Raw genomic sequence first — 57,671 nt, 5'->3', positions numbered from 1 at the left:
GTTGAATCAGTAGATGTAGCTGTAAACTTAGGTATCGATCCTCGTAAATCAGACCAAACAGTTCGTGGTGCAACTGTATTACCTAACGGTACAGGTAAAACTGTACGTGTAGCGGTTTTCACAACTAACACTGAAGCAGCTTTAGCAGCTGGTGCAGATGTTGTTGGTATGGAAGATCTAGCAGCTTCAGTTAAAGCTGGTAACTTAGATTTTGATGTAGTAATTGCATCTCCAGAAGCTATGCGTGTTGTAGGTGCTTTAGGTACTGTTTTAGGTCCTAAAGGTTTAATGCCTAACCCTAAAGTAGGTACAGTAACTCCTAACGTTGCTGAAGCAGTTAAAAATGCTAAATCTGGTCAAGTACGTTTCCGTAACGATAAAGCAGGTATCGTACATGCTTCAATCGGTAAACTAGATTTCGAAGCTGCTGCTATCAAAGGTAACTTAGTAGCTTTATTAAATGCTTTACGTAAAGCTAAACCAGCTAACGCTAAAGGTGTTTACTTACAAAAAGTAAGCTTAAGCACAACTCAAGGTGCTGGTCTAGTAATTGATGTAACTGGTTTAGAGTAATATTTAAACAGTTAACAATTCATTCTCTTCTGACCTACATATTCGTGAGAATATGGTAAGTCTAAGACCGTAGGTGATGTAAATCTTAATTTCCTACGTAGATGGGGCAGATAATTAATATACAACTATTTCTTACTGCTTCCTGTTTGGTAATAAAGGTTTTTCCTTTATTTATTTCAATATCTCATACTGAGAACATGGAGCTATAAAATGGCGTTAAAATTAGAAGGCAAACAAGTAATTGTTGCTGAAGTGAACGAAGCTGCCAAAAGCGCTCTATCTGCCGTTGTTGCTAACGCTCGTGGTGTTACAGTAACAAAAATGACTGAGTTACGTAAAAAAGCTCGTGAAGCTGGTGTTAGCGTTCGTACAGTTCGTAACACTTTATTACGTCGTGCAGTTAAAGATACAGCTTTAGAAGTATTAACAGATACTTTCACAGGTCCTTCACTAGTAGCTTTCTCTAATGAACACCCAGGTGCTGCTGCTCGTTTATTCCGTGATTTCGCTAAAGAAAATCAATTATTCGAGATTAAAGGTGCTGCTTATAATGGTGAGTTCATTCCAGCTGCTAACATTGAAGTTCTTGCTTCATTACCAACTTTAGAAGAAGCATTAGCTCGCTTAGCTGGTACAATGAAAGAAGCTGCTGCAGGTAAACTTGCTCGTACACTTAAAGCTTATGCTGACAAATTAGAAGCAGAAGCTGCTTAATAAATTTTTATTAACAACAATTATTTGGAAAAAATACTATGTCATTAACTAAAGAACAAATTTTAGATGCAATTGCTGAAATGTCAGTAATGGAAGTTGTAGAATTAGTATCTGCAATGGAAGAAAAATTCGGTGTATCTGCTGCTGTAGCTGCTGTAGCTGTAGCTGGTGGTGCTGCTGAAGCTGCTGAAGAGAAAACTGAATTTGATGTTGAATTAAAATCAGTTGGTGCTAACAAAGTAGCTGTAATTAAAGCAGTTCGTACAGCAACAGGTTTAGGCTTAAAAGAAGCTAAAGATTTAGTAGAATCTGCACCAGTTAAAGTTAAAGAAGGTGTAGCTAAAGCTGAAGCTGAAGATCTGAAAAAAGCATTAGAAGAAGCAGGTGCTGAAGCTGAAGTTAAATAATAACTATTTTTAGTATAGATTATTATTAAACACTTATAAATCAAAAGAGCTGAGGGCTTACAAGTAAGTCTTCAGCTTTTTGTGCTTTTAAAATATTACTTAAATGAGGCGAATATATGTCGTTGACTTCCAGCGAAAAGAAACGAATTCGTAAAAATTTCGGTAAAAAGGAAGAAATCCTTAACGTACCATATCTACTTTCTATCCAAATCGAGTCTTTCAAGAAATTTATAACAAAAGATCCTGAAGGAAAACAAGGTTTAGAATCTGTATTCCGTTCTATTTTTCCTATTCAAAGTAATAATGGTTTAGCAGAACTGCAATATGTAGATTATGAACTAGGTGAATCATTATATAATCCACAAGAATGTCAAATTCGTGGACAAACTTATGCAGTTCCATTACACGTAAATTTACGTCTCGTTACATACGATAATAAAGCTACAAGACAAGTTCGTAACGCGAAAGAATCTCGTGTATACTTCGGTGAAATTCCAATTATGACTGAACACGGTTCATTCGTAATCAATGGTACCGAGTGTGTTGCTGTAAGTCAGTTACACCGTTCTCCTGGTGTAATTTTTGAATCAGATAAAGGGAAAACTCACTCTTCTGGTAAAACACTATATAGTGCTAGAATTATTCCATACCGTGGTTCATGGTTAGATTTTGAGTTCGATACTAAAGATATTATTAATATGCGTATCGACAAGCGTAAAAAATTACCAGCTACAGTAATTCTGCACGCTTTAGGTTATACCACTGAAGAAATCCTTGCTCAGTTTTTCTCAGAAGTAGCTTACCAAATCAGAAATGATAAGCTATATATTTCGACAAATATTTTCTCAAAAATTAAAGGTGAAGTTCTACCTTGGCCTATTCAAACAGACAGCAAAGTTTATAGTGAAGCTGGTCGTAAAGTTACAGAACGTGTTGTTAAGCAATTACGTGCTGATAATGTAGAGTGGGTAGAATGTCCTACAGAAATCTTAGCTGATCGTGTAGTACGTAAAGATATTCGTTCACGTGTGACTGATGATGTGCTATATAGAGCTAATGATGTATTACCTGTAGACGCTTTCCAAATCCTTTCTGAGCATTTAGTAAATAGTTTCTCAACTATTTATACTAATGAGTTAGAAGAGGGTGCTTATATTTCAGAAACATTAAGACGTGATCAGACTACAGATATCCCGTCAGCATGTTTTGAGATTTATAAAGTATTAAATGATGAACAATCTGATGCTGATACTGACATTAGTCACCGCGATTCAGATGTTTCAATTAAATACTTCAACAACTTATTATTCAACAAAGATAGATATGACTTATCAGTAGTAGGTCGTATGAAATTTAACCTATCTTTAGGTATTAGCAAAGATGAGGTTTCTGAAGAAGAATCTACATTACGTCCTAAAGATATCGTTAAAGTATTACAAAAATTAGTAGCTGTAAGAAATGGTACTCAATCAGTGGATGATGTTGACCACTTAGGTTTCCGTCGTATCCGTGCTGTTGGTGAAATGATTGAAAACCAATTCCGTGTGGGTCTAGTTCGTGTAGATCGCGCAGTACGTGAGCGTTTAACTCATGGTGATTTAGAAAACTTAACTCCACAAGCTCTAATTAACCATAAACCTGTTTCTTCAGCTGTAAGAGAGTTCTTCACTGGTTCTAAATTATCTCAATTTATGGATCAGAACAATGCTCTAGCTGAGGTAACTCACAAACGTCGTATTTCAGCTTTAGGTGCTGGTGGTGTTACTCGTGAGCGTGCAGATTTCGAAATTCGTGACGTACACGTAACTCACTATGGTCGTATTTGTCCAATCGAAACTCCAGAGGGACAAAACATCGGTCTAATTAATACCCTAGCAACATTTGCAAGAACAAATAAATATGGTTTCCTAGAAACTCCTTATCGTAAGGTAGTTAATGGTGTAGTTACTGAAGATTTTGAGTACTTATCACCTCTAGAAGAAAATACAGACGTTGTTATTGCGCAAGCAAATGCTAAGTTAAACCCAGATAATACTTTTGCTACAGAACTAGTTCCTGCACGTTGTGGTGGTGAAACTGGTATGTTCTTACCAGAACAAATTTCATACATGGACGTTTCTGCACAGCAAATCGTATCTGTAGCTGCTGCTTTAATCCCATTCCTTGAGCACGATGATGCTAAACGTGTTCTGATGGGTGCGAACATGCAGAAGCAAGCTGTACCAACATTAAAACCACAAAAACCTCTAGTAGGTACAGGTATGGAAAAAGTAGTTGCACTTGACTCAGGTGTTTCTATTGTTGCAAAACGTGGTGGTATTGTTGAGTATGTTGATGGCTCACGCATTGTTGTAAAAGTAAATGAAACTGAGTGTTTACCTGGAGATGCTGGTGTAGACATCTATAATGTAATTAAATATAGACGTTCTAACCAAAATACAGTAATTAACCAAACTCCATGTGTAAATGTAGGTGACAAGATTCAACGTGGTGAGGTGTTAGCTGATGGTTCAGCAACTGACTTAGGTGAATTAGCTTTAGGTCAGAACATGCGTATCGCATTCATTCCTTGGAATGGTTATAACTATGAAGACTCAATCTTAGTATCAGAAAGAGTTGTTCAAGATGACCGTTTTACGTCAATTCATATTCAAGAGTTAGTATGTTCTGCTCGTGAAACTAAACAGGGTAATGAAGAAATTACTGCTGATATTCCTAACGTGAATAAAGACTTATTAAGTAAACTTGATGAGTCAGGTATTATTCATATTGGTGCAGAAGTTAAAGGTGGTGATATTCTTGTTGGTCGTGTAACTCCTAAAACAGAGCAAAACACAACTAACTATGCTGAAATGAAGCTTTTAAACCAAATCTTCAACATTAAAGCAGCTGAAGTTAAAGATAACTCACTACGTGTACCAAACTCTGTATCAGGTACAGTTATCGATGTTCAAGTATTTACGCGTGAAGATGTGCCAAAAGATGCTCGTACTGAACGAATTCAATCAGAAATGTTAGCAAAAGCTGAAGCTGATATTCGTGAAGAAGTCGAGATTATTGTTGGCTCTATTACTGCTCGCATGCGTACTCTATTAATTAATAATGGTCATAGCGAGGAAAGTGTTGCAAGTGCTGATATTGCTAAACTTTCAACATTACACGTACAGGATCCTGAAGCTAGTGAAGAATTAAAACAATTATTTAAATTAGCTAAACAACACAAAAACAGTATTAAAGAACGTATTGAAGTTGAACGTGAGAAAATTCTTAAAACTGACAACTTACAACCTACAGTTCTAAAAACTGTAAAAGTTTACTTAGCTATTAAACGTCAAATTCAACCAGCTGATAAAATGGCAGGACGTCACGGTAATAAAGGGGTAATTTCAAAAATTAACCCAGTTGAAGACATGCCATATGATGAACACGGTTATCCTATTGACCTAGCATTAAACCCAATCGGGGTACCTTCTCGTATGAACGTAGGTCAGGTACTAGAAACTCACTTAGGTTTAGCTGCTAAAGGTATCGGTGATCAGATCAACAAGATGTTAGAAGCTAAAGCATCGGTTGAAAAATTAAGATCTTACATTCAAAAAGCATATGATGTAGGTCATAATAATCGTCAAAAAGTAGATTTAAGTGAATTTACAGACGAAGAGATTATCGTATTAGCTAATAACCTAAAAGATGGTTTACCTGTAGCTACTCCAGTATTTGATGGTGCTACTGAAGAAGAAATTAAAGATCTCCTACGTTTAGCAGAATTACCTACAACTGGTCAAATCACTTTATTTGATGGTAGAACTGGTAAGAAATTTGATCGTCCTGTAACAGTTGGTTACATGTACATGCTGAAACTTAACCACTTAGTAGATGATAAGATGCATGCTCGTTCAATTGGTTCTTACAGTTTAGTAACACAACAACCATTAGGTGGTAAGGCGCAGTTCGGTGGTCAGCGTTTTGGTGAGATGGAGGTATGGGCATTACAAGCATATGGTGCTGCATACACGCTTCAAGAAATGTTAACTGTTAAATCAGATGATATCGAAGGTCGTCGTCAGATCTTCCAAAACATCCTTGATGGTAAACAAGAAATGAAAGCGAATTTACCAGAACTATTTAACGTATTAATTAAAGAAATTCGCTCTTTAGGTCTAAATATGGACTTTGAAAAATAATCAAGGCGGCTTAATACATGAAAAATGCTAAAAACTATTTAGAGCAGATGCAAATTACAAGCTCTGATGACAATGAGTTTAATGCGATTACCATCAGTTTAGCAAGTCCAGAAACAATCAGAGGTTGGTCTCACGGTGAAGTTAAAAAACCTGAAACGATCAACTATCGTACATCTAAACCTGAAACTGACGGTTTATTCTGTGCTAAGATTTTCGGACCTGTGAATGATTACGAATGTTTATGTGGTAAATATAAACGTTTAAAACAACATCGCGGTGTAATTTGTTCAAAATGTGGCGTTGAAGTAACAAAATCATCTGTACGTCGTGAACGTATGGGTCACATTGAATTAGCTTCTCCTGTTGTTCATATCTGGTTCTTAAAATCATTACCAAGCAGAATTGGTACGATTTTAGATATGACATTAAATGATCTAGATCGTATTATTCGTTTTGATAGCTATGTAGTTGTTGATCCAGGTGTACACAGTGAATTAGAAAAAGGTATGCTCTTAACTCCAGAAGAGTATGATCAATTTGCAGAAATTCACGGTACAACAGATTGGACAGCATTAATGGGTGCTGAAGCAATTTTAGAACTCATTAAGCGCATTGATGTTAAAGCTGAAATTGAATTCCTAAAAAATGAATTAGAAACTACTAATTCAGAAACAAAACGTAAAAAATACTCTAAACGTCTGAAGTTACTAGATCTATTTGATAGATCTGGTAACAGACCAGAGTGGATGATTTTAACAGTATTACCTGTTCTTCCACCTGCTCTACGTCCATTAGTACCTTTAGATGGTGGTCGTTTCGCAACTGCTGACCTAAATGAACTTTATCGTTCAGTTATTAACCGTAACAATCGTTTAAAACGTTTAACAGATCCATCAAATCCTACTCCGGAAATGATTATCCGTAACGAAAAACGTATGTTACAGGAGTCAGTTGATGCTTTATTAGATAATGGTAGACGTAGTCGTCCAGTAACCGGTTCTAACAAACGTCCATTAAAATCTTTAGCAGATATCATTAAAGGTAAAAAAGGTCGTTTCCGTCAAAACTTATTAGGTAAGCGTGTTGACTATTCAGGTCGTTCGGTTATCTCTGTAGGTCCATACTTACAACTTCACCAATGTGGTTTACCAAAATTAATGGCAAAAGAGTTATTCCGTCCATTTGTTTACGGTAGATTAATGGCTACAGGTGCTGCTGATAGCATTAAATCAGCAAGAAGAATTGTAGAACGTGAAGAACCTGCATTATGGGATGCTTTAGATTATGTAATCAAAGAGCACCCAGTGTTACTAAACCGTGCACCTACGCTACACCGTCTTGGTATTCAGGCATTCGAACCTATTCTAATCGAAGGTAAAGTAATTCAACTTCACCCATTAGTGTGTGCGGCATTTAACGCCGACTTCGATGGTGACCAAATGGCGGTTCACGTACCATTAACATTAGAAGCTCAATTAGAAGCTCGTGTGTTAATGATGTCAAACAATAACATTCTTTCACCTGCAAACGGTGAACCGATTATCGTTCCTTCACAAGACATGGTGGTAGGTTTATACTACATGACTCGTGATTGTATTAACGTGAAAGGTGAAGGTATGATTTTTGCAAGTCCTAAACATGCAGAAATCGCATACCAAACTGGTGCAGCTGAATTACATGCTAAAGTAAAAGTACGTATTACTGAGTGGTTAGAAATTAATGAAGTACCTGAAGACAAATTATCTATTAGCCTACAAGAAAGTGCTGAAGATGGTTTAGTTCCAGTAACTACAGTTTACGATACAACTGTAGGTCGTGCGATCTTATGGCAAATTGCGCCTAAGAAAATGCGCTTCGAGATTTTCAACCGTCCTTTAGGTAAGAAACAAATTTCTCAAGTATTAAATACTTGTTATCGTGATTTAGGTAACGATGCTTCTGTAGCACTAGCTGACCAAATCATGTATACAGGTTTCAAATACGCAGCGTTATCAGGTACTTCAATCGGTATTGAAGATATGAAGATCCCTGCAGCTAAATATGAGATTGTAGAAAAAGCTTACGCTGAAGTAGCTGAAGTACAAAAACAATTAGCAGACGGTCTTGTAACTGCTGGTGAGAAATACAATAAAACAATTGATATTTGGTCAAGAGCTTCAGATCAGATTACTAAAGCAATGATGGCTAACATCGAGAAAGATGAAGTTGTTGATGCTGATGGTAATTTAGTACAGCAAGAATCAATGAACTCGTTATACATGATGTCAACATCAGGTGCCCGTGGTTCGATTGGTAACGTACGTCAATTATCAGGTATGCGTGGTCTAATGGCTCGTCCAGATGGTTCAATTATCGATACACCAATTACTTCGAACTTCCGTGAAGGTCTGAACGTACAAGAGTACTTCATTTCAACGCACGGTGCTCGTAAAGGTCTAGCGGATACAGCTCTTAAAACAGCTAACTCTGGTTATCTAACTCGTCGTCTAGTTGACGTTGCTCAAGACGTTGTTATTACTAAAGATGACTGTGGTACTGAAGAATCTATCTTAATGACTGCAGTTATTGAGGGTGGTGATATTAAAGAACGCCTACGTGACCGTGTATTAGGTCGTGTGGTAGCTAAAGATGTTATCTCTCCAGAAACTGATCAAGTATTAATTCGTCGTGGTGAGTTATTAACTGAAGAGTTATGTAACGTATTAGATGAAAACCATATCGATGCGGTACATGTTCGTTCTCCTGTACTATGTGAAAATGAACATGGTGTATGTGCGCACTGTTATGGTCGTGACTTAGCACGTGGTCAAATGATCTCTGAAGGTGAAGCTGTAGGTATTATAGCTGCTCAATCAATCGGTGAGCCTGGTACTCAGTTAACCATGCGTACTATCCACTTAGGTGGTGTTGCAACACGTGGTGCTTCAGAGAACTCGATTAAAGTTAAGACTGAAGGTTCTGTAAGATTAGAAGACTACAAAGTAGTTGAAAATCCAGATGGTGATTTAGTAATAGTATCTCGTAAAGCACAGTTAATTATCGTTGATAAGAATGGTACTAAACGTGAGGTTCACCGTGTACCTTATGGTGCTGTTCTGAAAATTAAAGACGGTGATGCTGTAGCAGTAGGTCAAGAAATTGCAACATGGGATTCACATAATACTCCAGTAATTTCTGATGTAACGGGTTATGCTAAATTTGTTGATATCGTAAGTGGTCAGTCAGTTAAAGAAGTATCTGATAGTTCAACAGGTATTTCAAGTATGACAGTACTTGATGTTGGTCAACGTCCACAATCAGCTAGAGACTTACGTCCAATGATTAAGATTGTTGATGAACAAGGTAACGATATCATCCTATCTGAAAGTAACTTACCGGCACAAATCCTATTACAACCTAAGACGATCGTATCTATTAGTGATGGTGATCGTATTGAAAAAGGTCGTCCAATTGCTCGTATGCCAATTGAAGGATCTGGTACTAAGGATATTACCGGTGGTCTTCCACGAGTTGCTGATCTATTTGAAGCTCGTCGTCCGAAAGAACCAGCAATTCTTGCTGAAATCGATGGACGTATTTCATTCTGTAAAGAAACTAAGGATAAAAAACGTATCCGTATCGTTCCATTAGAGCGTAATGGTGAAGTTGCAGGTGAAGCGTGGGAAGTGCTAGTTCCTAAATGGCGTACATTGAACGTATTCGACGGTGAAGAAGTGAAGAAAGGTGATGTGATCTCTGACGGTCCAGAAGCTTCACAAGATATCTTAAGATTACGTGGAGTTGTTGCCTTAACTGAATTCATTGTTGAGGAAGTACAACAAGTTTACCGTTTACAAGGTGTAAAAATCAACGATAAACACATTGAAGTAATTATCAGACAAATGTTAAGAAAAGTTGTAATTACTGATCCTGTTGATTCTGATTTTATCCTAGGTGAACAAGTAGATCTAGCTAAGATCTACGTAGAAAATAGAGCACGTCAACGTTTAGGTTTACCTTTAGTTGGCTATCGTCGTGAATTACTTGGTATTACTAAAGCATCTCTTGCTACAGAATCATTTATCTCTGCGGCTTCATTCCAAGAAACAGCTCGTGTTCTTGTAGAAGCAGCTATCGCAGGTAAGAAAGATGATCTACGTGGCTTAAAAGAGAACGTAGTAGTTGGTAGATTAATACCATCAGGTACTGGTTACGGTGAAGCAAAACGTAAAGAGTATCAACGTATCAGACAAGCTTTATTAGATTAATTTTTATGGTTAAATAACCGAAAGCTCATTTAAGTTTAGCCCTTCATAGAATTATGAGGGGCTTTTTTTATGCGACGAATATATGGGGTTTTCGTGGTATAATCTAGGAGACAAAATTTCTTTTGAGATGATAAGTTTTATATGACAAATAAATTAAAAAATGATTTATATCTTCGAGCTCTTTTGAGAGAGAATACTGAAAGAACTCCAGCTTGGATGATGAGACAGGCAGGAAGATATTTACCTGAGTATAGAGAGTTAAGGGCTAAAGCTGGAGACTTTATGTCTTTATGTAAAAACCCTGAGCTAGCTTGTGAAGTAACTTTACAACCCCTACGTAGATATCCACTAGATGCTGCTATTCTTTTTTCTGATATTTTAACTATCCCAGATGCTTTAGGTTTAGGTTTATACTTTGCTGCAGGTGAAGGTCCACACTTTGAAAGACCAATAAATAGTTTATCAGATGTAGAAAAACTAGGTATTTTAGATCCAAATCAATCTTTAAAATATGTTATGGATGCCGTAACAAAGATTAGAACGGAATTAAAAGGTGAAGTACCATTAATAGGCTTTAGTGGTAGTCCTTGGACACTTGCAACTTATATGGTTGAGGGGAAATCATCAAAGCAATTTACTAAAATTAAGAGTATGCTTTATTCAGATCCCCAAACTTTACATTCTCTACTAAAAAATCTTGCGCAAAATGTGGCTAATTATTTAAATGCGCAAATTGAAGCAGGTGCGCAATCAGTAATGATTTTTGATACGTGGGGAGGAATTTTAGGACATCGTGAGTATAAAGAATTTAGTTTAGCTTACATGGCTGAAATAATTTCTAACTTACATAGAGAATATAATGGTGTGCGCGTTCCTGTAACTGTATTCACAAAAGGTGGTGGAGTATGGTTAGAGGATATTGCTCAGTCAGGTACTGACGCTATAGGTGTTGACTGGACAGTTGATCTTGGGGTAGCTAGAAAACTCGTAGGAGATAAGGTAGCTATTCAAGGTAATGTAGATCCTTCTATCCTATACGGAACAAAAGAAAGTATTGAGAAAAATGTGCAGTTAGCTGTTGAAGATTATTCTTTAGGTAGAGATCTACATGATGCAGAATTTAATCGTGGTCATGTATTTAATTTAGGTCATGGAATTCATCAAGATGTTCCTGTTGAAAATCCTGCAATTATGTTAGAAGCATTACGCAAATATACTGAGAGAAAATAACTATGTATAATGCACACTTACTAGATCATAAAGTTTTATTAAACCCAATTAGGGAAGAAGCTATATTTTCTAATCCTATCCATAGTCGTTATCTCAAATTAAACGCTAATTACTTAAGTTTAATTATTCAATCTAACATTAAGCAGTTATTGCATTATTCTGTTGGTAATTTTAACGATTTAGACTTAGATTTTGAACAGATTTTAGCAATGTTAGATGATAATATTGCTGAGGAAGTACGTTTAAATACTAGTTTTGAATTAGATAAAGAACATCTTTATTTAGTTAATGATTTCTTTTCCCAGTTAGAAGATATTCAAAGATGTCTTGATTGTTTAAAAATTCCATTAGAAAAAGTTAGCTCTAATGGTGTTGAATATTTAGAAGACAAATTAGAATTCTACCTAGGTTTGATATCACGCTACAACACTGCTTTTGATTTTTATACTCAAGAGATTGATAGTGATAACTTTCTTTTTCTGCAGATTAAAAGTGTGGCAGATATCTTTTATCTGCTGGTGGCTAGTATTGATGCTTATTTAGGTGGAAAGATTGAAGATCTTATTTTAATGGCGCAGGAAACTAGTCTGTTCTGCTTATACTATTTAAGAAACTTTTTAGAGATAGTAAAAGAAGAGCATATTTCCCTTGAAGATCTTTCTCAAGAAAAAGTTATTGATATAGAGCTTACTCGTCAATGGGATGTTTATCGTGCAATTCAAAATGTTGTGAACGGTAAGCTAGCATTAAAAGCAATGCTTGAAAAAGTAGCAACTATTGATGAAAAGGCAATAAAACAATATAACAAAGTTTTAAACCAAGAATTTCTATGATTAAAAGTAAAAAGTTTATTATTTTAATACTACTAGCTGTTGTAGTATTATTTGGAGTAGTTAAGTCAGTAAGTACTTATAACGTTCTTTCAAAAAGTCAGCAACAAGTTAATCTAGCTTTAGCTGAAGTAGAAACTCAATATCAAAGACGTTATGATTTAATACCTAATTTAGTTAACACAATTAAAGCTCAATCTAATTTTGAACAAAAGACTTTAACTGATGTTATTAATGCTAGAGCACAAGCTACAAGCGTTAAATTAAATGTTGAAGACTTAACTGAAGAGAAATTAGCACAGTTACAACAGGCGCAAAACGGTTTAAGTCAAGCTCTATCTCGTCTTTTAATGGTTACAGAAAATTACCCAACATTACAAACTAATGAATCATTTTTAAGTTTTCAAGCACAGTTAGAAGGAATTGAGAATAGGGTTGCATTCGCACGTAGTGAATATAATAAATACGTATTAGCTTTTAATACTGATTTAAAAACTTTCCCTAACAATATTTTTGGAAGACTTTTAGGTTTTAAAGTTATTCCATATTTTCAGTCAGTTAATGGTGCACAAAATGCGCCTGTAGTAGACTTTGGAAACTAATTTTGCAACATTTTAAATGGTTTTTAAGTTGCTTTCTTTTTGCTCTATTATTGTTCTCTGCTAAAGCTGTAGCGAATTACCCTCAAATACCTGCAAATCTTACACCTGTAAATGATTACACTAACACTCTAAATGCTACACAGTTAGATAATCTGAATAAACAGTTAATAGCGTTTAATCAAAAAGATAAATTTCGAATTGTTGTAGTTATTGTCAATACTACAGGTAACGAGCCTATTCAAAACTATAGTTTCAATTTAATGAATCAATGGAAGATAGGTAATAAAGATAAGCAAAATGGTGTGCTCCTGCTTATAGCAAAAAGTGATCGTAAATACTTTATCGCAACCGGTCCAGGGGTAGAGGGGGATTTACCTGACGCCTTACTGTCGAGAATCGGAAGACTACGACTACAAGCAAACTTTAGGGAAGAAAAATATTACTTGGGAATTGAACAAACTATTTCAGACTTAATGCAAATAGCGGATAATAATATCCCAGATGCTTTAACTAAATCAACCGAAGAGGAAGAGGATTGGTTTGATAAGATATTCCCTTTAATTTTCTTTATTATTTGGTTTTCGTTTCTTGCAATATTCCTTTTTGGAATGTTTGGTTCTAAACTAAATAAGTTATCTAAAAAGTTAGAACAAAATGGTAAGAGCAACAAGTTAACGAGTAACTTATCAAAAGTAATAACTTTCTTAGCTTTAATAGCTAATGTCTTAGCCAAAAACCAAAGAAATTCATCTTTTGGCTCAAATAGAAATGGAGATTCAAAGGATTCAGGTTTTGGAGGGAGAAACTCTCGAGGAGGGAGTGATTTTGGTGGAGGAGGTTCCCGTGGCGGTGGTGCCGGAGGGGGCTGGTAGAAAAAGAGCTGTGATAATTATCACAGCTCTTTTTCTATTTGTCTCCAAGTTTAATAATATCATGCGCAAGTTGATAGCCAAATAATCTATAACCATTAGCACTAAAGTGAACGCCATCATTACGTAGAATTTGAGCGTTTTGTTGTTTGATTGCTGAACATGAACCACCCATAGCTTGACGCCAGTCCCAAAATAGGACTTGGTTGCTTCTCGCTATGCGTACTAGATCATAATAAACTGTATCAACTCCAGCATGTTGTAAATTATTACAACGTGTATTAGCTAAATTTTTATTTATAGCAATATTAAGCGTATCAGGATTTGAAAGTAACATTACCTGTGCTTGCGTATTTGCTTTAATACTACTGATTAATTGGCTGTAATCCTTAATATATTGCTTAGAATCAAAGTTTTGATTATAACTTTCATTTGTCCCAAAAGCAAGAATAACAAGATCTGGTTTTAACGCTGCTAGTTGTTTAGTCCAATCACTACCCCAAGTATCTAGGTAATAGATAGTGGCACCGTTAGAGCCTAATTCTGAAACTGTAACACCTTTATTTGTATTATTAATGTACATACCAGAGAGCTCTAAGTTAGCATTAGCCGAAATTCTAAAGTTCCCTTCAATAAATACAGAATAGGTTGCCCATTGATTTCCTCTAATACTTAAGGTTTCAGTTCCTGCATCAGAACTCACGATCATAATACAATCTTTTAGTGCTGTACAGCGTGTAGTGATTTTTAATTCTGAAAAAGGTATTGTGTTACCGTTTATAGCTTTATATTCAATTGAACCACGCGAATTAAAGCTTGCAACTAAACCACCAATAGTATAGTTATACTCTTTATGATTACGAGCATTAATTAATGATACGTTAGTGCTTTTATAACCGATTAAACTATTATACTGCCCTGGAACTTTCATGGGAGCAATATAACCTATAGAACCTGTTCCTAAGTATGTACGCAAGCGATTTCTTAAATACATAGTCATAACATCGGCAGCTGTGTGTGAATCCCCCAGCTGCACGATTGTTAAGCCTTCTTTCTTTGCTTGCTTGATTTTATTCTTTAGTTGAATAGTTCTTAAATCATTATTTGAATAATCAACTATATAACTGTCATTACTAATATAATCTTTTGGTTGGGTAACCGAGGTATCATTAGTACAAGAGAAAAGAAATACAGTAATAGAAGTTAAATAAATTTTGAAAAATTTATTAAGCATTTTTAGACAATCTCTATTCAAGGTTGTTTATGTACTCAATATATGACAATACATAGTTGGCTATTAGTTTTTCACCCGCAGGAGTGAAGTGAATACCATCATCTGAACGAGTTTTTACTAGTTTATCGTTTAAATAGATTGAAGGAGAGTATGAGTTACCTGAAAGATGTAAAGGAACATTTGTATCTACAAGTAACACTCCATATTGTTTAGCCGCTGATCTAAATAAGCTATTAACAACTTGCATTTTGTTGTTTAGCTCTGGGTTACGAATGTTTGGTACCGTAAGCCAAATAACTCTTACATTATGTTCATGAGCTTGATACATAATAGACATGATACGTTGTAGGTAATGAGCACGCCATTCTAGACTGCCAAAAGGATAACCTTTCTTAGTCACACGATCATATAGTCCATAATTATCATTGGCTCCAAGAAGCATAATTAGAAGTTTATAGTTTTGATCACTTGCTAATTCTTGAGTAATGGTTTTATTCCAATCTAAATTATTTGGGTTTAAAAGTCCAGTAGACTGTTTAGATAAATCTTTAGATTGAATTTTATAGTTATGACTTAAGTAAGAGCGGATATGTCTTCCAACTCCTTGTTGCATGGAATCACCTGCAACGAGGACTTTGTCACCTGGTTTTAGAGTGATAGGCAAAGCTTCTTCAGGGAATGCAAATTCTGTAAAATCTTTATCTCCCGCAAAGATATCTGTATAGCCTACGGCAAACTGATTTTCAGGCAAGACTTTAGGGATATTCAAATTATGTTGCTCAATTAGCTCTTTGAAGTCATCTTGCGTATTAGAGTTTTCAGTTTTTAAATTAGTTGCTTCATCTTGCTCTTTGCTTACATCTTCACTAATATTTTCACTATTTTTGTTGAAGCTACTAGTAACTAAAGTTCCTAAATTATTATATTGTGAAAAAGCAAACTCTTTAAAGTCTAAGACTTTATCATTTATATCTTTACCTAGAGTCCAAAGTCTAAAATTTTCTAGTTTAGTCAATGGAGAAGGTGAGCTATAGTTAGCTATCCAGTAATTATTTATTGATCCCTGAAAAAGCCAGAACAAAATGATTATGCAAGAGATAAAACTAATAAGAAGTCGTTTCATTTTAGTGTTTTCTAGAAATTAGCATAAATGAATGGAGGAACACCTGAAGGTGATAAATTAATAACTATCCATAAAACAAGGATGCATATAGCAATACAGTATTTAGATGATATCTCCTGACTTACAGTTAATAGTTTATTAATTAATTTTTCAACTTGAGGTAGTAACATCCAGTAAATGAAAATTAGCACTAAACTAATAATTGCTAAAGGTTCATGAATAGGTAATGAAAAATTGCTAAAAGTAGCTTCTAAGAAGTTTATCGCTGCATCAAAATCAGTAGAGTTAAAGAATATCCAAGTTAAACATACATAATTGAATGTTAAAAAACGCGAGATAAACTTGCTGTAATCCGAAATTCTAAAGCTACTAACTTTATGTAAGATATTTAAACCAATTATCCCTAAGGTATGTAGTAAGCCCCATAAAGCAAAGTTTAAAGTAGAGCCATGCCAAATACCAGAGAGTAGCATAGCTATTACAGTGTAACATTGTGCTAAGAGAAAACCATGACGATTTCCACCTAAAGGTATATAGATATAGTCACGAATCCATGAACTTAGAGAGATATGCCATCTTGTCCAGAAATCTTTAATATTTAAAGAGATATATGGGTTTCTAAAGTTTATAGGATGAGTAATACCGAAGCATAAGCCTAGAGCGAACATTAAATCTGTATATCCACTAAAGTCAAAGTATAGTTGGAAAGCGTAAGCATAGGTAGCTAAGATTAATTCCCAGCTATTATAGTTATCCGGAGCTCCAAAAACAGGTTGCACAAAGTACATGGATAAACTAGTTGCTAGTAACCACTTTTTACTAATACCAAGAGTTAAATAAAAGAAAATTTTATTAATTGGTTGTGGACAGCGAGCTTTAGTAATTTGAGGAATTAATGTTGTTGCTCGGTTAATTGGTCCCGCTACTATTGTAGGGAAATAAGTAACAAAAGTTAAACTTGTTAAGAGTGAAGGGCTTTTAATTTCCCCACGTTTAACTGAAATTAGCAATGAAATACTGTTAAATGTATAGTAAGAAATTCCAAGAACAGGAATAACGCTAGAGATCTCTCCTAAATTTGTAAAACCTAGACTAGTTAAAAAATTAACAAAGTTAACGTAAATAAAGTCATAGTATTTAAAGTAAATTAGAGGAAGTAAACTCGCAACTATAAGAAGGCTAAAGTTAAAACCTGGTACTGCTTGTGAGTAATCTTTTTTAGCGCTTTCTTTGTAATTCTTTTCTAGTTCATCTTTCTCAATTAAATTGTAATTTTTCAACAATGAGTTAAGGAAATTAAAATTATCATTAAGGTAGATTAGATCTCGATCATTAATTTCTTCAATTTTTACTTTTTCTAATAACTCATCAATTGTTAGATAATAATCAGCTACTTTGTAACTTAATAAACGTGTAGTATTAGCTACCTCATTTCCTTCAATATTTTTTAAAGTCTTTTCTAAGTCATTTTGCACTCTAGATAAAGGAGAAGAAAATATAGAGTCTACGAGTTTAAGCTCTGTTAGAGTTAACTGTGCTGTAGAGTTATTAGTTAAGGTTAATTCAAGCTCTTCAATGTCACTCTTTTGTTTAAAGTACTTTAAAGAAAGAACTGAGAAGTTATGTTGAGCTCTATTCTTAATTAAGTTCAAGTTTTTATCTTGTCGCTGGTTTATAACCTTATCAATGGCTCTTTGACTTAAGTGGATAAAGATGGCATAAGCTAAGAGTACTATAGAGAAGTATGGATGAATAAAACCAACAAAGAATAAACTTGCTAAAGTTATAACTATATTTTGTAACTTGGCAGTATTAGCATTTGTTTTATAAGATACTGACCAGTAGATAGAAATAACAATAAATAAAAACAGAATAAAAGTGAAAGAGAAAAAGCTCATAATGAAAAAGTCATTTATTTTATATGATCTGAATAATCTGAATATTATAGAATTTTTTTCTAATTAATTCATCTTTTTCTCATATTTAACTGTGGTATAATGTCATGGTCTTAATCCGTACACAGTTTAACTAAATTAAATACGGAATAAATTTAAGGTTATATTAATGAAAAAAACACAAGAAGAAATTTGTGCTGTAATTTTAGATAAGTTAGATGATCTTAAAGCTCAAGAACCATGCGAAATTGATGTAACTACAAAATCGTCTATTACTGATACCATGATAATTGTAACAGGTACTTCAGATAGACACTGTGGTGCATTAGCAGATCACTTAATTGATGAGATGAAGAAATTAGGGATTGAAAATTACGGTTCTGAAGGAAAAAATACTGGTGAATGGATTGTTGTAGATTTTGGTACTGTAATGGTACATATTATGCAAGATCATGCACGCAAATCTTATGAACTAGAAAAGCTTTGGTCATAAAAATATAAGAAAAGTCTTGGGACTATCTCAAGACTTTTTTAATACGTAAATTTTTATATGAAAATATTTTTAGTAGCTGTTGGGACATCAATGCCTGATTGGGTAACAACTGGTTTTAAAGAATATCAACGTAGATTCCCAAGAGATCTTCCACTAGAATTAATTGAGATCAGCAATAAAAAGCGTGGAAAAAGTGCTGATATTAACCGTATAACTATTGAAGAAGGAAAAGAGCTCCTTAAAGTATGTGGTAGAGGTTATATAGTTACCTTAGATATTCCAGGTAAGCCGTACGATACTCATCAATTAGCTAAAAGGTTAAACAAGTGGCAAAATGATGGTAGAGATGTATATCTGCTTATCGGTGGTCCTGAAGGGCTTAGTGATGAAGTTAAGCAAGCAGCACATGAGTCATGGTCTATTTCTAACTTAACCATGCCACACCCTTTAGTTCGAGTAGTTGTAGCTGAAGCACTATATCGCGCTTGGAGTTTAAATAATAATCACCCTTATCATAGGGAGTAAGTATGACAAAGGCAAAAATATTGTTTTTTGATTCTGGAGTAGGTGGTCTTTCTCATCTAAAGTCAGTAGAAAACATCTACTTTGACTTCTTTGAATATTATTATTTATTTGACAATGAGTTGTTTCCTTACTCAGAGAAACCTGATAGTGTACTAATTGAAAAGCTTGTACCTCTAATATCTCGTGCAATTAAAGAATTAAAAATAGATCTAGTTGTTATTGCTTGTAATACGGCTTCAACTCTTATTCTTGATCAACTCAGAGAAGTTGTTAAAGTGCCTGTTATTGGCGTCGTACCAGCTTTAAAACCAGCTGTAGAGTTTTTAGTAAAACAAGGTAAAACTGAAAAATCAGTTGGTTTACTTGCAACTAAAGCAACTATAGCTCGTCCATATGTACTTAAGCTGATTGAATTTTACACAAAACCTATTGGTCAAAATGTATCTTTACTAGGAACAACTGATTTGGTTGAGTATGTTGAAGCTAAAATTCGTAATAAGCCAACCAATAAAGACCTAAGTAAAATTCTAGCTCCTTGGTTGAATAATAATGATCTAAATCTAGGAGTCATTGTTTTAGCTTGTACACATTTTCCTCTGATTAAAGATGAAATTCAAGAGTTATTTCCTAATATTCTTTTAATAGATACTTGCTATGCTATTGCTAGACGCATAGGGGTTCTTTATGGTTTTTTCAAAAGTAAAGAAATAGAAGCACAACGAAAAGAATTTGTGGAATATTTAAAGCAAATAAAGCACGAAGAACATTCTGCTGTATTAGATAAACATTTGTTAAGTACTAAAGCTTTAACTGAAGAGGAGTTTTCAGGACTCAAACATCATGGTTTTATAGATTACCAACACTTTCCACATTAAAAAAAGAGCCTATAGTAGGCTCTTTTTTTTTTATGCTGGATTTGGACAATCTGTAAATATTACTTCAAAATTGTATTTTTCTGCAAGTAATTCTCCAAGGCGTTTAATCCCATATCTTTCACTATCATGGTGTCCCATAGCTATATAGTGAATACCTTGTTCTACTGCAGAGTGAGTAGTGTACTCCGAGATCTCTCCAGACATATATAGGTCACAACCTAAAGCATAAGCTTGATCAATAAATCCTTGACCACCTCCAGAACAGATTCCGATGGTATTAATTTTGTCTTTAGCGTTTTTACCTATATGAAGAATTTTTTTACCAAGTTTTGCTTCAACTAGATTAACAAATTCATTGACATCTAACTCTTCAGTTTTACATATTAAAATTTCTTTAGAATCTTGAGAATAAGAGTAATTTGTTAAATTAAACATTTTTGCAAGTTCAACATTATTACCTAATTCTAAATTAAAATCTAAAGGTAAATGATAAGCAAAAAGATTTATATCATGTTTAATTAGTTTAGCGATACGTTGGTAATGATAACCTGTTAATCTTGGATCAGATCCTTTCCAGAAATAACCGTGATGCACCAAAATAGCATCGGCATTTACAGAGATTGCAAAATCAATTAATTCTTGACTAGCGGTTACTCCTGTAACAATTTTTTGGATCTTATCTTTACCTTGTACTTGTAATCCGTTAACAGTGTAATCAGAGTATTTGCTACTTTCTAGTAATTGGTTAATAATTCTTTCTAATTCAAAATTATTCATATTTTAAATATACAAAAAGGACTTATATGATCTCTCATATAAGTCTGTAAATAAATGGCTGGGGTACTAGGATTCGAACCTAGGGATGACGGGATCAAAACCCGTTGCCTTACCGCTTGGCGATACCCCAACAATAAAGTGGTGCGGGAAAGGAGACTTGAACTCCTACACCTCTCGGCGCCAGAACCTAAATCTGGTGCGTCTACCAATTTCGCCATTCCCGCACAAAAAAATGGCTGGGGTACTAGGATTCGAACCTAGGGATGACGGGATCAAAACCCGTTGCCTTACCGCTTGGCGATACCCCAACTAAAAAATGGTGCGGGAAAGGAGACTTGAACTCCTACACCTCTCGGCGCCAGAACCTAAATCTGGTGCGTCTACCAATTTCGCCATTCCCGCAAAATAATGGTGGCTATGACGGGATTCGAACCTGTGACCCCAACATTATGAGTGTTGTGCTCTAACCAGCTGAGCTACATAGCCAATAAAATCTGTATACCTTTATGAGTAAGTATGAGTAAAAGTTTTTAGTTTTTTCTTCTCTTCCTCATCGGTACCTGCTTATTATGCCCTTTTGAAAAGATAAAGTCAATACTTTTTTTAAAAAAAGTTTTTATAATGTTGATTTTTATTAATATAAAATTATTATTAAATTATTAAAAATAATCTTTTTCATAGTAATTTTTTTATTAATTTCGAAATATTCTCTCAATATTAGAATTAATTATTTTAAGTAAAGAAAAAACCCGATATTGCTATATCGGGTTACAATTAACACAGATTCCATTAATCCATGTTTCGTTTATTCTATCTAGCTTTCTATTAAGGATAATAAAATTAGCTAGTTTATTTACTTCTAGAGTTCCTATTGCTCTATCAATATCAAGAGCTTGTGCTGGAATTTTATTTAGGTGTTGTAATAAATTTAGAGTTGGAAGATTTAAACCTTTAAGGTATTCCAATACATTCACAGTTGGTAGATTATTATTTTGGATATTAAAATCTAAATAAAAATCAAGGTCATGTTTATACTTACGGATTGTACGAATTCGATTACCTAAATATTCAAAGTGTTCAGCCATGTTTGAATTAACTAAATAGTAGCTTATACCTTGTGAATTATTGTAGTTTGAGCGATAAAGTTGCTCAACTAATTCTTCATCAAGTAGCTTCTTAGGTTGAAAATCTTGACCACTAAGGCGTTCGAAGTTCAAGAAACACTTATTGGAGAGTGTTTTAACATTAGTTAATTCATCATCACTAAATGAATAATAAGTATCTCGATCTATATAGGGTAGATTAGTAGTTTGGAGGTTATAAGCAATATCACAACTTTTTAACCACTGTATTGAACAACTGGAATCAAAGTATTTTAAATCTGCGCTAATGGCTAGACGCGAGTTTCTCAATAGAGGTATAGGAGAACTGCTACCATTAGATGAACTTGCAAATAAATTTGAATTTTTACTTGCTTGGTTATTTTGACGGATTAATTTGTTAACTATCCCTAATGTATTACTGATGGGGTAAAAATTATATCGAGAATACATTAGTTCGGTTACTGCTGGATGAGAGCTAAAAGTACCAAAATATCCACTATCAACGAATTCATCATCACGTATGTCATCGGAAATATCAAAATAATCTTCGTCATAGTAGTCATCACAAAAAATATCATGATACATTCTTTTATAACTTGAGTTATAGTCTGACAAAATTCGATATTCGGTTGGTAAAGGATCACTTGTAAGATTTCTAAACTTTTGACCTAATTGTTCAAAGGTAAATTCCTTATTAAATAACTTAACGCTTTTACGTTTATAGTAATCAGATAGGAATAAATTTAAAACATTTAAATCAGTATGTTGATGAATGATACAAGCTGTATTTCCACATTTTTCTAGTTGATCTAGGAAAAAGAGGTTTTGGTTAAAATTAACTCCATGGGATTTTTGATAAATTTCTCCGTAAAAATCAACTCCGCCTATATTGTTACCATTTACACCAAGAATAATGTGGGGTATGCTTTTTCTTAGTTTATTTATGTCCTTTAACCAAGAGGTAGAAGCATAAGATAAACTATTGTCATTTGTGAATCTTAAACTTGTATATCCTTGTTTAAAACATTCCCTTATAGCATGTTTAGTTTCACTTAAGCTTGGAGCATGTGAAAAATCAATATTAGCAACTGATTTGAGATTTGGATTAACAAATCCCGCAGTAATAAAATTATTATTTAAATCAATAATAATACTATTTTTGCCAATTTTAATTTTACGATGCTTGTTGAAATATTTTTTTCTGCGAATAATTTTAGAATAATCAGGCTCAATGCTTGTAAGTAAGCTAAGTAATTTTTCCTCTTTGTCAATCGCTTCAATAATCCCGTTGCGATTAACAACCATAGCCATTTTAGTTTTTATTTGATTATTTTCTATTAGGCTAAAGTTACAAAAAATATTTTTAGCTTGACTACATACTATTTCACCATTCAGATCAATCAATTCTTGAGTAGAAAATAATTTATTAAGCATTAACGCTCTAGGGTTGCGTACAAAATGCTTAGTTTTTATCTCTGGCATCAAGTATTTTTGATTAAATACTGAATCATATTCTTCTGAAAATTTAGTGTAATCAAAATTTTCAGAGGTAATTAATTCGTCGATAACAAGGTATAAAAAGCTGTATTTAAGATGCTTCAAATAGTAATAAGCATAAACATTCTTAGGATCTTCTAATGCTTCTTTTAGGTAATCAGATTGACTGCAGTAATCCTCACCTAAAGCATGACGAAGATGTAGTAAATGAGTAGCTTCTATAACTTTATTAACATCTGAAAGCTCTTTATCCTTTTGTTGATAAATAAACTCATTCGTAACAGAATAAAAATTCAAATCTAAAACTGCATCGTCAGCAAAAGAATTTGAAGATTTTGAAGATTTTGAAGAATTTATGCTGGATTTTTCTTCTTTTAACGCTATATCAAATACATAGTCACTATCGCGTTTAATATTAAATGCGTATTCAAAATTTCTAAAGATATATGCACTTAAATTGATAGAGTTATTTAGATTGCGATAGTCGTTTTTACTTCTCGATCTAATTTTTAAGTGATGAACAAATTTTAGAGTTAAAGCATTACCGATGACTAATTCAGGAGATAAATCATTTAATTCACCGAGTAATTGACAGCGGATTATATGATTTAAATTATCAAAGTAACTGTACTCTGTAACGAGAACTGAATCTTTTTGTTTACCTACAAAAGGAAAGATATCTTTAGAACGTTGGAGGTAATTAAGAGTAGTGGAGTTCTCTAGAAGCTTTGTTCTATCTTGCAATATTGGGTATTGCTGATAGTTATAAACGATTTTCGACGTAAATTTACCTCTTAACTCATAATTGTTAGGGAAATAGAATGAGAAAGTATAAAAAGGTAAAGTGTCGAACACATTGAAGTTAACTCTACTTAAAATTGTTAAGTAAAGACCTTCAATTACGGCATCATCATAGTTCTTTTTATTAAAAATCATAACTTTATTTCTAATTAAAAATATAAAGAAACTAATTATAATGCGACTTATTAACGGCAAATTAATAAAAATACAATAGAAAAAATCTATAAAAACGTATATAATTATACAGTTGTATTTTATTAATTTTACGGAGCTATATATAGTTTAATATAATATTTTTTTAATGTCACAATTATTTTCAAATTTTTATAAAATAATTATGATCATAAAAATAATTTATTAAAACTTTTGCTCTAATTTTACAGAATATTGATCAATATAAAGAATATGAATTTAAAAATTTTTCTTCATAAATACCTCACTCCTAGGCATATAATCACTAAAATTGTAGGGAAATTTGCTTCTAAAAAGTGTGGTAAATTAACAAGCTTGGCTATTAAGGGCTTTATTAAATTAAATAAAGTCAACATGTATGAAGCTAAGTACCCTGATGTTGATCACTATAAAACTTTTAATGAGTTTTTTATCAGAGATATTCAAGAGGAAGCTAGACCTTTAGGTGAAGATCAATTTGTTTCGCCTGCAGATGGCAAAGTTGCTATGCTTGGAATCATTAATAACGGAACAATGATCCAAGCTAAAGGACATGATTTTACGGTTAGAGAGTTGCTTGCAATTTCTAAAGAAGAAGCTTCTCAATTTGATAATTGTTCTTATTTAACAGTTTACCTTTCTCCAAGAGATTACCATAAGGTGCATATGCCTTGTGATGGTAAATTATTAAAAGCTATTTTCATTCCAGGTGACCTTTATTCAGTGAATGATAATGCTTTTAACAATATTCCAAATCTGTACGCAAGAAATGAACGTTTAGTTTGTTACTTTGAAACAGAGTTTGGCTTAATGGTACAAGTTCTAGTTGGCGCTACTATTACGGGATCAATCTTACAATTTTGGGAAGATAGTCTTGAAATTAACCACTCTGTTCATATAATTGAAAAAGATTATTCAGAAAGTAATATAATTATAAAGAAAGGGGAACAAATGGGTGCTTTCGTTATGGGAAGTACTACTATTAATATTTTCCCTGGACAGCTTGGTTTTGATGTATCTGGAATTGGGGTAGGAGAACCTATAAAAGTTAGGTCTAATATTGGTAATTTAGAGGAAATGTCGAAATAGGTATGATTCAAGATTTTGATGATGTAGATTTTGAAAATGACGCATCAGTAAATAAGATACTTGAAAAAAATAGAGCTTTTATTAATTATTTAATTGATTTAGTTAATTACAATAATTTTTCAAAAGCTACTAATATCTTAAAAGCTATAGAGAAAGATGGAATTCACATCTCTATTCACAAACTTAGACGTTTATTGGCTGTAGCTAATATAACTAAAGTAGAGAATTTACGTGGTGATAAGTTTTATAAGCTTAACAATTCAAATCGAAAACTGACATTAGAATCGAAAGTTGAAACTTTAGTCATGTCAATTCGTAGTAATGCAGTATGTGTTTTAATAAAAACAGTACCAGCTGGAGCGCAAATAATTGCTAAGATTTGTGATAGTACAGTTAAGGAGCTTGAGATATTGGGTACAGTAGCAGGGGACGATACTGTTATGCTAATACCAATAGACATATCTAAAGTTTCAGAAATTGAAGAAAAAGTTAAGCAATTATTTAAAATTTAAGCTTATTTAATTTTATCTCAGTGCAACTAAATAGGTTATAACTATGAAAGAAAAAATGAAAGGAGTGATTGATCGCTCTTCTTATACAAAATTATATATTTATGTTGGTATTATTATTCTTTGTGTGGTTCTTTATTTATTTGTATTTAGAGATACAAGTAATAAAGATTCTATCCTACTAGCAAGAAATGAAACCTCTACTGTTGTAATAGGTAATCAAAATCAAGAGACTGCTGTAGATAGTCAAGAAACTAAAGAAGAATTAGCTCCAGCTCCAGCTGAAACAAAACCTGAAACTCCTGTAGTTACTCCTGAACAACCAAAAACTCCAGAAGTTGCACCTACGACTAATAACAATCAAGGAAGTTTAATTCCAGCAGTAGCGGAAAATCAAATTTATGCAAATTTAGAAACTCACTCTTTTACTGTAAATAAAGGTCAAACTGCGGGTACTATTTTTGCAAAAAACCGTGCTGATATTTACGCAATGGCTGCAGTAAATAAAACTATTGAAAGACTAGGTGAAAATGATAAAATTTTCGTTAAGTACAATAGTTCAGGAAAAATTGTAGTACTATCAATTGAAAAGCGCCGTGGTGGCTTTGTTGGTCAGTACATTTTAAACATTGATAATAATTATATTTTTGTAAAATAACGCGTAATAAATTTTTATTTGTGAGAAAAAAATCAAAGGTCATGGTTTTATACCATGACCTTTTTTATGTAAGTTTTTTCATTAAAACTTTTAACAAGTTAATTTCATTATTAATTTCAGCTTCAATCTCTGTAATTAATCCTTGATGAGTTTCATTAGCTATATTTCGAGAGATATTTAGAAATATACCATTTAGCAAGTCTGTATAAATACGAGCACAAGCTGAACTAAACTTATCATTTAAGGAGTTAAATATTCTCTTATAAATAAAGTAGATTGAAGTATTAATATCATTAACTTTGTTGGAAAATTCAACTTTTGAGTAGCAATTATTACAAGAAAGAATATGAGCTAGGTTTGGTTTCTTTAATAGGATTTTTATTACTTCTCTAGTAAATATCGTAGCTTTGTCATCAAGGCTATCATCATTTTTTTCTTGTAAAATGTTTTCAAATAGATTGTTACACTCAAAATTAAAATTATCTAAAGCTTTAACAACCAAATCTTCCACTTCAAAGTTAGTTAGACCTAATTTTTTAGGCGTAGAATTTAATTGTTTAGCGATAAAAGTTTTATTGGGTAATTTTGTACTTGTTGAACTTAAAGAGTTAATTAGAGTGGAATTAACCATAAGCTCGAATGTCACTCCGAATAAATTATTAATACTCATGGAATGAGACCTATATAAATTAATTTACGCCAGTTGAACCAAAGCCAGAGCTACCTCTTTCAGTATCACTAAAGTCCTCAACTTCGATTAAGTTTACTTGGGTAACTAATTGCACAACTAACTGCGCAATTCTTTCTCCATTTTCAATAACTTGCACTTCGCCAGAGCGATTCCAAAGTGAGATTTTTAATTCACCTTGATAATCAGAATCAATAACACCAACTAGGTTTCCTAAGACAATACCTCTTTTATGCCCCTGTCCACTGCGTGGATAAATAAATGCAGCATAATTTGGATTATCTAAGAAAATAGCTAAGCCTGTATCAATTAATACTGTTTCATTTGGTTGAACAGTAATAGATTCTTTTCCCTTTAAGTTAGCTCTTAAATCTAAACCTGCAGAACCTGTAGAGCCATAGCTTGGTAAACCAAATTTTGTAAAAAAGTTATGGTCAAGAATTTTAAATTTTACATCTAATTTATTTGTCATAGCTTAATTATGTTCCAGGTTGTAAAGAGATTTAGCGATATCAAGTACTAAAAGTTTAGCAATCTTTTCTTTTAAGTCGTAACTTAAATCAATGATTGAGCCATCTTTTTTATAAAGAATAACATGGTTAAAATCAGAATTCCAACCTTGATTTTCTTTAGAAACATCATTTGCACAGATGCAGTCACAACCTTTTGATAAAATTTTGGCACGTGCATATTCTGCAACATTATTGGTTTCTGCAGCAAAACCAACTACGTATTTAGGTCGACGCTGAGAATTAGCAACATTGAAAAGGATATCAGGATTTTTAACTAATGTAATAGTTAATTCATCTAAATCATTTGCCTTTTTGATTTTAGTTGTACTAATTTCTTTAGCTCTAAAGTCACCTACAGCCGCACAACCAACAAAGACATCTACATTTATTAAGGATTCTTGCACTGCATTATTCATTTGCTCAGCAGATTCAACTTTAATAGTGCGAATTCCCTCTGGAACCTCAACAGATATCGGACCGCAAATTAATGTTACTTTTGCACCGAGTTTTTGGGCAAGTAAGGCAATATATACTCCCATTTTCCCAGAAGAGTGATTAGTAATATATCTTACAGGATCAATCATCTCTCTGGTAGGTCCTGCAGTTACTAAAACATGTTTACCCTTAAAATTTTCTACATACTTGTTAAATTCTTCTTCATGTTCAAAAGATTCATTTAAAGTAATAGTTTCTTTAGGTTTAGATTTTAATGCAGGAACATCAATAAATGAATTGTCTACATGGTCAGCAATAAATTTTTCACGTGGTTGAGTAAAACCTACAGGTTTGCTCTGAGTTCCACCAAGTTCCTTACTAATTAACTCTAGTAGCACCTCAGGCTCAAGCATTCTTCCTAAGCCAATATCACCGCAAGCTTGTGCACCGTGATCTGTATCAAGGATTTTAGCGCCAAACTCTTTTAGGCTAGTTAGATTTTTTTGCGTTTGTGGCTTGCTAAACATTTCAGCATTCATCGCGGGAGCAATGAGAAGAGGGGTTTTACTTGGTTTAGCTAAAGCAACTGTTGATAATAAATCATCAGCAGACCCACGTGCTAATTTTTCAATTGTATTAGCTGTGGCTGGAGCTATTAAAATCAGGTCAGCCCATTTTGCTAATTCAATATGTCCCATAGATAACTCTGCTTCTAAATCAAAGAGTTGAGTATATACTTTGTTTTGGGAAAGAGATTGTAAAGTTAGTTGAGTTACAAACTGTAAAGCAGATTGAGTAACCATAACTTTTACATCGTAACCTAGCTTAACAGCTTCACGAATAAGGAATACTGTTTTATAAGCGGCAATGCTTCCGCTAATACCAATTAATAATTTCTTCTTTTGCATATTACGAACAATATAAAATTTCTTTTGAACTAGTATATTATAGTAGTTTTCTAGCTAGTTGTCACAAGCAAGAGGACGATTAAAACAAGCAAAATAATTTGCTTTTTTGTTTTAGTTTTGCTATAATTTTTTCGTGTTATTAAGTTTTTAGATCGGTAAAGCTAGTTTTACTTAAGCTTTAGTAATTAAAAATAGTTTAAAGTTTATTTTTAATTAAGATCGTATAGCAAACTTTTTTATAGATTTCTATATTAATTTTTAATTCAAACATTTGGTAGCTAAAATTTTTAATTATATAATGAAATACATTATTTAATTAAACCGAAGATTCAGTTCTTAGTCATGATGAGCAGCGAATCAGAAAAAGCTATCATTGGCAATTGTATTCAGTTACAATTGAAATATACATATATTGGAGTTTAACAACCATGTCAAGAGTATGCCAAGTAACTGGTAAACGTCCTGCAGTTGGTAACAACCGTTCTCACGCATTAAACGCAACTCGTCGTCGTTTTTTACCTAACTTACAATCTCACCGTTTTTGGGTTGAAAGTGAACAACGTTACGTAACTTTACGCGTTTCAACTAAAGGTTTACGTACTATCGATAAAAAAGGTATCGAAGTTGTTTTAGCTGAGCTACGTGCTAAAGGCGAAAAAATCTAATAATTTTAGTAACTTTTTCATTCAATAAGGTGTTATCATCATGGCTAGTAAAGGCGCTACAGAGAAAGTAAAATTAGTATCAACAGCTGATACTGGTTACTTCTATACTACAGTAAAAAATAAACGTAATACTCCAGGGAAATTAGAATTAACTAAATATGACCCTAAAGTACGTAAACACGTTTTATTCAAAGAAGCTAAAATCAAATAATTTTAGTTCAGAGAAAAAAGAGGAGACCTTAAAGTCTCCTCTTTTTTCGTTATAATTGTAAATGTGAGGTAATGGTGAATAGCTATTTACTTTATAAATCTTTTTGGAAATTAATTACTCCATTAGTTAAATACTATTTTAAACGTCGTGGCAAAAAGGATAAAAGATACACAGAGCATCTTGAAGAAAGATTTGCTGGAGTATATGACACACAATTGCAGAGCTTTATTTTAAAGTGTCAAGCAGAAGGGAGTATTCATATACATGCTGCTTCATTGGGAGAAGTAAATTTAATAAGTTCTTTTGTTTTAGCTCTAGATAACTTAAAAGCTAAAAACTTATTAAAAGAGAAGTTTAATCGACCAATAATTATTACGACTAATACTCCAACAGGAAGGCAAGCTGCGAGCAAGTTAAAAGATCAGCTTAATCTAATTTCCTTAGAAGTAGTTTATACTCCACTTGAGTATGAAAAAACTATAAATAAATTTATTCAGGATTTTAATCCAAGTCTTTCTATCTTTGTAGAGACTGAAATTTGGCCACTACTAATTAAAAAATTAAAAGAGCATAATTCTTTATATTTAGTTAATGCAAGAATATCAGAAAAGAATCTTGCAAAAAACTCTAAAGGACTTTTAAGAAAAAGTATAGATAAGTTTGATAAGATAGTTTGCCAAAATTACTTAAATGCCTTACTTTATTCAGCTGTTCTAGAGGGTAAGAGTCAGATCTCTACAAATCTAGAGGTTAATAAAGTAACATATAGTTATCTGGATAATGCTGGATCTAAAAACGAAACTTGTTATTTCCATGCTAAAGCAGACAAATCTAAGTTATACATTGGTAATAATCTTAAATTTAATCGAGCTAATTATCGTGTTGAAGACCAATTGTTCCACTTACTTTATAAAAAATTTAGACAACAAGGTAAAGTGAACTTACTAGTGTCTTCTACATATCCTGATGAAGTAAAGTTAATACTTCATTCTTCAGATCTTACAAATTTTATTATTGCGCCAAGACACCCTGAAAATTTTGCTAAAGTTGCGGAATACTGCCAAGATAATGGATTTGTAGTTACATATTTTTCAACTTTAAAAGAAAGATTTTATAAATTAATTGATCAGGTATACGCGCAAATTGATGGTCAAGATAAAGACATAGATCATCTAAATCACTTAAATAATAAATTAGGTAATTTATGGTTAAATCTTGAGGAGCTCTTAGGTTTTAATCATCCACAAAATGTTTTACTAGTTGACACTATAGGTGACCTAAACAACCTTTACCAGTTAGCAGATATAACTGTAGTTGGAGGAACCTTTAATAAAATAGGTGGTCATGACGTTATAGCCCCAATTTCTTATTTAAATAGTGTTATAGTTGGACCTAATTTTAAAAACCAGCAAGCTGTTGTTGAGGAGTTGATAAATTTAAATGCTCTTAATTTAATTAAGGATACAGAAACAGTAAAATCAACCCTAGAAGTTTATTTGAAATCATACTTAAGTGAGCGCCAAAAGCTAAATGATAAACTGATTTATATTGATGAAAATACAGATCTAAAATCTTTATCTTTAGAATATACTTACTTAGGTAAAGAGTATTTAGCATACAAATATTTTTTATCACAGCAAAATGCTTTAATTAATCACTTGAAAATCTTAGGAGTAATCTAAATGACCACAAAGATAGCTATCTTACCTGCGAGCTTTGATCCTATTACTTTAGGACACTTAGATCTTATTAAAAGGTCAGCAGGACTATGTGACCACCTAGTAATATTGGTAATGAATAATTTTGGTAAAAGTTATACATTCAGTTTTGAACAAAGACTTGAGTTAGTAAGACTAGCTGTAGGTAAGTTAAATTTAGAATGTAAGACAACAATTTCTGGATCAACTAAGTTGCTAGTTGATGAGATGGAAGCTTACAATGCTGATTTTATTATTAGAGGTATTCGCAATTCTCAAGATCTAGAATACGAAAAAACCCAAGAAACTATTAATAAAAGTTTAGCTAAGAAATCTTACACTAGCAAAGATTTTGAAATAGTTTATTTAGTTTCAAAACCTGAGCTAGCACATATTTCTTCAACATCAGTTAGACACCTACTAACAAATAAAGAAAATTTTCAAACCTATTCTGATGTATGGTTAAGTGAAGAGGTAATAAAAAAGATAAAGGAGTATTTAGAAAATGCTTAAAAAACTAGTTATTCCTTTAACTTTATACATTACGATTTGGGTTATAAGTCTTGCATGCTTTAAAGATAGTCAAGGTCTTATAAGTCCATTTCCATTATATTTTGAAATTATTGGTTTTTATTTACCAATATTGTTTATCCTGTACCTTTTTTATCTGTTTAAATAAATGAGCCAATTCTACCTCTTAACTCCGATAATAATTTACATAATTGCACTTGTAAGTTTTAATCTCTTTATAAAATTTAAGGATATAAAAAATTTAAAAGGAAAAAAAGTAAGTTTTATAAAGAATTACTCTGTATCCGACCGCAACTTGAGTGCCATAGCTTTAGCTATGGGAGCTGCTAGTACTTATGCTTCCGCTTCATCATTTATTGGTGGTCCTGGGACTGCATTTTACTATGGTCTAGGATGGGTTGTTATCGCCCTTATCCAAGTACCAACTATGTGGTTTGTCTTTACTCTCTTAGGACAACGTATTAATAAATTGGCAACTGAATATGATTGCTCTACGGTAAATGACATTCTTTTAGCAAGATATAATAGTCCTTTCTTAGTAAATTTAACTAGTATAATTTTAGTAGTTTGCTTTGTTGCAAGTATTGTAGTACAGTTTATTGGTGCAGCTCGTTTACTCGAGGGTACTCTGGATATTGACTATAAGGTAGGGCTATTTGTCTTTGTAGGGGTAATTGCTTTATACACTTTCTTTGGTAACTTTAAAACATTAAGTTATTCGGATATTTTGCAAGGAAGTATAATGTTCCTAGGATCAATCTTACTTATATTCTTTACTTTAGAATATGTTGGTGGGTTTGAAGCAGGAATAGAGACAATAAAAGCTAATAAAGCTGAATTGTTAGATCCATTTAATGGTATTATTACTCCTCAATTGTTCTTTAGTTTTTGGGTGCTTGTGTGTTTTGGTATTTTAGGCTTACCACAGACTATAATACGTACAATGGCTAGCCAAAAGTCTAAAGAGCGTTTAAAGGCAATTTTAATAGCTACTATAGTGCTATATGTTATTTTAATGACTATGCACTTATCAGGTTTTTTTGCTAATGCAATTTTTGCGAGAGAAAGTATTGCAAGTCCTGATCTAGTTGTACCTAAGTTAATTACAACAGTAATGAATCCTATTTTAGCTTCAATCTTTCTTATAGCTCCAATGGCAGCAATTTTATCAACAATAGATAGTATGCTAATTCAATGTACTTCTACAGTGGTAAATGATCTTTATTTAAATAATAAGGAGCGCTATTTTCCTACGAGTGAGCTAAAAGAAATTGATTATGCTAAGACACAAAATCGTACTAGATATATAGTTAGAACAACAACACTACTGATTATAATCATCTCATTGATTTTTAGTATGGATCCGCCAAATATTTTAATTTGGTTAAATTTACTATCCTTTGGTGGATTACAAGCAACATTTTTATGGCCTATAGTGTTAGGGCTTTTTGTTAAATCGGTTAATAAGTACTCTGCTATTGCTAGCGTAATAGTAGGTGTATCCACTTATGCAATTTTAACTTTTACTAAATATAGCTTATATGGTTTACACCAGATAGTACCTTCCTTAACCTTTTCACTAGTTGCCGTAATAATCGTACATTTTTTTACAAAAAACAAAAATTAAGTTTATATGCCTTGGAAACAAATAACAATTAAACTTCATAACCAAAATGATAAGTACGCTGAAAAAGTGGGTGGCTTATTAGATGGTCTAGGCTCTATTTCCACTACCTTTATGGATAACCAGGATGATCCTGTATTTGAACCTGAGCTTAATAAAATTGAGTTATGGCCAAACACGAATGTGATCTCTCTATTTGAACCAGAAGTTGATGCTCAAGATATAGTAAATCGTTTAAAAAAATTCTTAAAAGTTGAAGAGTTAGATTACCTAATTGAAGATATTGAAGATCAGGATTGGGTAAGAGCATGGATGGATCAATTTCATCCTATGCAGTTTGGGGAAAGATTATGGATCTGTCCTTCAAATCAAACTGTAGAGGCTGAAGATGCCGTTGTTGTTGATTTAGATCCTGGTTTAGCTTTTGGTACAGGTACTCATCCTACGACTCGCATGTGTCTACAATATCTTGACCATTTAGCATTAAAAGGTGAACTACAGGATAAAGTTATAATTGACTATGGTTGTGGTTCAGGTATTTTAGCAATTGCAGCTGTAAAGCTAGGTGCAAAAATGGCATACTGTGTTGATATTGATCCACAGGCTATTGAAGCAACTATTTCTAATGCTGAAAATAACCAAGTACTTGGAAAAATCAAAACTTATTTAGTAGACGATTTTGCTAAAGAAAATGTTACTGCTGATATAACTTTAGCCAATATTTTGGCAGGTCCGTTGGTTGAATTAGCGCCAACATTATCTAGCCTTACGAAGCAAAATGGCGATTTAGCTTTATCAGGAATTTTAGATATTAAAGAGCAGGATATTGTTTCAGCTTACTCTCCAACTTTTGAAATTCTTGATGTTCTTCATGATGAAGAGTGGATTAGAGTTACAGGTAGAAAGAAGTAGATGTCTCATGGTTTTAAGATTGATAAACATCAATTCAAGAACAATATAGTTTTAGCTCCAATGGCTGGTATCACTGATGCTCCTTATAGAAACATTCATTTAAAACATGGGGTTGGTTATGCAGTATCAGAAATGGTTTTAGCCAACAACCAGTTTTTAGCTCAAGGGAAGAGTGCAGAGCATTTGCAGATCCAAGAGATAAAGGATAATAACCTTGGTGTACCTCGTGGAATACAAATTCTTGGGCATACTCCTGAAGATATGGCTTCTTTAACTAAAATTATAGTTAAGCAGAACTTAGCTGAAGTAATAGATATTAATATGGGATGCCCTGCTAAAAAAGTAGTTAAAAAAGCAGCTGGTAGTGCCTTAATGGCTGATGTTCCTTTAGTCAAAGAAATATTAAAATCTGTAATTGAAGCTGCTGGCGATGTTCCAGTGACACTTAAAATGCGTACAGGCGTTGATAAGCAAAATAAAAATGCTTTAGATATTGCTTTAATGGCTCAAGACTTAGGAATTAAGGCTATAACTATTCATGGGAGAACAAGAGAGGACTTGTTTCGAGGTCAGGCAGAGTATGAAACTATTGCGCGCGTAAAAGAAGCGCTAGAAATACCTGTAATTGCTAATGGTGATATAGACAGCGTTGAAAAATATTTGTATGTCTCTGATATAACAAAAGCTGACGCTTACATGATTGGACGAGCTAGTCAAGGAAATCCTTGGTTAATTGCCAAGTTAGCAAGTATAAGCGAAAGATCTAAGTATATTGAGCCAGATATATTTGAAAAATTTTCTTTAGCTTCGGATCATATTTTAGACATAGCTAATTATTACCCTGAGCAAATTGGGGTAAAAATTGCAAGAAAACACTTTATTTGGTACCTTGAAAATATTTTTCCAAGTATCTACACAGCTAAGTCTTACAATAATCTAGAGAGTGAAAGAATTCAAACTCCTATAAGTTTAAATAGTTCACAAATAAACTTAGTTGAGGATCTGCTAGTAAGACCCGTGATAGGTGAAGAGCATATCTTACAAGATTCTAAGTTAGTTGAGCATATTCAACAATGGCGTAGTCAATTTATTCAACTAGTTAGCTATAGAGAGTTGGAAGATTTTCTTTCAGATTGTTTAGCTACTTTAAAATGAAAAAGAACCTCGAATAAATCGAGGTTCTTTTTTATTTTTCTTAGCCTGTATATTTTTTGAAAATAACAGAAGCGTTAGTACCACCAAATCCGAAGTTGTTGTTAATTGCATAGTTAACAGTTTTTTCAACTTTAGCGTTAGCAGCAATCTTACATTTAATTTCTTCTTCAGGATTTTCTAAGTTAATTGTAGGTGGGATTACGTCGTGGTAACATGAAAGGATTGAGTAAATACTTTCAATAGCACCTGCAGCACCTAGTAAGTGACCAGTCATAGATTTAGTTGAAGTAACTACATAGTCACCTTCACCTAAAACTGTTTGAATAGCACGAATTTCTGCTAAATCACCTACTGGTGTAGATGTACCATGAGCATTAACGTAATCTATGTCAGATGGTTGAATTTTTGCATCTTTAATAGCATTTTCCATAGCTAATTGTGCACCTTCACCATTTTCTGGAGGAGAAGTCATATGGTAACCATCACCTGACATACCAAAACCAACTACTTCAGCATAGATTTTAGCACCACGTGCTAAAGCTGAATCTAGAGATTCTAATACTAATACACCAGCACCATCACCTAAAACAAAGCCATCACGATCTTTATCCCAAGGACGTGAAGCTTTTTCAGGAGCGTCATTTCTGCTAGAAAGAGCGTGCATAATTCCGAAACCGCCAATACCAAGTTGAGTAGAAGCTTTTTCTGCACCACCTGCTAACATTAGATCAGCATCACCATAAGCAATCATTTTAGCAGCCATACCGATATTGTGCGTACCAGTTGTACAAGCTGTTGTAATTGCAATATTTGGACCTTTTAAGCCGTAGCGGATAGAAAGGTGACCAGCAGCCATGTTTGTAATTGCTGAAGCAATGAAGAATGGACTGATTCTTCTTGGTCCTTTTTCAAATAACTGGCTAGCATTTTGTTCAATGTAACCTAAGCCACCGATACCTGAACCTACAGCTACACCAAATCTTTGTAAGTCTAGCGTGTCTAATTTGTCAATTAGATCAGCGTCTTCAAGAGCTTGTTTACCTGCATATAATGCGTATTGAATAAACAGATCCATTTTACGTTGTTCTTTTGGATCAGCTACTTCGCTAGCATTATAACCATCAACTAAACCTGCAAATTTAGTACCGAAGTTTGTTGTATCAAAATGCTCAATTAATCGAATGCCACTTTTACCAGCTAAAAGGTTATCCCAGTTTTGTTGTAAGTTGTTACCTAAAGGGCTTAGAATCCCCATACCTGTAACAACAACTCTTCTTTTAGTCATTAAGAGCTCCAAAAAAATTAATAGAGATCATAAAGAGAAAGCGGTCAATTCTATTGACCGCTAACTTATTATCTTGCAAAAGATGAATTAACCTTCAACGCGTGCAGTGATGTAATCAATAGCTGATTGAACTGTTGAGATTTTTTCTTGATCTTCATCAGGAATTGTAATGTCGAAAGCTTCTTCGAAAGCCATTACTAATTCAACTGTATCTAAAGAGTCAGCACCTAAGTCTTCAGTGAAAGATGCTTCTGGAGTAATACGATCTAAATCATCAATGTTTAATTGTTCAGCGATTACTTTTTTAATTTGTACTTCTAAATTACTCATTTTATTTGGATCCTGTAAAGGCTTTATTTAAAGCCTTAGTATTTAAGTCTGTCCACTAAAAATAAAGAGGACGTAAAAATCTTATCTATTTATGCGGTTAAGCATTTTTATATCGGTTAATATTATACCATAACCCGCAAAAAAATAGTAAACTAATGATAAAAAAAAAGCTTTATTTATCAAGAAGAAATAAAAAAATTTACTACTCTTCTATTATGCTTGGTGCATACCACCGTTTACACTTAAAGTGTGGCCAGTGATGTAAGATGCATCGTCAGACGCTAAAAACGCAACAGCTTTAGCAACTTCTTCAGGAGTACCTAAACGTTTAGCTGGTACAGAAGCTAAGATAGAGTTTTTAACATCATCAGATAATACTTCAGTCATATCTGTAGCAATAAATCCAGGAGCAACTACGTTTACAGTTACACCTTTACCAGCTACTTCTAGGCTCATAGTTTTACTAAAACCAATCACCGCAGCTTTTGCAGCTGTATAGTTAGCTTGACCAATATTACCAGTTAAACCTACAACAGAACCGATGTTGATAATACGACCCCAACCTTTTTTCATCATAGGACGCATTACCGCCTGACTTAGTTGGAAAATAGGAGTAAGGTTTGTATCAAGAATATCGTTCCAATCTTGGTCAGACATACGCATTAGTAATTTATCACGAGTAATACCTGCGTTGTTAACTAAGATATCGATGTCTCCAAATTTTTCTTTAATAGCTTTTAAAAGTTCAGTTTGAGATTCTTTAGAATTTACATTAAGAACCATACCTTCACCTTTACCAGCTAAGTATTCAGTAATGCTTTGTGCACCTGATTCACTAGTAGCAGTACCAATAACTGTGCAACCGCGAGAAGCTAATTCAATAGCAATAGCTTTACCAATACCACGTGAAGCACCTGTAACAAGGGCGATTTTTGACATAAAAATTCCGTTGATTAATTTAGTTCTTTAAGTTTTTCAATAGTATCTAAAGTATTTACAGCTTGGCAAGAAGAGTTTTTCGTAATTCTACCATGTAAACCTGTTAATACCTTACCAGGACCGATTTCTAGGAAGTGAGTAACGCCTTCTTTATCTGTTAATTTTTCAACAGTTTGCGTCCAAAGTACTGGTCCAACTAATTGCTTAATTAAACTATCAATATATTCTTCTTTACTAGAAGAAACAGATAGGTCTGTATTATGAACTACAGGAGCAACTAGATTTTGTGTATTGAAATTAAGTTTATTTAATTCTGTCGCTAACTTGTCTGCTGCAGGTTGCATTAGAGAACAGTGAGAAGGAACTGAAACTGCAAGTTTAACAGCACGTTTAGCACCAGCTTCTTTTAATAAAAGAGAAGCTTTTTCTGTTGCCTCTTCATCTCCGGCAATAACTACTTGACCTGGGCTGTTAAAATTCACAGCAGAAACTACTTTGTTAGTTTCAGCTTGTACTTTATTACAAATATCAATAATAACTTGATCTTCTAATCCAAGTACAGCATACATTGCTCCACCTGTAGGAACAGCTTCTTGCATGTATTGACCACGTAATTGTACAATTTTAACTGCGTCTTTAAAATCTAATACACCAGCACAAGTTAAGGCTGAATATTCTCCAAGACTATGACCAGCCATAAAGCTTGGTTTTAAGTTTGGATACTCTTTTTCTAGGATTTTAAAAATTGTATAACTTGAAGTTAATAAAGCAGGTTGTGTAACTTCTGTTTGACTTAATTTTTCAGGATTATTCTCAACAACGTCCCATAAATCATAACCAAGTACTTCTGAAGCTTGGGTAAAGTATTGCTTTACTTCAGGGTACTTTTCTGCTAGATCTTTTAGCATACCTTGAGACTGAGAACCTTGACCTGGGAAGATAAACGCCAATTTCATTAAGGTGTCCTAGTTAACAATTTAACCATTTAAGTTAATAAAAATGAGTAGTTAAGTTTTAACTACTAGAAAAACATCAATATTATAGCAGATTTAACTAATTTACGCAGATCTTTGCTAAGTTACAGATAAAGTTTTAGGCTATGAAAACTCATAGCCTAAAACTTTAAAATTATTCCCATTCAATGGTTGAAGGTGGTTTACCACTAATATCGTAAACAACACGGCTTACATTATCAATCTCATTGATAATACGGTTTGAAACTTTACCTAAGAAGTCATAAGGTAAGTGAGCCCAATGTGCTGTCATGAAATCAATTGTTTGTACCGCTCTTAGAGATAGAACCCAAGAGTACTTTCTTCCATCACCCATTACACCAACAGATTTTACAGGTAAGAATACAGTAAATGCTTGCGATACTTCATAGTATAAGTTAGCTTTTCTTAACTCTTCAATAAAGATAGCGTCAGCTCTACGGAGAATATCACAGTACTCTTTTTTAACTTCACCTAGAACTCTAACTCCTAAACCTGGACCTGGGAAAGGGTGACGCTCTAACATGTCTTTAGGTAAACCTAATTCTAAACCAATTCTTCTAACTTCATCTTTAAAGAGCTGATTTAGTGGTTCAACTAAACCTAGTTTCATTTCTTTCGGTAAGCCACCTACATTGTGGTGTGACTTAATTACGTGAGCTTTACCAGTTTTTGAAGCTGCAGATTCAATTACGTCTGGGTAAATAGTACCTTGACCTAACCATTTAGCATCTTCAATTTTATGTGATTCTTCATCAAAGATATCAACAAAGACTTTACCGATAGTTTTACGTTTAACTTCAGGATCTTCAACACCAGCTAAAGCTGATAGGAAACGATCTTCAGCATTAACTCGTTTAATATTTAAATCAAATTTGCCAGAGAACATCTCCATAACTTGATCACCTTCATTTAAACGAAGAAGACCATTATCGATAAAAATACAATGTAGATTTTTACCAATAGCTTTATTAATTAATAAAGCAGCAACTGAAGAATCTACTCCACCTGATAAACCTAAAATAACTTTATCGTTACCTACTTGTTCTTTAATTTGTGCAACAGTAGTTTCGATAATGTTTTTAGGAGTCCATTCAGCAGCACAGCCACAAATATTAAAAACGAAGTTTTTAATGATAGATAGACCTGAAACTGTGTGAGTAACCTCTGGATGGAATTGTACACCAAAGAAAGGCTTTTCTTCATGCTCAACTATACAAATAGGGCATGAATCAGTTTTTGCAACTAAATTAAAGTTTGGAGCTAATTTAGTTACTTTATCGCCATGGCTCATCCACACATTGAGTGATGGAGTATCTTGCTCTGCAAAGTCATTAATTCCATCTAATAAGCGACTAGCTAAAACAGTATCTACTTTAGCATAGCCAAACTCACGAGTAGTAGATGATTCAACTGTACCACCAAACTGCACCATCATGGTTTGTAAACCATAACAAATACCAAATACAGGCACACCTAAGTTGAATACTACTTCAGGAGCTCTAGGACTGTTTTCTTCAGTAGTAGACTCTGGACCACCACTTAAGATAATTCCTTTAGGATTAAAATCTCTAATGAATTGTTCATCAATATCCCATGAAACAAGTTCACAATAAACTCCAATTTCACGTATGCGACGAGCAATTAATTGGGTATATTGAGATCCAAAATCTAGGATCAAAATTTTATCGTTATAAATATTTGTATGCATTTTTTATGAGATCACTGTATTGTAGGTATTTATCTTTAAGTATTATACAGGAAAACAATACTATCCAAAGATTATTTGCTGTAATTATCCGGAACTTTTTCTAGCATAATGCCATGAACATGGCTTTCGCTTAATGTAGCTCCTGTGATTTTAACAAATTCAGCTTCTGTATTAAGAGCTTCAATTGTCGGACAACCTGATAGCCCCATTGCAGAACGAATACCACCGCATAGTTGATGAACGATATAGCTTACAGAACCTTTAATTGCTACGCGACCTTCAACGCCTTCTGGTACTAACTTGTCTTTTGCATTATCTGATTGGAAGTATCTATCAGAAGAACCTTTAGACATAGCAGCTAATGATCCCATGCCACGGTAAGACTTATATCTTTTACCATTCATTTCATATTTTTCACCAGGTGCTTCTTCAGTAGCTCCTAAAATAGAACCTAACATTACACAACTAGCACCAGCTACTAAAGCTTTAACTATGTCACCAGAGTAACGAATACCACCGTCAGCAATTACAGGAATTCCTAAATCTTTAACTGCAGTTACAGCATTATCAATTGCAGATAATTGAGGAACTCCACAACCTGTAACAATACGAGTAGTACAAATTGATCCAGGACCAATACCAACTTTAACTGCTGAAGCTCCAGCATTAACTAGATCAATAGCTGCTTCTGCAGTTGCAATGTTACCAGCAACTATATCTAAGTCAGGGTAAGCTTCCCTTGTTAATCTTACACGGTTAACTACACCATCAGAATGACCATGTGATGAGTCAATTAAGATAACATCAACACCAGCTTCAACTAGTAGTCTAACACGTTCTTCGTTACCTTCACCTGCACCAATAGCAGCCCCAACGCGTAATTTATTTTCTTTATCAACTACTGCGTTAGGATATTTTCCTAAATCAACATAAGTGTTTTTTACTAAAGCAACTTGTCGAGCTTGTTCTACAGGAGACATGTTTTTGTGAATAAAACCTAGGCCTCCAACTAGGGCAAGAGCTGTAGCTAATTCATACTCAGTAACAGTATCCATTGCTGAAGAAATGATAGGTACATTAAGTTCAATATTTTTAGTTAATTTAGTATTTAAAAGAGCAGTATTAGGTAATACACTAGACTTTCTAGGAATAATTAAAACGTCATCAAAAGTGACACCTTCGTATTTAATGCGTAACATGATCTTCTCTCAAATTAATAAACTGTATGCTGATTATTTTTAAATGCTAAAAAATGATGAAGTGCTTGATTATTAGCTTATTTTTTACTATAAAAATAAAAAACAGGAATTAGTATATAAAAAAATTAGGCACATTATACACTAGAGTAAGATATTTTTCTTAAATTTATTCACCTAATTCTCTTACAAAAAAACAGCTATGAAGATTTGCTGTTATATATATGAAAGTAAACGGTAGAAGAAATTTCATTCTCCTACCGTCTACTGGTTAAGTTGTCTAAAAATATAGTTACTTGATTAAGTAAGAATATTATTTAAAGAGGGATAAACCTTTAAGAAAAATGTAAAACTATGGGATATAAAATTTAATCAATACCTAATTTTTCCCAGATACGATCAACTTTATCTACTATCTCTTTATCTTTGACAATACTACGACCCCATTCTCGTGAAGTTTCACCCTCCCATTTGTTTGTTGCGTCAATACCTAGTTTTGAGCCTAAACCAGAGACAGGAGAAGCAAAGTCTAGATAATCAATTGGCGTATTATTAATAATAGTAAAGTCTCGCGCAGGATCAGTTCGAGTTGTTATAGCCCAAATGACATCATCCCAACTTCTAGCGTTAATATCATCATCACAGACAATGACGTATTTTGTATACATAAACTGACGTAAGAAAGACCATACCCCAAACATAACGCGTTTAGCATGCCCTGGGTATTCTTTCTTAATAGTTACAACAGCAAGTCTATAGGAACAACCTTCTGGTGGTAAATAGAAGTCAACAATTTCTGGAAATTGTTTTCTAAGTATCGGTGTAAATACGTGATTTAATGCTACCGCCAATACTGCAGGTTCATCTGGTGGGCGCCCAGTATAAGTAGAATGGTAAATTGCTGACTTTTTCATAGTTACATGAGTAACTGTGAATACTGGAAATTTTTCGGTTTCATTATAATATCCAGTATGATCTCCAAACGGACCTTCAACAGCTAACTCTTCAGGATCAATATACCCTTCTAGTACCATCTCTGCAGTAGCAGGAACCATTAGTTCATTACTTAATGACTTCACAACTACAGATGGAGATTGGCGAAGTAAACCTGCAAAAGCATATTCTGATAGTGTATCTGGGATAGGGGTAACAGCAGCCATGATCGTAGCAGGATCAGCACCAATAACAACTGAAACAGGGAACTTCTTACCTGGGTTTTCTTTCTTCCAATCTTGGAAATCTAAGGCTCCACCTCTATGAGACAACCAACGCATGATTAGCTTATTTTTTGCTATCTTTTGCATGCGGTATATTCCCATATTTTGACGCTTTTTATATGGTCCTTTAGTAACAACTAATCCCCAAGTTACAAGTGGAGCAGCGTCTTCAGGCCAACAAGTCATAATAGGGATCTGGTCTAAATCTACTTCCTGATCTTGATAAACAATTTCTTGACATGCGCCTTTGCTTTTTTCTTTTATGCGCATGTGTAGAATGTTTTTGTATAGACCTAATTTAGCAATAGCATCTTTAAAGCCTTCAGGTGGTTCAGGTTCTTTTAGTTTCGCTAAAAGCTCACCGAACTTTTGTAATTCAGAAGTATCTTTTAATCCCATAGCTAAAGCAATTCTTTCTTGTGTTCCAAAAAGATTTGTAAGCACTGGGTATTTACTTCCTTTTACATTTTCAAAAAGTAAAGCAGGTCCGCCTTTTCTAAGAGTGCGGTCTGAGATTTCTGTAATTTCTAGATGAGGATCTACTTCTAAGCTAATTCTTTTCAAAAGATCTCTTTCTTCTAGGTATTCTACAAAATCTTGTAGGGATTCAAAATTCATAAATATGTTTACTAACTGCAAATTAATCTAAGAAAGATTATATAATAAATTATTCAAAAAATAACTTGAGCTTTTAGTAATTAGCAGAGAAAAATGTTATTATTAACATAATACTTTCAAATACTAGAATAAAAGAAATATTACAAGAAATTTGATTATATGTGCCAGATTTTAGCATTAAATGCAAATTCTCCTACAGATATTACTTTCTCTTTTGAGGGGTTTGTAAATCGTGCAGGGATAACTGAAACCAATGTTGATGGTACTGGTATAGCTTTTTTTGAAAAGAATAATAATGTTCGACTTTTAAAAGATGATAAAGCTGCTTACAATTCATACGTTAGAAATTTAGTAAGAATTTATCAAATTAAAAGTAGCAATATTATCGCTCATATTCGTAGAGCTTCATCTGGTGCCCCTAAATTAATCAACTGTCATCCATTTGTTCGTGAGTTATGGGGAGATAACTGGGTGTTCTGTCATAACGGTCACTTAGAGTCATTTCCTAATATAACTGAAAAGGAAAAGCAAAGTGTAGTTGGGGAGACTGACAGTGAACTATTTTTTACTCACTTGATTTCACATTTAGAAAAAGAGTTCCCTCAAAAACCTGAAGTTGAAATCTTATTTTTAGCAGTTGCAAAATTTGCTGATAGTTATGCAAGCGCAGGGATTTTAAACTTTGTAGTTTCGAATGGTAGTTTTTTAATAGCTCATTGTTCGACCAATCTTTATTGGATAAGCCGCTCTGCTTCAGATGATACTTTGATTCGACGAGTTGATGATGGTGGAGTAATAAACTTAAGTTGTTATGCTAACAGTGATGATAAGGTTACAATTATTTGTACTATGCCTGTAACTAATGAAAAGTGGAATAAAATGACCAATGGTCAGGCTCTACTGTTTGTTAATGGCGAAGTAAAATTATCATACAATGGCGTTCCATCTGTAATTAACAAGAAATTTGAAGCTATGACAGGTTTATCTTCAGAAATTCAACAAAAGATAAACCAAGAGCAGGCAAAATATAGAACTGAAAGTGCAATAAGAGCGCAAGAAGCTCTTGAATAATTAATAAATTTTTAATCTAAGGATTAAGTATGTCTAGAAAATCTCTAGAAGAATGGTTAAGTACGACTTCGTTAACAGGATTTAACCAGCTATACATTGAGCAATTGTATGAGCAATATGCGACCGATCCTAATAGTGTTGATGATAATTGGGCTCAACTCTTCCATAATTTAGAAGAGAGTTCTCAAATCACAAAAAGCAAATATTACGCAAGCTCAGTAGGCAATGAAAATATTAATTGTGCTAATTTAATTGAGACTTACCGTAACTACGGTCATCTTATAGCGAATATTGATCCATTAAATATTTGGAAACGCAACGAAAGCACCCCATTCAATTTAATTGACTTTAACTTACACCCTGATCAAGAAGTAACTTTATTAACTCCTTTTTCAGGACAAAAGAAGTATAAAGTATCAGATCTCTACATTAAATTGAGATATTTATATACTTCAACAATAGGCTATGAATTAAATCATATTAGTAACCTAGCCGTAAAAGAGTGGTTGTGTAAAGCAATTGAGCTTTCAAATAATGAAAGTGCTTATGTTGATAAGATTAGACGTTTAAATCGTTTAGTTAAAGCGGAGCAATTTGAAATTATTTTAAATAATAAGTACCCTGGAGCTAAGCGTTTCTCCTTAGAGGGAACAGAATCTTTAATGACATTACTAGACAGCTTATTTAATTTAAGCGCGGATAATAATCTACGTGATGTTGTTTTAGGTATGGCTCATAGAGGAAGATTAAACGTTCTTGTTAATCAACTAGGTATGCCTATGCAGGAGATCTATGATCTTTTTGCAGGTAAGCATACATTAGATGATAGCTTTAGCGGAGATGTTAAGTATCACTATGGTAGAAGTGCGAGATTTGTAAAAACTGGCAAAGGTAGTGAATCACTAAGCAACTTAACTGATAACAAGCCGGTAAATTACCTAAATGCTCACTTAATGTTTAACCCTTCGCATCTTGAGTTTGTAAGTGCTATTGCCATGGGTGCAGCAAGAGCTAAAGCCACAGAGTATAATCTTGCAGAAGAAGAGAACTCAAATTCTGTAGATTTTGATGTTGCTAATTCAAAAGGTACTGATTACGTTTTACCTATTTATATTCACGGTGATTCTGCTGTATCAGGTCAAGGGATTGTTCAAGAAATTCTAAATATGTCTAACACCAGAGGATACTCTGTAGGTGGTGGGATTCATATTGTTTTAAATAACCAGATAGGTTTTACAACGAATAATCTCAAAGATATGCGTTCATCAACTTATGCTTCAGATATAGCTAAAATGATTGACGCGCCTATTTTCCATGTTAATGCAGAAGATCTAGACGCTGTAGCTAAAGCTGCAAACTTAGCGTTTCAATACCGTCAAAGATACAAAAAAGATGTATTTATTGATTTAATTGGTTATAGACGTCAAGGGCATAATGAAGCTGAAGATCCAACAATTACACAACCAGATCTATATCAGTTAATTAAAGAGAAAAAATTAATCTCAACAATCTACTCTCGCAACTTAATTCAAGAGGGGATTATTGAGGAACAGTATTTAGATGATATTAGAAAGAAATATTATCGAGAGTTTAATCTTGCTACTGAAGATTTAAGTATAGGTAACTTACAGTGGGAAAAAGAAATAGATTTTCAAGAGAAATTTATTAAATCCCCAACATTAACTAATGAAGAGGATTACAAACTAGCTGACTATGAAAAATTATCTAGTCGTGAGTTAAAAGATCTTGCTATGCAATTAGTTAATCTTCCTGAAAATTATCAAGTTGCTAATACTTTACAAAAACTCTATAACCAACGTTTAGAAGCTTTAGTTGAAGATAAAAAACTACAGTGGGGGCAAGTTGAACAATTAGCCTTTGCGACCCTTTTACAACAAGGTGTAAATATTCGTTTAACAGGTGAAGATGCTGGTAGAGGAACTTTCTTCCATCGTGCTTCTGTTATTCGTGGAGCTAATAAAGCCCAAGAATATATTCCTTTAAGTGAATTTGCTAAAGATAATAACGTTAAGTTTGAAGTGTGGGATTCAACTCTATCAGAGAGTGGTGTTCTTGGTTTTGAGTATGGAGCTAGTATTGTCTCTCCTGAAACTTTAGTTCTGTGGGAAGCTCAATTTGGTGACTTTGCAAATGGTGCACAGCCAATCATAGATCAATTCATTGCTTCAGGTGAAACTAAGTGGGGACAAGTGTCTGGCTTAACAATGCTTCTTCCTCATGGTTATGAGGGGCAAGGACCTGAACACTCAAGTGGACGTATTGAGCGATTCTTACAGTTATGTGCTGATAACAACTTAAGAGTTGTAGTACCTACTGAAGCTAAAAATATGTATCACTTACTAGTAAATCAAGGATTAGCAAAATACAAAAAACCTTTAGTTGTGTTTACACCTAAATCATTACTACGTCATGAGCAAGCTAGTGCAACTATAAGCGAAATCGCTTCATCATCTTTTGCAGAGGCTGTTTATGATGTGAATAAGCTTAGCGATAAGGTTACTAAAGTAGTGATAACTTCAGGAAAAATTCGCTTTGATGTAAGTGATAGACTTAAAGAATTAAATAGTGAAGAGATATTCCATCTCCATCTAGAACAGCTATATCCGCTACCAGCTAAATCTATTAGCAAAATCCTGAGTAAATGCCCTAATTTAAAACTTATAGAAGTTGTACAAGATGAACCTCAAAATCAAGGATATTGGAACTACATCTTACCTTCTCTATTAAAATTACTTGGTGATAAGTTAGGCAAAGTGCACATTGGTTATAATGGTAGAAAAGCAAGTGCTTCTACTGCTACAGGATACCAAAGCGTTCATAAAGAAGAGTTAGATAAGATTTTATCGAACTTGAATAATTTAGATAATTATTTTATTTAACAAAGTTTAGGTTAAAAAATGAGTTATATTATTAAAGGTCCATTATTACCAGAATCTGTTGCAAATGCAGAATTAAACAGATGGTTAGTTTCAATTGGACAGCATGTTAATGCTGGTGATACTATTGCGGTTGTTGAAAGTGACAAGGTAGCATTCGAAGTATCTGCTCCTGAAGATGGACATATAGTTGAGTTTTTGGAGCAAGCAGGAGCAACGATTACAACAGATCAACCTATTGCAAAATTTGAAGTTGCTGCTCAAGAAAAATCAGATTCGAACAGTAAGAAAGAAAGTGATTCTAATAAAGTAGAGGAGAAAAGCGCAGTAGCTGATGAGGTTAAATCTCATGAAGTAGCTCCAGAAATTGCTTCTAAAACTGATGAGCAAGTTGAAGTTAAATCAGAAACTCCAGCGCAAAAAGTTGCTAAAGCTCCATTACAAAAACCAGCTTCTACAAGTGAGAAATCTTTAGTAAAAGAAAATGATTTTACTCTAGCAGCTAAAGAAGTTAATTTAGGTCCAAGTGCTAGACGTAAGATTAGTGAGCATGGTATTACTTCAGATGAAGTGGAAAACTATTTACGTAATAAACTTCCTCCACGTGTTATTGCTAATGAAATTAAACTACGTCAGATTAATGAAGTAGTAAATCCTTTCAAAACACGTGTACCTATGACTAATATTCGTAAGCATATTGCTCAACGTTTATTAGAGTCTAAAAATAGTACTGCAATGTTGACTACTTTTAATGAGGTAGATTTACAAAGTATTATTGATATACGTAAAAAATATGGCGAAAAGTTTATGAAAAAGCATAATATCCGTTTGGGTTTTATGAGCTTTTTCGTAAAAGCAGTATCTGAAGCAATGAAAGAGTTTCCTATCATTTCAGCTTGTATTGAAAATGATGATATCATTTACTCTAATACAACGGACATTTCGATTGCCGTATCAACTGAAAGAGGTTTAGTTACTCCTGTACTACGTAATGCAGAGAACAAATCTTTAGCTGATATTGAAAGAGATATCGCTGATCTAGCTGAAAAAGGAAATAACAATAAATTAACGATTGAAGATATGACGGGTGGTAACTTCACTATTACTAATGGTGGGGTATTTGGATCTTTATTCTCAACGCCAATTATTAATCCACCACAATCAGCTATCTTAGGGATGCATGGTATTAAAAAGCGTCCTGTAGTTGTAGATGATCAAATTGTTATCCGTCCGATGATGTATATTGCGCTATCATATGATCACCGTTTAATTGATGGAAAAGATTCAGTTCGTTTCTTAGTAAAAGTTAAAGAACTTTTAGAAGATCCAACACAAATATTGCTAGATATTTAAATAAATTTTTACAAGTCCAAGGTGTTAAATTAAGAATTTAGCGCCTTGGACTTGTATAATAATATCTATCTTTCATAATAAGAGGTTTCAGGTGAATTTTATTTCTATCTTATTTGGGGCAATTAAAAATGATTTTGTAAATGAAAGATTAGTTACATTTGCGAATCAAACAATTGATTATTTAGTTGCAGATAACTTAAAGAATACAAGTGATTTTCTTAGTTTAAAAGATAAAAATTTATACTTTTGTATTGAAGACCTAAATTTAACTTATAAAGCTGAAATAGCAGATAAGATTTCAGTAAAAAAAGTAGACCATATTGAGAATAGTGATCTGCTAATTACAGCAAAGCAAAGTGCAGTGCTTAGTTTAATCAATCGCCAAGAAGATTTTGAAGAGCTTATAAAAGAAAATAAGCTTAGCATTGAGGGGGACAATAAGTACTTAATAAATATATTGAATCTAAGTTCACGTGTTGACCTTTCTGCTGAAAATATTTTAAGTTACTATATTGGTGATGTTCCTGCACATTTAATCTCTAAAGCTGGACAACATATAAATAGAACTGTAAATAATTTAGTTACTTTTATAAACGATTCAAATCTAAATAGTTATAGCAATAAGTCCCAAGATGAATTTAATAATGATCCATTTCGTGATGACTCTATAAAAGATAATAAAACAAATGGCTCTTTATTGGCTGGTATTGAAAATAAACTGCCAAACATTAAGTTAGTCCTTGATGACTTGTTAAAACAGATAAAAAAGAACTAAAGTGAGAAATATTTTTAGATTACTTTATATTAGTTTTATTTTGCGAAGATATCGTATAGACGAGTATTTGTACCAAAATAAAGGAAATAAGTTTTGTAAATTCTTAGGTTGGTTTTATTTTTGGGTACCTGCAAAAAACAAAAATTTAAGTTTTGGAGTAAGGTTAAAACAAGCTTTTGAAGAACTAGGACCAATCTGGATAAAACTAGGACAGTTGCTTTCAATTCAAGATGACTTTTTTGATTTTGAAGTAGTTCAAGAACTTAAGAAACTGCAAGATAATACAACTCCGAGTGATGTGCAACATGTGCAAACTCGTTTACAAGAAGATATTGGAGTAAGTTTTGATAAATTATTTGAAAATTTTGATGCTCAACCTATAGCAAGTGCTTCAATAGCTCAGGTTTACCAAGCCGATCTAAAATTAACTGAATATAAAAATTACTTACTTGAAAAAGCTAGTAATCAAGAAAAAGTAATTTTTAATCAAGATGATTTTAACTATAGCGCTGAAAATTTACCTATAGTGATTAAAGTAATAAAGCCAGGGGTAAGAGAAAAGGTAACCGCAGAGTTAAAGTTAATTAGATCAATTTTTAATTTTATCTCTAGGTATATAGATCAATCGAATCGTCTCCGAGGTAGTGAAGTCATTGATGAGCTAGAGAATAATTTTAGAGTTGAGTTAGATTTAACTTGTGAAGCTGGTAATGGTCAAACATTGAGAGATCATTGGCTAAACTCTCATATCTTATATATACCAAAAATATTTTGCGCAACTAAGGATTGGGTGATTTCTGAAAAGATTTATGGTACTTCCATAAATAATTATCAAACTTTAGTTGATAACCAAGTTGATTGTGAATTACTTGCTAAACGAGGGGTGGAAATATTTTTTAGGCAACTACTTGATTACAATTTTTTCCATGCTGATATGCACCCTGGAAATATTTTTGTAAATATTAGTAACCCTAAAGATCCTACTTATATAGCAATAGATTTTGGTATTGTTGGAAGTTTAACGCCATTAGATACAAAGTACCTTGTTGAAAATTTAATAGCTTTTTTCCGTAGAGATTATCGTCGTATTGCAGAGTTGCATGTTAACTCTGGTTGGATAAGAGGGAAGATCGATATAAACGAATTTGAACGTAAGATTTCTTATTCGTTAGATCCTCTTTTTAATAAATCATTAAATGAAATTCGCTTTAGCGTGGTCTTAAAAAATCTATTTAAAGTTGCACGCGACTTTAATATGGTGGTACAACCTCAATTGCTTTTACTGCAAAAAACATTAGTTTATGTTGAAGCAATGGGAAGAAATGTTTACCCTGATCTAAATTTATGGGACACAGCTAAGCCTATTCTAGAAGAATGGTTTGTTAGAGAATATAGCGTAAAAAATCAAGCAAGTAAGGCTATGAAAAATATGCCACAGTTCTTGAATTTTATGAGCTACATTCCCGACGATATGTATAGATTATTTGATAATCAACAACAAGTTTTACAAAAATTAAATAATTTAGAAACGCAAGTGCGTAGATCACAAAAGATAACCAGTTATTTAATATTAATTACCTTAGTGTCTTTAGTTATACTTTTAAGCTTAGTAATGTTTAGCTAAAGAGTAATTATGGTAAACAACTTTAGGTTATTATTGATTCTCCGGTTAAATTAGCAATAGAGTAGTTGGTTATCTTTTAGCTATAGAAGCGATAGATACCATTGTATGTCAGCTATTGCTTTTAAATTTAATAAATTTACTTATGAGTTTAAATATTTTAAATAGAGAGTATCCAACAACAAGATTACGTCGTAATCGTAAAAGTGATTTTGCTCGTAGTCTAGTGCGTGAAAATGTACTCACAACAGACGATTTAATTTACCCTGTGTTCATTCTTGAGGGAGAAAATAGAAAAGAAGAAATTAGTTCAATGCCAGGACAATTTCGTTTGTCTAAAGATCTCTTAGTTAAAGAAGCAAAACAATGGTTTCAAGATGGTATTAAATTAATAGTTCTGTTTCCCGTAGTTGAAAGTAATAAAACTTTAACTGCAGAAGAAGCATATAACCCTAACGGCTTAGTGCAACAGTGCATTAGAATGTTAAAAGATGAGATTCCTGAACTTGGAGTAATGACTGATGTAGCATTAGATCCTTACACAGTACATGGTCAAGACGGAATAATTGATGTAGAGGGTTATGTTTTAAATGACATTACAGTTGAAGTGCTTGTAAAACAAGCCCTAAGTCATGTAGAGGCCGGAGCAGATATTATTTCACCATCAGATATGATGGACGGAAGAATAGGCGCAATTAGAAAGGCATTAGAAGAAGTAAAAGCTCATAATGTACAGATTATGGCTTATTCTGCGAAATATGCTTCATCATTTTATGGTCCTTTTAGAGATGCAGTTGGTTCTGCTAATAACATTAAAGGCGGGAATAAATTTACTTATCAAATGGATCCTGCTAATGCAAATGAAGCTTTACATGAAGTTGCATTAGATTTAAATGAAGGTGCTGATATGGTTATGATTAAACCAGGTCTACCGTATCTAGATATTGTAAGACAAGTGAAGGATACTTTTAAAGTTCCAACTTTTGCTTATCATGTCTCAGGTGAATATGCAATGCTAAAGGCAGCTTCGCTAAACGGTTGGATAGATTATAAGAAAACTGTTTTAGAAGCAATGATGTGTTTTAAACGTGCTGGTTGTGATGGTATTTTAACTTATTGCGCACCAGAAGTTGCTAAATGGCTAAATGAAAAATAGCAAAAGCCCCTTAAACTATAATTTAGTTTAAGGGGCTTTTATTATTAATTAAGTAAAAATTCTCTTTACTTAATCTTTAACTTTATTTAATGCGTTTTTCTTTTCGTGGTGTTTTAAGTTTAATCTAGTTAAAATTAAACCAATAATCGCAGCTATTGAAGAAGTACCTAAGATACTTAAACGAGCAATATCAATATGCATACGGTCTTCCATTGAAATACCAGGGAAGCTTAAGTTCACGATGAAGATAGACATTGTAAAGCCAATACCACAAATGATGCCAACAAAGAATATCATATCCCAAGTTACAGATTGAGGTTTAGCTGTAATTTTTAATTTCGAAGCAACAAAGGTAAAGATTAAAATACCAATTGGTTTACCAAATAAGAGACCGAAGAAAATACCTAAGATTAAACTTGAGTTTTCAGCTAATACTCCACTAACATCTCCTAAAGTAACACCTGAGTTTGCAAAGGCAAATAGAGGAATAATTAACCATTTAACATATGGGTTGAAATAATTAGCTACTTCGTTAGAAACATTTTTACCGTTAATATCTCTATTAGGTAGTAGGAAACCAGTTAGAACACCTGCAATTGTCGCATGAATACCAGAGTGTAGGAAGCAATACCATACCACTGAAGCAATTAGTAAGTAAGGAGTAATTGCTTTAACGTTCATTCTATTTAGTAAGAACATTAAACCCAGTAAAGCAATTCCAACACCTAAATGAGTGAAGCTTATGTCAGTTGTATAGAATATTGCAATTACAACGATAGCACCTAAGTCATCAATTACCGCAAGAGCTAGTAAGAAAATCTTAAGAGCTGGTGGAACAAGTTTTCCAAGAAGTGATAGTACCCCAATGGCAAAGGCAATATCAGTAGCCATTGGAATAGCAGCCCCATGAATTAAATTTGGATCATGGAAAGTAAAAAGAAAATAAAAGATAATTGGGAAGATTATGCCACCTAAAGCTCCAAAGAATGGAAAGCTAGCCTGTTTAAAGCTTGAAAGGTGACCATGGAGCATCTCATGTTTAATCTCTATAGCAACAACTATAAAGAATATTGCCATTAAAGCGTCATTAACAAAGTGCTCTACACTTAAATGGATAATCTCAAAGTTAGCAATTGAGAAATCAATATAAAAATGTAAAAATGAAGAGTAGTAGCTTTGAAGAGATGGAGTGTTTGCAATTATCAGAGCTAACGCAGCACATAGAATAAGAACAATACCCCCAGAAGCCTCATTTTCAAAGAATTGTTTGAATTTGCGCATAATAAGGAATGCCTTAAATTAAAATAATTATAGTTAAAGGTAGAAGTGTGCTAGTACACAAATAGATACGTTAAACAGCTACTGGAGCTTTAATCGCTTTATGACTTTGATAGTCAACAATTTCAAAATCTTCAAATTTATAATCAAAAATAGATTCCGGCTTGCGCTTAATAACAAGTTTTGGTAAAGCTAGAGGTTCTCTAGTTAACTGCAGATTAACTTGTTCTTTATGATTTTCATAGATATGAACATCACCGCCTGTCCACACGAACTCACCAACTTCTAAATCACATTGTTGAGCAACCATATGTACTAATAACGCGTAAGAAGCAATGTTAAAAGGTAAGCCTAAAAACGTGTCGCATGATCTTTGGTAAAGTTGACAAGATAGTTTACCATTATTTACATAGAACTGGAAAAAAGCATGGCAGGGTGCTAAAGCCATTTTATCTAAATCACCAACATTCCAAGCACTAACTATCAGTCTACGGCTATCAGGGTTAGTCTTAATTTCATTGATAACTTGTTCAATCTGATTGATAACTTTACCGTCTGCAGTTTCCCAAGCTGTCCATTGCTTACCATATACAGGACCAAGGCTTCCATTTTCATCAGCCCATTCATCCCAAATGGTTACTTTGTTATCATTTAAATACTTGATGTTTGTATCACCATTTAAGAACCAAAGTAATTCATGAATGATGGATCTAATATGCAATTTTTTGGTAGTAACCAAAGGAAAGCCTTCATTTAGATCAAATCTCATTTGGTAACCAAAAACTGATTGTGTTCCGGTACCTGTACGATCAGATTTAAATTGACCATTACTCTGTATATGTCTTAAAAGATCAAGGTATTGTTTCACAACTTAAATCCTTATAAATTTAAAATTTAAATCCTCGGTGTAATGCTGTAATACCACCAGTTAAATTTTGATAGCCAACTTGTGCAAATCCTGCTTCGATCATCATTTGTTTAAGAGTATCTTGATCAGGGTGTTTACGTATACTCTCAGCTAGATATCTATAAGAATCTGCATCGTTCGCGACAATGTCACCAATTAAAGGCAATAGTTGGAAAGAGTATAAATTATAAGCACTCTCCAACAGTTGATTAGTTGGCTTAGAAAACTCAAGGATCAACGCTCTACCACCGACTTTTAGAACACGGTGCATTTCTTTTAGAGCTATATCTTTATTTGTAACATTTCTTAAACCGAAACTGATAACTATGACATCAAAATAGTTATCAGGGAAAGGTAATTGTTCAGCGTTAGCCTGAACATATCTAACATTATTAACAATTCCCTTGTTTGTCAATCTTTCTTTACCAACTGACAGCATATTAGCATTGATATCAGATAGTGTAACTTCACCAGTTTCGCCAACTATAGCGCTAAATTTTTCGGTAAAATCTCCGGTTCCTCCAGCTAAATCAAGGATTTTATCACCTGCTTTAGCTCCGCTACAGTTAATAGTATGCTTTTTCCAACTTCTGTGTATCCCAAAAGATAAAATATCATTCATGAGATCATATTTTTTTGCAACAGAGTCAAAAACACCAGCAACTAATTTCTCTTTTTGTTCAATTGGTATCTGTTTGAAACCAAAATCTGTGTATTTATTTGACATTATAAAGAGCTCCCGTTATGTTACGATTATAACACGAGATTACTAATAAGAAATAGTTAGTAAAAGAAAAAAAGCAAAGCAACCAGTTGTTGCCTTGCTTTAGTTTTTATTAGGCTGTTAAATCTCTCGCATTTTTAAGTAGATTGATTAATAAATTATAATAATTTTCTACAGATGAGATTTTAACATGCTCTTTAGGAGTATGCGGATTGTGAATATCAGGACCGATTGAGACTACCTTCATTTCAGGGTAGTGACCTTTTAAGATTCCACATTCCAGACCAGCGTGGATAACTTTAACCTTAACCTTACCGCCAACTGCTTTGTTATATTCATTTTCAACATAGCGAGTAAAGTCGTTATACTCTGGTGTCCAACTAGAGTAAGTGCCTGAAACTGATAACTTAATTCCAGTTAATTCGGCAAGAGCTTGCATTTCTTCAGCAAGGATTTCATTAGAAGAGTCGATAACTGAACGAGATAAGATTAAGTATTTAAATCCATCTTCTTGATTTAAACGCATAACCCCAGCAGATAAAGAGGTTTCAGTGGTATTCTCAAATTCGTCAGAGTAACGCACTACTCCATTTGGTACTAAAACTAAGAAATTTAGTAAAGTAGGCATTTGAGAGCAACTTATACGCTTATGATTTTCAGCGACCTCTAACTCTGTAAAACTATACTTACCATTAACCTCAGCTAGCTTAAAGCTGTTAGTAAATTTCTCTATAGCTTTTTGTAATTGGTCTAAAAAGCTAGCATGGTTTTCATTAGTAACCGCTACAGTAGCATATGCTTCTCTTGGTATTGCATTTCTAGCTTGACCAGCATATAAGTCTATAAAATTAAACTTAACTTTACGGTAAATCGAGTATAAAAGTTTATTTAGATATCTAATAGCACTTTCACGGTTAGTATGAATGTCACAACCAGAGTGGCCACCTCTAAACCCTGTTAAAGAAATTTTGTAAACTTTAGAGTTTTCTTTTAGAGGTTTAAATTCTAAATCTTTATGGAAAGTTAAATCAGAACCACCAGCACATCCTAAGTATAACTCTCCCCACTCTTCAGTATCTGTATTAATTAATAGTTTAGACTCTAACCAATTTTCAGCTAAACCAATAACCCCTTCCATGCCTACTTCTTCATTACGAGTAAGTAGTGCTTCAATTGGACCATGTTCTAAAGAGTTGTCCTCTAAAACTGCCAGAATAGAAGCTACACCTATCCCATTATCAGCACCTAAAGTTGTGTTATCTGCATAAAGGTAATCATCTTTAATTACTGGGGTAATAGGATCTACAAGAAAGTCATGTTGCTTGTCAGAGTCAGCTTGTGGAACCATGTCAAGGTGCGCTTGAATGGCAATAGAAGGTACCTTTTCATAACCGGCTGTTGCTGGTTTACGAATTAATATATTTCCAGCGCTATCTTTTTCAACAAATAAATTTTGTTGCTTTGCCCAGTTGAATATATATTCTGCTAATGGTTCATCGTGATAACTTGGATGTGGAATAGAGCAAATTGTGTTAAACCATTTCCAAAGTAACGTTGGATTTAAATTTAAAATAGAACTACTCATCAAAACAATCCTTGAAATTTACATTTAGTTAAATTCTAATTTAACAAAATGGTCACCTAAAAGCAACAAAATCCTTACCTTTTAAGTTAAATCTTTGAAATTACAAATATTAAAATTGTGTAAGAGCTAAAGAATTTTAGTATAATGTAAATAGTTTTTTATTGTAATACATAAATTTTTTATAAATTTTTAATTAACTTAATAGTCTTCACATTTTAATATTCCATGTTGAAGTGTGGATCTCTAGGAGAAAAAATGGCTAAGTCACAGTT

The 57,671-nt window shown here is 33.3% G+C and carries 46 protein-coding genes, 5 tRNA genes and 1 pseudogene (1 of these 52 running past the window's edge); 28 read left to right on the top strand and 24 right to left on the bottom strand.

Going from position 1 to position 57,671, the window contains the following annotated elements; all coding sequences use genetic code 11:
- The 9 genes and pseudogenes from rplA to CKF54_RS03585 all read left to right on the top strand — a co-directional run.
- Positions 1–573, top strand: partial view of a 50S ribosomal protein L1 gene (gene rplA, locus CKF54_RS03625; RefSeq protein WP_119524921.1) — the 3' portion only. The gene continues 114 nt to the left of window position 1, outside the view; only the last 573 of its 687 coding nucleotides appear in the window; its start codon lies off the left edge, out of view; it ends in the stop codon at positions 571–573.
- A 210-nt stretch (positions 574–783) separates the two neighbouring features.
- Positions 784–1,287 carry a 50S ribosomal protein L10 gene (rplJ, locus tag CKF54_RS03620; RefSeq protein ID WP_119524920.1) on the top strand — a complete coding sequence of 168 codons (504 nt, stop codon included), beginning with the start codon at positions 784–786 and terminating at the stop codon, positions 1,285–1,287.
- A gap of 38 nt (positions 1,288–1,325) precedes the next feature.
- A complete protein-coding gene (gene rplL / locus CKF54_RS03615; RefSeq protein ID WP_119524919.1) occupies positions 1,326–1,694 on the top strand; it encodes a 50S ribosomal protein L7/L12 in 369 nt (122 codons plus the stop codon).
- A 116-nt stretch (positions 1,695–1,810) separates the two neighbouring features.
- Positions 1,811–5,878 (top strand): DNA-directed RNA polymerase subunit beta, encoded by a 4,068-nt coding sequence (gene rpoB / locus CKF54_RS03610; RefSeq protein ID WP_119524918.1) that lies wholly within the window; start codon positions 1,811–1,813, stop codon positions 5,876–5,878.
- A 17-nt stretch (positions 5,879–5,895) separates the two neighbouring features.
- Positions 5,896–10,101, top strand: a pseudogene (gene rpoC / locus CKF54_RS03605) (DNA-directed RNA polymerase subunit beta'); the annotation flags it as partial.
- A 165-nt stretch (positions 10,102–10,266) separates the two neighbouring features.
- Positions 10,267–11,355, top strand: coding sequence for a uroporphyrinogen decarboxylase (hemE, locus tag CKF54_RS03600; RefSeq protein ID WP_119524916.1), 1,089 nt, complete (start codon positions 10,267–10,269; stop codon positions 11,353–11,355).
- A gap of 2 nt (positions 11,356–11,357) precedes the next feature.
- Complete coding sequence (locus CKF54_RS03595; RefSeq protein WP_119524915.1) at positions 11,358–12,188, top strand: hypothetical protein; 831 nt, start codon at positions 11,358–11,360, stop codon at positions 12,186–12,188.
- Entirely contained in the window at positions 12,185–12,787 is a 603-nt protein-coding gene (locus CKF54_RS03590) for a LemA family protein (protein ID WP_119524914.1), read from the top strand. Before CKF54_RS03595 ends, CKF54_RS03590 begins: the two co-directional genes overlap by 4 nt.
- Positions 12,788–12,837: 50 nt before the next feature.
- Positions 12,838–13,659: a TPM domain-containing protein gene (locus CKF54_RS03585; protein ID WP_222987497.1), complete on the top strand. Its 822-nt coding sequence runs from the start codon at positions 12,838–12,840 to the stop codon at positions 13,657–13,659.
- 34 nt (positions 13,660–13,693) lie between these two features.
- Here CKF54_RS03585 and CKF54_RS03580 read toward each other — a convergent pair whose 3' ends face one another.
- The 3 genes from CKF54_RS03580 to CKF54_RS03570 all read right to left on the bottom strand — a co-directional run bounded on the left by CKF54_RS03580 (position 13,694) and on the right by CKF54_RS03570 (position 17,911).
- A complete protein-coding gene (locus tag CKF54_RS03580; protein WP_119524912.1) occupies positions 13,694–14,890 on the bottom strand; it encodes a GDSL-type esterase/lipase family protein in 1,197 nt (398 codons plus the stop codon).
- A gap of 13 nt (positions 14,891–14,903) precedes the next feature.
- Positions 14,904–15,905 (bottom strand): DUF459 domain-containing protein, encoded by a 1,002-nt coding sequence (locus tag CKF54_RS03575; protein WP_222987496.1) that lies wholly within the window; start codon positions 15,903–15,905, stop codon positions 14,904–14,906.
- A gap of 119 nt (positions 15,906–16,024) precedes the next feature.
- Positions 16,025–17,911 (bottom strand): MBOAT family O-acyltransferase, encoded by a 1,887-nt coding sequence (locus tag CKF54_RS03570; RefSeq protein WP_119524910.1) that lies wholly within the window; start codon positions 17,909–17,911, stop codon positions 16,025–16,027.
- Positions 17,912–18,077: 166 nt separating this feature from the next.
- Between CKF54_RS03570 and rsfS the strand changes: the two genes are divergently transcribed.
- From rsfS to murI, 3 genes are read left to right on the top strand one after another with little or no spacing between them, the layout of a single operon-like run.
- Positions 18,078–18,401: a ribosome silencing factor gene (gene rsfS / locus CKF54_RS03565; protein WP_119524909.1), complete on the top strand. Its 324-nt coding sequence runs from the start codon at positions 18,078–18,080 to the stop codon at positions 18,399–18,401.
- A gap of 57 nt (positions 18,402–18,458) precedes the next feature.
- Positions 18,459–18,926: a 23S rRNA (pseudouridine(1915)-N(3))-methyltransferase RlmH gene (rlmH, locus tag CKF54_RS03560; protein WP_119524908.1), complete on the top strand. Its 468-nt coding sequence runs from the start codon at positions 18,459–18,461 to the stop codon at positions 18,924–18,926.
- 2 nt (positions 18,927–18,928) lie between these two features.
- Positions 18,929–19,801, top strand: a complete 873-nt coding sequence (gene murI, locus CKF54_RS03555) for a glutamate racemase (RefSeq protein WP_119524907.1) — start codon at positions 18,929–18,931, stop codon at positions 19,799–19,801.
- Between the two features lie 30 nt (positions 19,802–19,831).
- On the opposite strand, the gene CKF54_RS03550 is transcribed toward murI, so the two are convergent.
- From CKF54_RS03550 to CKF54_RS03520, 7 genes are all read right to left on the bottom strand, one after another.
- A complete protein-coding gene (locus tag CKF54_RS03550) occupies positions 19,832–20,578 on the bottom strand; it encodes a Nif3-like dinuclear metal center hexameric protein (protein WP_119524906.1) in 747 nt (248 codons plus the stop codon).
- Positions 20,579–20,633: 55 nt separating this feature from the next.
- Positions 20,634–20,708, bottom strand: a tRNA-Gln gene (locus CKF54_RS03545).
- 9 nt (positions 20,709–20,717) lie between these two features.
- Positions 20,718–20,802 (bottom strand) — tRNA-Leu (locus CKF54_RS03540).
- A gap of 9 nt (positions 20,803–20,811) precedes the next feature.
- A tRNA-Gln gene (locus CKF54_RS03535) sits at positions 20,812–20,886 on the bottom strand.
- A 9-nt stretch (positions 20,887–20,895) separates the two neighbouring features.
- Positions 20,896–20,980: transfer RNA gene (locus CKF54_RS03530), tRNA-Leu, on the bottom strand.
- Positions 20,981–20,987: 7 nt separating this feature from the next.
- Positions 20,988–21,064, bottom strand: a tRNA-Met gene (locus CKF54_RS03525).
- A gap of 272 nt (positions 21,065–21,336) precedes the next feature.
- Positions 21,337–24,114 carry a hypothetical protein gene (locus CKF54_RS03520; RefSeq protein WP_119524905.1) on the bottom strand — a complete coding sequence of 926 codons (2,778 nt, stop codon included), beginning with the start codon at positions 24,112–24,114 and terminating at the stop codon, positions 21,337–21,339.
- 270 nt (positions 24,115–24,384) lie between these two features.
- Between CKF54_RS03520 and asd the strand changes: the two genes are divergently transcribed.
- The 3 genes from asd to CKF54_RS03505 are packed head-to-tail and all read left to right on the top strand — an operon-like array spanning position 24,385 to position 26,406.
- A complete protein-coding gene (gene asd, locus CKF54_RS03515; RefSeq protein ID WP_119524904.1) occupies positions 24,385–25,239 on the top strand; it encodes an archaetidylserine decarboxylase in 855 nt (284 codons plus the stop codon).
- A gap of 2 nt (positions 25,240–25,241) precedes the next feature.
- Positions 25,242–25,751 (top strand): hypothetical protein, encoded by a 510-nt coding sequence (locus CKF54_RS03510; RefSeq protein WP_119524903.1) that lies wholly within the window; start codon positions 25,242–25,244, stop codon positions 25,749–25,751.
- A gap of 43 nt (positions 25,752–25,794) precedes the next feature.
- The gene (locus CKF54_RS03505) at positions 25,795–26,406 is read left to right on the top strand and encodes a LysM-like peptidoglycan-binding domain-containing protein (protein WP_119524902.1); all 612 of its coding nucleotides are present in this window, start codon (positions 25,795–25,797) and stop codon (positions 26,404–26,406) included.
- 64 nt (positions 26,407–26,470) lie between these two features.
- Here CKF54_RS03505 and CKF54_RS03500 read toward each other — a convergent pair whose 3' ends face one another.
- The 3 genes from CKF54_RS03500 to coaBC are packed head-to-tail and all read right to left on the bottom strand — an operon-like array spanning position 26,471 to position 28,949.
- Complete coding sequence (locus CKF54_RS03500) at positions 26,471–27,076, bottom strand: hypothetical protein (RefSeq protein ID WP_119524901.1); 606 nt, start codon at positions 27,074–27,076, stop codon at positions 26,471–26,473.
- 19 nt (positions 27,077–27,095) lie between these two features.
- On the bottom strand, positions 27,096–27,566 hold the full coding sequence (dut, locus tag CKF54_RS03495; protein WP_119524900.1) for a dUTP diphosphatase: 471 nt from the start codon (positions 27,564–27,566) through the stop codon (positions 27,096–27,098).
- A gap of 3 nt (positions 27,567–27,569) precedes the next feature.
- On the bottom strand, positions 27,570–28,949 hold the full coding sequence (gene coaBC / locus CKF54_RS03490; RefSeq protein WP_119524899.1) for a bifunctional phosphopantothenoylcysteine decarboxylase/phosphopantothenate--cysteine ligase CoaBC: 1,380 nt from the start codon (positions 28,947–28,949) through the stop codon (positions 27,570–27,572).
- Between the two features lie 428 nt (positions 28,950–29,377).
- Between coaBC and rpmB the strand changes: the two genes are divergently transcribed.
- The 7 genes from rpmB to dusB all read left to right on the top strand — a co-directional run bounded on the left by rpmB (position 29,378) and on the right by dusB (position 35,744).
- On the top strand, positions 29,378–29,614 hold the full coding sequence (gene rpmB, locus CKF54_RS03485) for a 50S ribosomal protein L28 (RefSeq protein WP_119524898.1): 237 nt from the start codon (positions 29,378–29,380) through the stop codon (positions 29,612–29,614).
- A gap of 40 nt (positions 29,615–29,654) precedes the next feature.
- Positions 29,655–29,825, top strand: coding sequence for a 50S ribosomal protein L33 (gene rpmG, locus CKF54_RS03480; protein ID WP_119524897.1), 171 nt, complete (start codon positions 29,655–29,657; stop codon positions 29,823–29,825).
- A 71-nt stretch (positions 29,826–29,896) separates the two neighbouring features.
- On the top strand, positions 29,897–31,507 hold the full coding sequence (locus CKF54_RS03475) for a 3-deoxy-D-manno-octulosonic acid transferase (RefSeq protein WP_119524896.1): 1,611 nt from the start codon (positions 29,897–29,899) through the stop codon (positions 31,505–31,507).
- Positions 31,508–32,035: a pantetheine-phosphate adenylyltransferase gene (gene coaD / locus CKF54_RS03470; RefSeq protein ID WP_119524895.1), complete on the top strand. Its 528-nt coding sequence runs from the start codon at positions 31,508–31,510 to the stop codon at positions 32,033–32,035.
- 166 nt (positions 32,036–32,201) lie between these two features.
- Positions 32,202–33,680 (top strand): sodium/pantothenate symporter, encoded by a 1,479-nt coding sequence (gene panF, locus CKF54_RS03465; protein ID WP_119524894.1) that lies wholly within the window; start codon positions 32,202–32,204, stop codon positions 33,678–33,680.
- 6 nt (positions 33,681–33,686) lie between these two features.
- On the top strand, positions 33,687–34,589 hold the full coding sequence (gene prmA, locus CKF54_RS03460) for a 50S ribosomal protein L11 methyltransferase (protein WP_119524893.1): 903 nt from the start codon (positions 33,687–33,689) through the stop codon (positions 34,587–34,589).
- Positions 34,590–35,744 (top strand): tRNA dihydrouridine synthase DusB, encoded by a 1,155-nt coding sequence (gene dusB, locus CKF54_RS03455; RefSeq protein WP_119524892.1) that lies wholly within the window; start codon positions 34,590–34,592, stop codon positions 35,742–35,744.
- 40 nt (positions 35,745–35,784) lie between these two features.
- Here the strand turns inward: dusB and fabF are convergent, their stop codons facing one another.
- The 7 genes from fabF to ubiD all read right to left on the bottom strand — a co-directional run bounded on the left by fabF (position 35,785) and on the right by ubiD (position 44,032).
- On the bottom strand, positions 35,785–37,029 hold the full coding sequence (gene fabF, locus CKF54_RS03450) for a beta-ketoacyl-ACP synthase II (RefSeq protein ID WP_119524891.1): 1,245 nt from the start codon (positions 37,027–37,029) through the stop codon (positions 35,785–35,787).
- A gap of 87 nt (positions 37,030–37,116) precedes the next feature.
- The gene (gene acpP / locus CKF54_RS03445; RefSeq protein ID WP_119524890.1) at positions 37,117–37,359 is read right to left on the bottom strand and encodes an acyl carrier protein; all 243 of its coding nucleotides are present in this window, start codon (positions 37,357–37,359) and stop codon (positions 37,117–37,119) included.
- Positions 37,360–37,572: 213 nt separating this feature from the next.
- Entirely contained in the window at positions 37,573–38,298 is a 726-nt protein-coding gene (gene fabG, locus CKF54_RS03440; protein ID WP_119524889.1) for a 3-oxoacyl-ACP reductase FabG, read from the bottom strand.
- Positions 38,299–38,312: 14 nt separating this feature from the next.
- A complete protein-coding gene (gene fabD / locus CKF54_RS03435; RefSeq protein WP_119524888.1) occupies positions 38,313–39,254 on the bottom strand; it encodes an ACP S-malonyltransferase in 942 nt (313 codons plus the stop codon).
- 172 nt (positions 39,255–39,426) lie between these two features.
- Entirely contained in the window at positions 39,427–41,001 is a 1,575-nt protein-coding gene (gene guaA / locus CKF54_RS03430) for a glutamine-hydrolyzing GMP synthase (protein ID WP_119524887.1), read from the bottom strand.
- 71 nt (positions 41,002–41,072) lie between these two features.
- On the bottom strand, positions 41,073–42,200 hold the full coding sequence (locus CKF54_RS03425) for an IMP dehydrogenase (protein ID WP_119524886.1): 1,128 nt from the start codon (positions 42,198–42,200) through the stop codon (positions 41,073–41,075).
- Positions 42,201–42,565: 365 nt separating this feature from the next.
- A complete protein-coding gene (ubiD, locus tag CKF54_RS03420; RefSeq protein ID WP_119524885.1) occupies positions 42,566–44,032 on the bottom strand; it encodes a 4-hydroxy-3-polyprenylbenzoate decarboxylase in 1,467 nt (488 codons plus the stop codon).
- Between the two features lie 159 nt (positions 44,033–44,191).
- Between ubiD and CKF54_RS03415 the strand changes: the two genes are divergently transcribed.
- The 6 genes from CKF54_RS03415 to hemB all read left to right on the top strand — a co-directional run bounded on the left by CKF54_RS03415 (position 44,192) and on the right by hemB (position 52,905).
- On the top strand, positions 44,192–45,103 hold the full coding sequence (locus CKF54_RS03415) for a class II glutamine amidotransferase (protein WP_119524884.1): 912 nt from the start codon (positions 44,192–44,194) through the stop codon (positions 45,101–45,103).
- A gap of 29 nt (positions 45,104–45,132) precedes the next feature.
- A complete protein-coding gene (locus tag CKF54_RS03410; RefSeq protein ID WP_119524883.1) occupies positions 45,133–48,003 on the top strand; it encodes a 2-oxoglutarate dehydrogenase E1 component in 2,871 nt (956 codons plus the stop codon).
- An 18-nt stretch (positions 48,004–48,021) separates the two neighbouring features.
- Positions 48,022–49,353 carry a dihydrolipoyllysine-residue succinyltransferase gene (gene sucB / locus CKF54_RS03405; RefSeq protein WP_119524882.1) on the top strand — a complete coding sequence of 444 codons (1,332 nt, stop codon included), beginning with the start codon at positions 48,022–48,024 and terminating at the stop codon, positions 49,351–49,353.
- Positions 49,354–49,444: 91 nt separating this feature from the next.
- Complete coding sequence (locus CKF54_RS03400) at positions 49,445–50,128, top strand: SCP2 sterol-binding domain-containing protein (RefSeq protein ID WP_222987495.1); 684 nt, start codon at positions 49,445–49,447, stop codon at positions 50,126–50,128.
- A gap of 1 nt (position 50,129) precedes the next feature.
- Positions 50,130–51,752, top strand: a complete 1,623-nt coding sequence (locus tag CKF54_RS03395) for an AarF/UbiB family protein (RefSeq protein ID WP_119524880.1) — start codon at positions 50,130–50,132, stop codon at positions 51,750–51,752.
- 142 nt (positions 51,753–51,894) lie between these two features.
- Positions 51,895–52,905 carry a porphobilinogen synthase gene (gene hemB / locus CKF54_RS03390; protein ID WP_119524879.1) on the top strand — a complete coding sequence of 337 codons (1,011 nt, stop codon included), beginning with the start codon at positions 51,895–51,897 and terminating at the stop codon, positions 52,903–52,905.
- Positions 52,906–52,974: 69 nt separating this feature from the next.
- Here the strand turns inward: hemB and nhaA are convergent, their stop codons facing one another.
- From nhaA to pepD, 4 genes are all read right to left on the bottom strand, one after another.
- Positions 52,975–54,186: a Na+/H+ antiporter NhaA gene (gene nhaA, locus CKF54_RS03385; RefSeq protein WP_119524878.1), complete on the bottom strand. Its 1,212-nt coding sequence runs from the start codon at positions 54,184–54,186 to the stop codon at positions 52,975–52,977.
- Positions 54,187–54,256: 70 nt separating this feature from the next.
- Positions 54,257–55,051, bottom strand: a complete 795-nt coding sequence (gene thyA, locus CKF54_RS03380; RefSeq protein ID WP_119524877.1) for a thymidylate synthase — start codon at positions 55,049–55,051, stop codon at positions 54,257–54,259.
- Between the two features lie 19 nt (positions 55,052–55,070).
- On the bottom strand, positions 55,071–55,817 hold the full coding sequence (gene ubiE / locus CKF54_RS03375) for a bifunctional demethylmenaquinone methyltransferase/2-methoxy-6-polyprenyl-1,4-benzoquinol methylase UbiE (RefSeq protein ID WP_119524876.1): 747 nt from the start codon (positions 55,815–55,817) through the stop codon (positions 55,071–55,073).
- Positions 55,818–55,926: 109 nt separating this feature from the next.
- On the bottom strand, positions 55,927–57,399 hold the full coding sequence (gene pepD, locus CKF54_RS03370; protein WP_119524875.1) for a beta-Ala-His dipeptidase: 1,473 nt from the start codon (positions 57,397–57,399) through the stop codon (positions 55,927–55,929).
- Positions 57,400–57,671 lie beyond the last annotated feature (272 nt).

Source organism: Psittacicella hinzii (assembly GCF_003585885.1).
Lineage (GTDB): Bacteria > Pseudomonadota > Gammaproteobacteria > Enterobacterales > Psittacicellaceae > Psittacicella.
Note: the sequence above shows the minus strand (reverse complement) of the source record. Positions and strands in the feature narration are given on the sequence as shown.

What these genes read in the sequence shown, in the direction of transcription:
- murI (WP_119524907.1), top strand. Translation starts at nt 18,929, where the DNA reads ATGACAAAGGCAAAAATATTGTTTTTTGATTCTGGAGTAGGTGGTCTT.
- CKF54_RS03510 (WP_119524903.1), top strand. Translation starts at nt 25,242, where the DNA reads ATGATTCAAGATTTTGATGATGTAGATTTTGAAAATGACGCATCAGTA.
- CKF54_RS03590 (WP_119524914.1), top strand. Translation starts at nt 12,185, where the DNA reads ATGATTAAAAGTAAAAAGTTTATTATTTTAATACTACTAGCTGTTGTA.
- CKF54_RS03415 (WP_119524884.1), top strand. Translation starts at nt 44,192, where the DNA reads ATGTGCCAGATTTTAGCATTAAATGCAAATTCTCCTACAGATATTACT.
- coaD (WP_119524895.1), top strand. Translation starts at nt 31,508, where the DNA reads ATGACCACAAAGATAGCTATCTTACCTGCGAGCTTTGATCCTATTACT.
- dusB (WP_119524892.1), top strand. Translation starts at nt 34,590, where the DNA reads ATGTCTCATGGTTTTAAGATTGATAAACATCAATTCAAGAACAATATA.
- asd (WP_119524904.1), top strand. Translation starts at nt 24,385, where the DNA reads ATGAATTTAAAAATTTTTCTTCATAAATACCTCACTCCTAGGCATATA.
- ubiE (WP_119524876.1), bottom strand. Translation starts at nt 55,817, where the DNA reads ATGTCAAATAAATACACAGATTTTGGTTTCAAACAGATACCAATTGAA.
- CKF54_RS03410 (WP_119524883.1), top strand. Translation starts at nt 45,133, where the DNA reads ATGTCTAGAAAATCTCTAGAAGAATGGTTAAGTACGACTTCGTTAACA.
- CKF54_RS03505 (WP_119524902.1), top strand. Translation starts at nt 25,795, where the DNA reads ATGAAAGAAAAAATGAAAGGAGTGATTGATCGCTCTTCTTATACAAAA.
- fabF (WP_119524891.1), bottom strand. Translation starts at nt 37,029, where the DNA reads ATGACTAAAAGAAGAGTTGTTGTTACAGGTATGGGGATTCTAAGCCCT.
- pepD (WP_119524875.1), bottom strand. Translation starts at nt 57,399, where the DNA reads ATGAGTAGTTCTATTTTAAATTTAAATCCAACGTTACTTTGGAAATGG.
- panF (WP_119524894.1), top strand. Translation starts at nt 32,202, where the DNA reads ATGAGCCAATTCTACCTCTTAACTCCGATAATAATTTACATAATTGCA.
- hemE (WP_119524916.1), top strand. Translation starts at nt 10,267, where the DNA reads ATGACAAATAAATTAAAAAATGATTTATATCTTCGAGCTCTTTTGAGA.
- acpP (WP_119524890.1), bottom strand. Translation starts at nt 37,359, where the DNA reads ATGAGTAATTTAGAAGTACAAATTAAAAAAGTAATCGCTGAACAATTA.
- dut (WP_119524900.1), bottom strand. Translation starts at nt 27,566, where the DNA reads ATGACAAATAAATTAGATGTAAAATTTAAAATTCTTGACCATAACTTT.
- rplJ (WP_119524920.1), top strand. Translation starts at nt 784, where the DNA reads ATGGCGTTAAAATTAGAAGGCAAACAAGTAATTGTTGCTGAAGTGAAC.
- rpmB (WP_119524898.1), top strand. Translation starts at nt 29,378, where the DNA reads ATGTCAAGAGTATGCCAAGTAACTGGTAAACGTCCTGCAGTTGGTAAC.
- fabD (WP_119524888.1), bottom strand. Translation starts at nt 39,254, where the DNA reads ATGAAATTGGCGTTTATCTTCCCAGGTCAAGGTTCTCAGTCTCAAGGT.
- prmA (WP_119524893.1), top strand. Translation starts at nt 33,687, where the DNA reads ATGCCTTGGAAACAAATAACAATTAAACTTCATAACCAAAATGATAAG.
- CKF54_RS03500 (WP_119524901.1), bottom strand. Translation starts at nt 27,076, where the DNA reads ATGAGTATTAATAATTTATTCGGAGTGACATTCGAGCTTATGGTTAAT.
- sucB (WP_119524882.1), top strand. Translation starts at nt 48,022, where the DNA reads ATGAGTTATATTATTAAAGGTCCATTATTACCAGAATCTGTTGCAAAT.
- fabG (WP_119524889.1), bottom strand. Translation starts at nt 38,298, where the DNA reads ATGTCAAAAATCGCCCTTGTTACAGGTGCTTCACGTGGTATTGGTAAA.
- CKF54_RS03570 (WP_119524910.1), bottom strand. Translation starts at nt 17,911, where the DNA reads ATGAGCTTTTTCTCTTTCACTTTTATTCTGTTTTTATTTATTGTTATT.
- CKF54_RS03520 (WP_119524905.1), bottom strand. Translation starts at nt 24,114, where the DNA reads ATGATTTTTAATAAAAAGAACTATGATGATGCCGTAATTGAAGGTCTT.
- CKF54_RS03595 (WP_119524915.1), top strand. Translation starts at nt 11,358, where the DNA reads ATGTATAATGCACACTTACTAGATCATAAAGTTTTATTAAACCCAATT.
- ubiD (WP_119524885.1), bottom strand. Translation starts at nt 44,032, where the DNA reads ATGAATTTTGAATCCCTACAAGATTTTGTAGAATACCTAGAAGAAAGA.
- coaBC (WP_119524899.1), bottom strand. Translation starts at nt 28,949, where the DNA reads ATGCAAAAGAAGAAATTATTAATTGGTATTAGCGGAAGCATTGCCGCT.
- CKF54_RS03580 (WP_119524912.1), bottom strand. Translation starts at nt 14,890, where the DNA reads ATGCTTAATAAATTTTTCAAAATTTATTTAACTTCTATTACTGTATTT.
- rlmH (WP_119524908.1), top strand. Translation starts at nt 18,459, where the DNA reads ATGAAAATATTTTTAGTAGCTGTTGGGACATCAATGCCTGATTGGGTA.
- rpoB (WP_119524918.1), top strand. Translation starts at nt 1,811, where the DNA reads ATGTCGTTGACTTCCAGCGAAAAGAAACGAATTCGTAAAAATTTCGGT.
- nhaA (WP_119524878.1), bottom strand. Translation starts at nt 54,186, where the DNA reads ATGCGCAAATTCAAACAATTCTTTGAAAATGAGGCTTCTGGGGGTATT.
- rplL (WP_119524919.1), top strand. Translation starts at nt 1,326, where the DNA reads ATGTCATTAACTAAAGAACAAATTTTAGATGCAATTGCTGAAATGTCA.
- CKF54_RS03550 (WP_119524906.1), bottom strand. Translation starts at nt 20,578, where the DNA reads ATGAATAATTTTGAATTAGAAAGAATTATTAACCAATTACTAGAAAGT.
- rsfS (WP_119524909.1), top strand. Translation starts at nt 18,078, where the DNA reads ATGAAAAAAACACAAGAAGAAATTTGTGCTGTAATTTTAGATAAGTTA.
- CKF54_RS03475 (WP_119524896.1), top strand. Translation starts at nt 29,897, where the DNA reads ATGGTGAATAGCTATTTACTTTATAAATCTTTTTGGAAATTAATTACT.
- CKF54_RS03425 (WP_119524886.1), bottom strand. Translation starts at nt 42,200, where the DNA reads ATGTTACGCATTAAATACGAAGGTGTCACTTTTGATGACGTTTTAATT.
- hemB (WP_119524879.1), top strand. Translation starts at nt 51,895, where the DNA reads ATGAGTTTAAATATTTTAAATAGAGAGTATCCAACAACAAGATTACGT.
- guaA (WP_119524887.1), bottom strand. Translation starts at nt 41,001, where the DNA reads ATGCATACAAATATTTATAACGATAAAATTTTGATCCTAGATTTTGGA.
- rpmG (WP_119524897.1), top strand. Translation starts at nt 29,655, where the DNA reads ATGGCTAGTAAAGGCGCTACAGAGAAAGTAAAATTAGTATCAACAGCT.